The sequence below is a fragment of the Aromatoleum sp. genome, from assembly GCF_032027225.1.
Taxonomy (GTDB): Bacteria; Pseudomonadota; Gammaproteobacteria; order Burkholderiales; family Rhodocyclaceae; genus Aromatoleum.
This window is the reverse complement of sequence record NZ_JAVSMM010000007.1, coordinates 112,728-170,398: the sequence shown is the minus strand read 5'-3', so window position 1 is coordinate 170,398 and position 57,671 is coordinate 112,728. Positions and strand designations below refer to the sequence as shown.

General features: G+C 65.1%; 51 protein-coding genes and 1 tRNA gene (2 of these 52 cut by a window edge). 27 read left to right on the top strand and 25 right to left on the bottom strand.

What is annotated here, in order from left to right; all coding sequences use genetic code 11:
* Positions 1–964, top strand: partial view of an RNA polymerase sigma factor RpoD gene (gene rpoD, locus ROZ37_RS10340; RefSeq protein WP_312659257.1) — the end only. The gene continues 1,025 nt to the left of window position 1, outside the view; 964 of the gene's 1,989 nt are visible here — the last part of the coding sequence; its start codon lies beyond the left edge, outside the window; the stop codon is at positions 962–964.
* Positions 965–1,084: 120 nt separating this feature from the next.
* A tRNA-Ile gene (locus tag ROZ37_RS10335) sits at positions 1,085–1,161 on the top strand.
* A gap of 22 nt (positions 1,162–1,183) precedes the next feature.
* Here the strand turns inward: ROZ37_RS10335 and gloA are convergent.
* The 5 genes from gloA to ffh all read right to left on the bottom strand — a co-directional run bounded on the left by gloA (position 1,184) and on the right by ffh (position 5,255).
* A complete protein-coding gene (gene gloA / locus ROZ37_RS10330) occupies positions 1,184–1,567 on the bottom strand; it encodes a lactoylglutathione lyase (RefSeq protein WP_312659256.1) in 384 nt (127 codons plus the stop codon).
* A gap of 11 nt (positions 1,568–1,578) precedes the next feature.
* Positions 1,579–2,277, bottom strand: a complete 699-nt coding sequence (locus ROZ37_RS10325) for a SprT family zinc-dependent metalloprotease (protein WP_312659305.1) — start codon at positions 2,275–2,277, stop codon at positions 1,579–1,581.
* Positions 2,278–2,357: 80 nt separating this feature from the next.
* Positions 2,358–3,110 (bottom strand): molybdopterin-binding protein, encoded by a 753-nt coding sequence (locus ROZ37_RS10320; RefSeq protein WP_312659255.1) that lies wholly within the window; start codon positions 3,108–3,110, stop codon positions 2,358–2,360.
* A gap of 9 nt (positions 3,111–3,119) precedes the next feature.
* Positions 3,120–3,884, bottom strand: a complete 765-nt coding sequence (locus ROZ37_RS10315; protein WP_312659254.1) for an EI24 domain-containing protein — start codon at positions 3,882–3,884, stop codon at positions 3,120–3,122.
* A gap of 12 nt (positions 3,885–3,896) precedes the next feature.
* Positions 3,897–5,255, bottom strand: a complete 1,359-nt coding sequence (ffh, locus tag ROZ37_RS10310) for a signal recognition particle protein (RefSeq protein WP_312659253.1) — start codon at positions 5,253–5,255, stop codon at positions 3,897–3,899.
* Positions 5,256–5,297: 42 nt separating this feature from the next.
* Between ffh and ROZ37_RS10305 the strand changes: the two genes are divergently transcribed.
* The 11 genes from ROZ37_RS10305 (at position 5,298) to nudB (ending at position 16,205) form a co-directional block, all read left to right on the top strand.
* Positions 5,298–6,125, top strand: a complete 828-nt coding sequence (locus ROZ37_RS10305; protein WP_312659252.1) for a cytochrome c biogenesis protein CcsA — start codon at positions 5,298–5,300, stop codon at positions 6,123–6,125.
* 109 nt (positions 6,126–6,234) lie between these two features.
* Positions 6,235–7,947 (top strand): type IV-A pilus assembly ATPase PilB, encoded by a 1,713-nt coding sequence (gene pilB, locus ROZ37_RS10300; RefSeq protein ID WP_312659251.1) that lies wholly within the window; start codon positions 6,235–6,237, stop codon positions 7,945–7,947.
* A 16-nt stretch (positions 7,948–7,963) separates the two neighbouring features.
* Positions 7,964–9,196 carry a type II secretion system F family protein gene (locus ROZ37_RS10295; RefSeq protein WP_312659250.1) on the top strand — a complete coding sequence of 411 codons (1,233 nt, stop codon included), beginning with the start codon at positions 7,964–7,966 and terminating at the stop codon, positions 9,194–9,196.
* Positions 9,197–9,260: 64 nt separating this feature from the next.
* Positions 9,261–10,112, top strand: coding sequence for an A24 family peptidase (locus ROZ37_RS10290; RefSeq protein WP_312659249.1), 852 nt, complete (start codon positions 9,261–9,263; stop codon positions 10,110–10,112).
* Between the two features lie 135 nt (positions 10,113–10,247).
* Positions 10,248–10,520: a zinc ribbon domain-containing protein gene (locus ROZ37_RS10285; RefSeq protein WP_312659248.1), complete on the top strand. Its 273-nt coding sequence runs from the start codon at positions 10,248–10,250 to the stop codon at positions 10,518–10,520.
* A gap of 15 nt (positions 10,521–10,535) precedes the next feature.
* Complete coding sequence (locus ROZ37_RS10280) at positions 10,536–11,162, top strand: DUF502 domain-containing protein (protein ID WP_312659247.1); 627 nt, start codon at positions 10,536–10,538, stop codon at positions 11,160–11,162.
* 44 nt (positions 11,163–11,206) lie between these two features.
* A complete protein-coding gene (gene aspS, locus ROZ37_RS10275; protein ID WP_312659245.1) occupies positions 11,207–13,006 on the top strand; it encodes an aspartate--tRNA ligase in 1,800 nt (599 codons plus the stop codon).
* A gap of 156 nt (positions 13,007–13,162) precedes the next feature.
* Complete coding sequence (locus ROZ37_RS10270) at positions 13,163–14,785, top strand: response regulator (protein WP_312659244.1); 1,623 nt, start codon at positions 13,163–13,165, stop codon at positions 14,783–14,785.
* A gap of 63 nt (positions 14,786–14,848) precedes the next feature.
* Positions 14,849–15,214 (top strand): ribonuclease domain-containing protein, encoded by a 366-nt coding sequence (locus ROZ37_RS10265; protein WP_312659243.1) that lies wholly within the window; start codon positions 14,849–14,851, stop codon positions 15,212–15,214.
* A complete protein-coding gene (locus tag ROZ37_RS10260; protein WP_312659242.1) occupies positions 15,211–15,654 on the top strand; it encodes a barstar family protein in 444 nt (147 codons plus the stop codon). Before ROZ37_RS10265 ends, ROZ37_RS10260 begins: the two co-directional genes overlap by 4 nt.
* Complete coding sequence (gene nudB / locus ROZ37_RS10255) at positions 15,651–16,205, top strand: dihydroneopterin triphosphate diphosphatase (RefSeq protein WP_312659240.1); 555 nt, start codon at positions 15,651–15,653, stop codon at positions 16,203–16,205. Before ROZ37_RS10260 ends, nudB begins: the two co-directional genes overlap by 4 nt.
* Here nudB and ROZ37_RS10250 read toward each other — a convergent pair.
* Entirely contained in the window at positions 16,130–16,363 is a 234-nt protein-coding gene (locus tag ROZ37_RS10250) for a cysteine-rich CWC family protein (protein ID WP_312659239.1), read from the bottom strand. The two genes, nudB and ROZ37_RS10250, sit on opposite strands and share 76 nt — an antisense overlap.
* Positions 16,364–16,491: 128 nt before the next feature.
* Between ROZ37_RS10250 and ROZ37_RS10245 the strand changes: the two genes are divergently transcribed.
* The 3 genes from ROZ37_RS10245 to argB all read left to right on the top strand — a co-directional run bounded on the left by ROZ37_RS10245 (position 16,492) and on the right by argB (position 19,175).
* The gene (locus tag ROZ37_RS10245; protein WP_312659238.1) at positions 16,492–16,911 is read left to right on the top strand and encodes an Hsp20/alpha crystallin family protein; all 420 of its coding nucleotides are present in this window, start codon (positions 16,492–16,494) and stop codon (positions 16,909–16,911) included.
* A gap of 124 nt (positions 16,912–17,035) precedes the next feature.
* Positions 17,036–18,193, top strand: a complete 1,158-nt coding sequence (locus ROZ37_RS10240) for a hypothetical protein (RefSeq protein WP_312659237.1) — start codon at positions 17,036–17,038, stop codon at positions 18,191–18,193.
* Between the two features lie 82 nt (positions 18,194–18,275).
* Positions 18,276–19,175 (top strand): acetylglutamate kinase, encoded by a 900-nt coding sequence (gene argB, locus ROZ37_RS10235; RefSeq protein ID WP_312659236.1) that lies wholly within the window; start codon positions 18,276–18,278, stop codon positions 19,173–19,175.
* A 122-nt stretch (positions 19,176–19,297) separates the two neighbouring features.
* Here the strand turns inward: argB and ROZ37_RS10230 are convergent, their stop codons facing one another.
* From ROZ37_RS10230 to ROZ37_RS10195, 8 genes are all read right to left on the bottom strand, one after another.
* Positions 19,298–20,446, bottom strand: a complete 1,149-nt coding sequence (locus ROZ37_RS10230; protein WP_312659235.1) for an acyl-CoA dehydrogenase family protein — start codon at positions 20,444–20,446, stop codon at positions 19,298–19,300.
* Positions 20,446–22,017 (bottom strand): amino acid adenylation domain-containing protein, encoded by a 1,572-nt coding sequence (locus ROZ37_RS10225; RefSeq protein WP_312659234.1) that lies wholly within the window; start codon positions 22,015–22,017, stop codon positions 20,446–20,448. The genes ROZ37_RS10230 and ROZ37_RS10225 overlap by 1 nt, the downstream gene beginning before the upstream one ends.
* 5 nt (positions 22,018–22,022) lie before the next feature.
* Positions 22,023–22,280 carry an acyl carrier protein gene (locus ROZ37_RS10220; protein WP_312659233.1) on the bottom strand — a complete coding sequence of 86 codons (258 nt, stop codon included), beginning with the start codon at positions 22,278–22,280 and terminating at the stop codon, positions 22,023–22,025.
* Positions 22,281–22,302: 22 nt separating this feature from the next.
* The gene (locus ROZ37_RS10215; protein WP_312659232.1) at positions 22,303–24,840 is read right to left on the bottom strand and encodes a hypothetical protein; all 2,538 of its coding nucleotides are present in this window, start codon (positions 24,838–24,840) and stop codon (positions 22,303–22,305) included.
* A 243-nt stretch (positions 24,841–25,083) separates the two neighbouring features.
* Entirely contained in the window at positions 25,084–25,887 is an 804-nt protein-coding gene (locus ROZ37_RS10210; RefSeq protein WP_312659231.1) for a tetratricopeptide repeat protein, read from the bottom strand.
* On the bottom strand, positions 25,884–26,762 hold the full coding sequence (locus ROZ37_RS10205; RefSeq protein WP_312659230.1) for a hydrolase 1, exosortase A system-associated: 879 nt from the start codon (positions 26,760–26,762) through the stop codon (positions 25,884–25,886). Before ROZ37_RS10205 ends, ROZ37_RS10210 begins: the two co-directional genes overlap by 4 nt.
* Positions 26,759–27,604, bottom strand: a complete 846-nt coding sequence (locus ROZ37_RS10200) for a hydrolase 2, exosortase A system-associated (protein ID WP_312659229.1) — start codon at positions 27,602–27,604, stop codon at positions 26,759–26,761. The genes ROZ37_RS10205 and ROZ37_RS10200 overlap by 4 nt, the downstream gene beginning before the upstream one ends.
* A gap of 2 nt (positions 27,605–27,606) precedes the next feature.
* Entirely contained in the window at positions 27,607–27,855 is a 249-nt protein-coding gene (locus ROZ37_RS10195) for an acyl carrier protein (protein WP_312659228.1), read from the bottom strand.
* Positions 27,856–28,023: 168 nt separating this feature from the next.
* Between ROZ37_RS10195 and ROZ37_RS10190 the strand changes: the two genes are divergently transcribed.
* The 11 genes from ROZ37_RS10190 (at position 28,024) to ROZ37_RS10140 (ending at position 42,670) form a co-directional block, all read left to right on the top strand.
* Positions 28,024–29,262 carry a glycosyltransferase gene (locus tag ROZ37_RS10190; RefSeq protein ID WP_312659227.1) on the top strand — a complete coding sequence of 413 codons (1,239 nt, stop codon included), beginning with the start codon at positions 28,024–28,026 and terminating at the stop codon, positions 29,260–29,262.
* Positions 29,259–30,044, top strand: a complete 786-nt coding sequence (locus ROZ37_RS10185; protein ID WP_312659226.1) for a GNAT family N-acetyltransferase — start codon at positions 29,259–29,261, stop codon at positions 30,042–30,044. The genes ROZ37_RS10190 and ROZ37_RS10185 overlap by 4 nt, the downstream gene beginning before the upstream one ends.
* On the top strand, positions 30,041–31,639 hold the full coding sequence (locus tag ROZ37_RS10180; RefSeq protein ID WP_312659225.1) for an acyl-CoA ligase (AMP-forming), exosortase A system-associated: 1,599 nt from the start codon (positions 30,041–30,043) through the stop codon (positions 31,637–31,639). Before ROZ37_RS10185 ends, ROZ37_RS10180 begins: the two co-directional genes overlap by 4 nt.
* Before the next feature lie 35 nt (positions 31,640–31,674).
* Entirely contained in the window at positions 31,675–32,880 is a 1,206-nt protein-coding gene (locus tag ROZ37_RS10175; RefSeq protein ID WP_409449953.1) for a pyridoxal-dependent decarboxylase, exosortase A system-associated, read from the top strand.
* Positions 32,881–33,127: 247 nt separating this feature from the next.
* Positions 33,128–34,957: an asparagine synthase C-terminal domain-containing protein gene (locus ROZ37_RS10170; protein WP_312659223.1), complete on the top strand. Its 1,830-nt coding sequence runs from the start codon at positions 33,128–33,130 to the stop codon at positions 34,955–34,957.
* A 131-nt stretch (positions 34,958–35,088) separates the two neighbouring features.
* A complete protein-coding gene (locus tag ROZ37_RS10165) occupies positions 35,089–35,979 on the top strand; it encodes a polysaccharide pyruvyl transferase family protein (RefSeq protein ID WP_312659222.1) in 891 nt (296 codons plus the stop codon).
* Entirely contained in the window at positions 35,976–36,899 is a 924-nt protein-coding gene (locus ROZ37_RS10160; RefSeq protein WP_312659221.1) for a glycosyltransferase family 2 protein, read from the top strand. Before ROZ37_RS10165 ends, ROZ37_RS10160 begins: the two co-directional genes overlap by 4 nt.
* A 13-nt stretch (positions 36,900–36,912) precedes the next feature.
* Positions 36,913–38,364, top strand: a complete 1,452-nt coding sequence (locus tag ROZ37_RS10155) for a lipopolysaccharide biosynthesis protein (protein WP_312659220.1) — start codon at positions 36,913–36,915, stop codon at positions 38,362–38,364.
* A 167-nt stretch (positions 38,365–38,531) separates the two neighbouring features.
* A complete protein-coding gene (locus ROZ37_RS10150; RefSeq protein WP_312659219.1) occupies positions 38,532–40,787 on the top strand; it encodes a DNRLRE domain-containing protein in 2,256 nt (751 codons plus the stop codon).
* A 90-nt stretch (positions 40,788–40,877) separates the two neighbouring features.
* Positions 40,878–41,390, top strand: coding sequence for a cohesin domain-containing protein (locus tag ROZ37_RS10145; protein WP_312659218.1), 513 nt, complete (start codon positions 40,878–40,880; stop codon positions 41,388–41,390).
* A gap of 14 nt (positions 41,391–41,404) precedes the next feature.
* Positions 41,405–42,670, top strand: coding sequence for a hypothetical protein (locus ROZ37_RS10140; RefSeq protein ID WP_312659217.1), 1,266 nt, complete (start codon positions 41,405–41,407; stop codon positions 42,668–42,670).
* A gap of 87 nt (positions 42,671–42,757) precedes the next feature.
* On the opposite strand, the gene ROZ37_RS10135 is transcribed toward ROZ37_RS10140, so the two are convergent.
* The 11 genes in view from ROZ37_RS10135 to ROZ37_RS10085 are tightly spaced (at most 38 nt apart) and all read right to left on the bottom strand, a layout consistent with a single transcriptional unit that may run on beyond the window.
* Positions 42,758–44,221 (bottom strand): polysaccharide lyase, encoded by a 1,464-nt coding sequence (locus tag ROZ37_RS10135; protein ID WP_409449952.1) that lies wholly within the window; start codon positions 44,219–44,221, stop codon positions 42,758–42,760.
* Positions 44,222–44,223: 2 nt separating this feature from the next.
* Positions 44,224–45,186 carry a polysaccharide deacetylase family protein gene (locus tag ROZ37_RS10130; RefSeq protein WP_312659215.1) on the bottom strand — a complete coding sequence of 321 codons (963 nt, stop codon included), beginning with the start codon at positions 45,184–45,186 and terminating at the stop codon, positions 44,224–44,226.
* Between the two features lie 18 nt (positions 45,187–45,204).
* Entirely contained in the window at positions 45,205–46,227 is a 1,023-nt protein-coding gene (locus ROZ37_RS10125) for a hypothetical protein (protein WP_312659214.1), read from the bottom strand.
* Positions 46,224–47,585, bottom strand: a complete 1,362-nt coding sequence (locus ROZ37_RS10120; protein WP_312659213.1) for a putative O-glycosylation ligase, exosortase A system-associated — start codon at positions 47,583–47,585, stop codon at positions 46,224–46,226. Before ROZ37_RS10120 ends, ROZ37_RS10125 begins: the two co-directional genes overlap by 4 nt.
* A gap of 3 nt (positions 47,586–47,588) precedes the next feature.
* Complete coding sequence (locus ROZ37_RS10115) at positions 47,589–48,842, bottom strand: glycosyltransferase family 4 protein (RefSeq protein ID WP_312659212.1); 1,254 nt, start codon at positions 48,840–48,842, stop codon at positions 47,589–47,591.
* Between the two features lie 38 nt (positions 48,843–48,880).
* Complete coding sequence (locus ROZ37_RS10110) at positions 48,881–50,197, bottom strand: nucleotide sugar dehydrogenase (RefSeq protein WP_312659211.1); 1,317 nt, start codon at positions 50,195–50,197, stop codon at positions 48,881–48,883.
* Positions 50,194–51,423, bottom strand: a complete 1,230-nt coding sequence (locus tag ROZ37_RS10105) for a TIGR03087 family PEP-CTERM/XrtA system glycosyltransferase (RefSeq protein WP_312659210.1) — start codon at positions 51,421–51,423, stop codon at positions 50,194–50,196. The genes ROZ37_RS10110 and ROZ37_RS10105 overlap by 4 nt, the downstream gene beginning before the upstream one ends.
* A complete protein-coding gene (asnB, locus tag ROZ37_RS10100; protein WP_312659209.1) occupies positions 51,420–53,348 on the bottom strand; it encodes an asparagine synthase (glutamine-hydrolyzing) in 1,929 nt (642 codons plus the stop codon). Before asnB ends, ROZ37_RS10105 begins: the two co-directional genes overlap by 4 nt.
* A gap of 2 nt (positions 53,349–53,350) precedes the next feature.
* Positions 53,351–54,568 (bottom strand): TIGR04063 family PEP-CTERM/XrtA system glycosyltransferase, encoded by a 1,218-nt coding sequence (locus ROZ37_RS10095; RefSeq protein ID WP_312659208.1) that lies wholly within the window; start codon positions 54,566–54,568, stop codon positions 53,351–53,353.
* Positions 54,569–54,571: 3 nt separating this feature from the next.
* On the bottom strand, positions 54,572–56,500 hold the full coding sequence (locus ROZ37_RS10090) for an XrtA/PEP-CTERM system amidotransferase (RefSeq protein ID WP_312659207.1): 1,929 nt from the start codon (positions 56,498–56,500) through the stop codon (positions 54,572–54,574).
* Between the two features lie 15 nt (positions 56,501–56,515).
* Positions 56,516–57,671: the 3' portion of a TIGR03088 family PEP-CTERM/XrtA system glycosyltransferase gene (locus tag ROZ37_RS10085; RefSeq protein ID WP_312659205.1), read on the bottom strand. The gene runs 14 nt beyond the window's last position; 1,156 of the gene's 1,170 nt are visible here — the last part of the coding sequence; its start codon lies off the right edge, out of view; the stop codon is at positions 56,516–56,518.

Here is a 57,671-nt window from a genome sequence, read left to right as displayed (position 1 = left end):
GGGGATGCCGCGCCAGCACTTCATCAAGGTGTTCCCGGGCAAGGAGATCGACCTCGACTGGCTCAAGGACGAGATCGGCGCGGGCAAGAATTACGCCGAAGGTCTGATGCGCGTGCATCCGGCCGTCCTCGAAGAGCAGCAGAAGCTGATCGACCTGCAGACGCGCATCGGCATCCCGCTGAAGGAGCTGAAGGACATCAACCGCCAGATGTCGACCGGCGAAGCGAAGATGCGCCGCGCCAAGCGCGAGATGACCGAGGCAAACCTGCGCCTCGTGATCTCGATCGCGAAGAAGTACACGAACCGCGGCCTGCAATTCCTCGACCTGATCCAGGAAGGCAACATCGGCCTGATGAAGGCGGTCGACAAGTTCGAATACCGTCGCGGCTACAAGTTCTCGACGTATGCGACGTGGTGGATCCGCCAGGCGATCACGCGCTCGATCGCCGACCAGGCGCGTACGATCCGGATCCCGGTTCACATGATCGAGACGATCAACAAGATGAATCGGATCAGCCGGCAGATCCTGCAGGAAACCGGTCAGGAGCCGGATCCGGCGACGCTCGCCGAGAAGATGGAGATGCCCGAGGAGAAGATCCGCAAGATCATGAAGATCTCCAAGGAGCCGATCTCGATGGAGACACCGATCGGCGACGACGACGATTCGCACCTCGGCGACTTCATCGAAGACCAGGCGACGCTCGCGCCGGCGGATGCCGCGATGTACTCGAGCCTGCGCGATGCGACCGGCGAAGTCCTCGACTCCCTGACCGCGCGCGAAGCGAAGGTGCTGCGCATGCGCTTCGGCATCGAAATGAACACCGACCACACCCTCGAGGAAGTCGGCAAGCAGTTCGATGTCACGCGTGAACGGATCCGGCAGATCGAAGCGAAAGCACTGCGCAAGCTGCGCCATCCGAGCCGGTCCGAACGGCTTCGCAGCTTCCTCGACAGCGACGCCTGACCCCCTCCGCGCCCGTCCCCGTGACGGGCGCGCTCCCTTGTTCGATCCTCGTCAGCCTGGCCGTCCGGCGCAAGACGCCCGACGCGGACAGGCGGAGGGAGCGCACCAGTTCTACAAGAAGGGCCTTTAGCTCAATCGGTTAGAGCAGCGGACTCATAATCCGTTGGTTGCGGGTTCGAGTCCCGCAGGGCCCACCACCGATCCCGACCCCTCCTTCGTTCAGCCTCGCTGGATCAGCTCGATCTTGTACCCATCAGGGTCCTCGACGAAAGCGATGACGGTGCTGCCATGCTTCATCGGCCCTGCCTCGCGCACGACCTTGCCGCCCCGGGCCCGGATCTCGTCGCATGCGCGTGCTGCATCAGGCACCGCAAGCGCGATGTGTCCGAAACCGTTGCCGAGATCGTATTGGCTGACGTCCCAGTTGTGCGTCAGCTCGATCACGGCGCCTTCGGCCTCGTCCTCGTAGCCGACAAACGCCAGCGTGAACTTCCCTTCGGGATAGTCCTGCCGACGCAACAAGCGCATACCCAGGACGTCGGTGTAGAACGCAATCGAGCGGTCGAGATCGCCGACCCGCAGCATGGTATGGAGAACGCGCATATCAAATCCTCTCAGTCTTCGTTCGGAAAATCACCGCCCGCCGTCGCCTCGATGATCGGCAGGGTGAGCGCAGCCTTTCGCAGTGCCTCGCGCGCCGCGTTCCAGCCGGGATAAAGGCTGTCGACGACCGCCCAGAAGCGCGGCGAGTGATTCATTTCGGTGAGGTGGGCTACCTCATGCGCGACAACGTAGTCAATCAGCGCCGGCGGAAGATGGATGAGCCGCCAGTGGAGCCGGATGCCACTGCCTGAACTGCAACTTCCCCAGCGGGTCCGCGCCGAGGACAGCCGAACGGGAGGCACCGGACAGCGGGAGCGGAAGCAGTATTCTGCGACGCGCTCGGAAAACCACGGTAACGCGCGCTTTCGCAGCGCCCTTATCATTGCTGCCCGCGGTTCCTGAGCGGGATCGAGCACGAGTTCCTCGACGCCGTCCACACCGGCGCGCCACCGCACACGGCGCCCGCCGGCTTCGAACCGCAGCCGGCAGAGCTCGCCGAGAACGGAAAAGCCCGCGCCATCGATCGGCTCGAACAGCTGCGCCGCGCGCCGGTCCCGGCGTGCCGCGAGCTTGTCGAGCAACCACCGACCATTTCCGGCGACGAAGCGCTCGATGTCGCTTTCGCGCGCAAGCTGCGGCACCGAAACGCGCACGCCACGCTCATCGATCTGCAGCGCGAAAGTCCGACGCGCGGAACGTCGCAAGAGCACTGCGATATCGCGCTCCCCGAGCCGGATGAAGCGCCGCTCCTCGCTCGTCGCCGAGGCCACCTTGCGGCGAGCCGTGGCTTTCAGACCTTGTCCTGCCACGCGTAGCCCCGCTCGCCGACGACTGCCTTGATCCGCTGCATCGCTTTCGACACGCTCACGGCCGGCCCCTTGACACCGAGTTCGAGTGACCGCGGCGGGCCGCCGACTTCCCCGACGGTGGGCAGACTGAACAGATTCGCGTCCGGGTAGGCCGCGGTGATCGCCTCCATCAAATCGATGAACGCACCTTCGTAGCCATCCCACACCGTGATCGCGCTCTCGACGTAATCCTCGGCGTGATGAAGATGACGGAAACGCGAATCGAGCACCGATTCGATCATCGGCCACGCCATTACCGGAAAACCGGGCACGAAGAAGTGATCCCGGATCGAGAACCCCGGAATCTGATTGAACGGATTCGGGATGATCTCGCTGCCGGTCGGAAAGACGCCCAGCTGCAGTCGGTGCGGCGTAATCTCGGCGCCGAATTTGGCGCGCAGGATCACTTCTGCCGTCGGATGCAGCGCGAGCTCGACGCCTAGCGCCGCCGCGGCAGCCTGTCGCGTCCGGTCGTCGGGCGTCGCGCCTACGCCACCGAAGCTGAACACCGCATCACCGGTCGTGAAGCTCTGCCGCAGGACCTCGACGAGACCGCGGGACTCGTCGCCGACGTATCTCGCCCAGGACAGTCTCATCCCGCGGGCGCCGAGCAGCTCGACGATCTTCGGAAAATGTTTATCGGTCCGCCGGCCGGACAGGATTTCATCGCCGATGATGATCGTGCCGAACGCCATCGGAAGTCTCTACGAAGGGCTGCCCGGCAGCGGGTCGAGCACCGTGACACCGCTCAGCGCACGTTTGCGGCGCAGCGATTCCAGCATGAAGTGGACGAACGCGAGACCGCAGAACGCGGGAGCGACGAGATTGACGACCGGGATGTACGCAAGGAGCGCGCAGCCGCCTCCGAGCAGCAACATCGGTTGGCGCAACCTGTGCGGGAGCTGGCGCAGTTCCTCGCGGTCGGCGTGCAGCATCAACGCGTCGTAGCCGAATGCGCGCTGGTTCAGCCACGCGGTGAGGACCACCGACGCGAGCAGGCCGACACCGGGAATGAGCCAAAACGGCAACGACACCAGCAGGCCGATGACGAAGAGGATTCCGGCGACCATCGCGTTCCAAGCGCTGCCGAGGTTGGAGCCGCCCTTGCGCCGCTCGATGTCCCCGTACTCCCGTGTCGCAACCCGTTCGAGCATCATCGGCAGCGCGAAGACGGCGACGAGCAGCGCGGCGGTCACATAGATCAGCGGCAGCAGCGCGAGCACGATCGAAAGCTTGACGACGAATAGCGTCGTCGCCGCGCCGAGCTCGGAGGCCATCAGCCAGTCGCGCGCAAACGACCATCCTTCGATCCAGCCGATCACGGCGGCGACCACCGGCGTCCACGCGAAGAACGCAAGGACGAGCCAGAGCACCAGCGCTACGACGCTCGGCCACAGCAGATGCAGCAGTACGCCCCGCTGCGTAAGGCTGCGGATCGCGCGACCGAAGGCAACGAGGATTTCTCTCATGCGGCGGACCGGTTACCGCATCATTCCCGGCAGCATGCCCTTCATGCTGCGCATCATCTTCTGCATGCCGCCTTTCGAGAACTGCTTCATCATCTTCTGCGTCTGTTCGAACTGGTTCAGCAGGCGGTTGACCTCCTGCACCGTCACGCCCGCCCCCGCCGCAATGCGCCGTTTGCGGCTCGCTTTCAGGATCTCCGGTTTAGCCCGCTCGATCGCGGTCATCGAATTGATGATGCCTTCGATGCGCCCGACCGCCTTCTCCTCCGCGCCGCCCTGCAGCTTGCCCGCCGCCTGCGCGAACTGCGCCGGAAGTTTTTCCACCATCGACGCGAGCCCGCCCATCTTGCGCATCTGCGCGATCTGCTCCTTGAAGTCGTTCAGGTCGAAGCCCTTGCCGGTCTTGAGCTTCTGTGCGAACGCGCGCGCCTTCTCCTCGTCGACGCCGCGGCGTGCGTCCTCGACCAGGCCGAGAATGTCGCCCATGCCGAGGATCCGGCTCGCCATCCGTTCAGGATGGAATTCCTCGAGGCCCGAAAGTTTCTCGCCGACCCCGGCAAATTTCAGCGGCTTGCCGGTCACGTGACGCACCGACAACGCGGCGCCCCCGCGCGCGTCGCCGTCGAGCTTGGTCAGCACGACACCGGTCAGCGGCAGCGCCTCGCTGAACGCGCGCGCCGTATTGACCGCGTCCTGACCGAGCATCGCGTCGACAATGAACAGCGTCTCGACGGGCTTCGCCGCAGCGTGCAGCGCCTTGATCTCGTCCATCATCGCGGCGTCTATCGCGAGACGGCCGGCGGTGTCGAGCAGGACCACGTCGTAGTAATGGCGGCGGGCATGATCGATCGCGGCAAGCGCGATATCGACCGGCTTCTGGTCCGTGGTCGACGGGAAGAAATCGATGCCCGCCTGCGCCGAGACCGCCTTCAACTGCTCGATCGCCGCGGGACGATAGACGTCCGCCGAGACCGCGAGCACCTTCTTCTTCATCCGCTCGTGCAACAGCTTGCCGAGCTTGCCGGTGGTCGTCGTCTTGCCCGCGCCCTGGAGACCCGCCATCAGGATCACCGCCGGTGGCTGGGTCGCGAGGTTGAGGCCGGTGTGGGTCCCGCCCATCAGGGCCTTCAGCTCGTCGTGGACGACGCCGACGAGGGCCTGCCCCGGCGTGAGCGAGCCCGTGACTTCCTGGCCGACCGCCTTTTCCTTGACCCGCCCGACGAAATCCTTCACAACCGGAAGCGCGACATCCGCCTCGAGCAGCGCGAGGCGGACTTCGCGCATTGCTTCCTGAATGTTGTCTTCCGTCAGCCGCGCCTGCCCGCGGAGGGTTTTCACGACCTTGGACAGGCGCTGGGTGAGATTGTCGAGCATGTTGGCTGGGCCCCTCGGCCTTGGAGTAAACTGCGGGAATCTATGCAGACCATTCTACTTCATCTACTGGCCGCCTCGATGTACGCGGTCCTGGGCATCTCGTTCTGGCGCGCTTATGCGCACGCAGCTGCTCCGGCTCCGCGCCCCGGCATGTCGGCGACCGAGCGCGTGGTGCTCCTCGTTGCCATCGTGGCCCATGGCCTGTCGCTGCGCGAGGCGATCTTTCCCGGCGAGGCGATGCACTTCGGCTTCGGGCCGGCGGTTTCGCTTGTCGTCTGGCTGGCAGTCTGCTTCTACTGGATCGAAACCTTCTACGCCCGCCTCGACGGCCTGCACGCGATGGTCATCCCCGCTGGCCTGATCGGCAGCCTGTTGCCGCTGGTCTTCCCGGGCGAACATATCCTGTCGAATGCGGGGTCGCCCGCGTTCCGCGCGCACTTCATCATCGCGATGCTGTCGTACAGCCTGTTCACGCTAGCGGCGCTGCATGCGGTGCTGATGGCGGTCGCCGAGCGACAGCTGCACAGCGGCCGCCTCACACGCACGCTCGCGAACCTGCCGCCTCTGCTGACGATGGAGACCCTCCTGTTCCGGCTGATCGGAATCGCCTTCATCCTCCTGACGCTGACCTTGAGCTCCGGCGTGCTGTTCTCCGAAGTGCTGTTCGGCCAGCCCTTCCGCCTCGATCACAAGACGGTCTTCGCGATCATTTCGTGGCTGCTCTTCGGTGCGTTGCTCTTCGGCCGCCGAGTGTGGGGCTGGCGCGGACGAGTGGCCCTGCGCTGGACTCTCGCCGGCTTCGTCGCACTGGTGCTGGCCTATGTCGGCAGTCGGTTCGTGATCGAAGTGCTGCTCGGTCGCCCGAACTGAACACGAGGACGACGGACCTCGCTACCCGCGAACTTGCATCCGTGTTACGAAACTTTACAAGCTTCGACACGCCGTGCAAGACTGGATGCCGGACAGTTAAGAGCGGTACATGGCAGCAAATCCCCAGACTGCGCTGAGCGGACTCGCCCGAGCGATGATCCAGCACGGCCGGCTTTCCGAAGCCGATGCCGTCGCGTGCACGGTCAACGCGCCCGGGGTGCCGAACGGCTTCATCGTGGAGCTGGCGCAACGCAAGCTGATGACGCCGCGTGCGGTCGCCGGGTTCGCTGCCGAGACCTTCGGCTACCCGCTGCTCGACATCTCCGCGATCGACCGCGCGGTCATCCCGCGCGACGCGATCGACCGGAAGCTGATGGGCAAGCATCAGGTGGTGGCACTCGGCAAGCGTCAGAACCGACTCACCGTCGCAACCGCCGACCCGTCGAACATGCGGGCGCTCGACGAGATCCGGTTTCAGACCGGTCTTCAGGTGGACCCCGTCATCGTCGAAGCCGACCGGCTCGCGCAACTGTCGGAATCGCTCGCGGAATCGGCGGAACAGACGCTGAAGGACCTGACGGGCGAAGAATTCGACATGGACCTCCTGCAGCAGGAAGGCCCGTCGGAGGCGCCGACCGAAGACACGCAGGAAGTCGATGACGCCCCAGTCGTCAAGTTCATCCAGAAAGTCCTGATCGACGCGATCAACGAGGGGGCCTCGGACATCCACTTCGAGCCCTACGAAAAGTACTACCGGATCCGCGTGCGCACCGACGGCGTGCTGCGGGAGATCGCGCAGCCTCCGCTGATCCTCAAGGAAAAGATCGCCGCACGCATCAAGGTGATTTCGCGCCTGGACATCTCCGAGAAGCGCATCCCGCAGGACGGTCGGATGAAGCTCGTGCTGTCGAAGAACAAGTCGATCGACTTCCGCGTGTCGTCCCTGCCGACGCTGCACGGCGAAAAGATCGTCATGCGTATCCTCGACGCGTCGTCCGCAATGCTCGGCGTGGATGCGCTCGGCTACGAGCCCGAGCAGAAGAAGGCGCTGCTCGACGCGATCGAGCGCCCCTACGGGATGGTTCTCGTCACCGGCCCGACCGGTTCGGGCAAGACCGTTTCGCTCTACACCTGTCTCAACATCCTCAACAAGGCCGGGGTCAATATCTCGACCGCCGAGGACCCGGCGGAAATCAACCTCCCCGGCATCAACCAGGTAAACGTCAACGAGAAGGCAGGCCTGACCTTCTCGGCGGCGTTGCGCGCATTCCTCCGCCAGGATCCGGACGTCATCATGGTCGGTGAAATCCGCGACCTCGAGACCGCCGAGATCTCGGTCAAGGCGGCGCAGACCGGCCACCTCGTACTGTCGACGCTGCACACCAACGACGCCCCGACGACGCTCGAGCGGCTAAAGAATATGGGCGTCGCGCCGTTCAATATCGCATCGTCGGTGATCCTGATCACGGCGCAGCGGCTCGCGCGGCGGCTTTGCACCTGCAAACAGCCCGTCGACATTCCCATCGAAGCCCTGCTGCAGGCCGGTTTCACCGGTGAGGACCTCGATGGCAGCTGGCAGCCGTACGGGGCGGTCGGTTGCGACCGCTGCAAGGGCAGCGGCTACAAGGGACGGGTCGGCATCTACCAGGTGATGCCGATCACCGAGGAAATCGCGCACATCATCATGACCAACGGCAACTCGATGGACATCGCCGAACAGGCAAAGCGGGAAGGCGTGAAGGATCTGCGCCGGTCGGGGCTGCTTAAGGTCCGGCAGGGTGTGACCTCGCTCGAAGAAGTCCTCGCTTCCACCAACGAATAGGGAACGAAATCCCCCCATGGCGACCACAGTGCGAGCCGGGCGAGCCGCGGCCGGCCCGAAGGAAATCCTCTACAGCTGGGAAGGCAAGGACAAGAACGGTCGGACCGTTCGCGGCGAGATGCGCGCGAGCGGGGAATCGCTCGTGCAGGCGACGCTGCGCCGCCAGGGCGTGCGGGTGTCCAAGGTCAAGAAGCAGAAGATGTCCCGCGGCCACAAGATCAGCGACAAGGACATCGCTCTCTTCACTCGCCAACTCGCGACGATGATGAAATCGGGCGTCCCGCTGCTGCAGGCCTTCGACATCGGCATCAAGGGCGCGGGTAACCCGAGCCTCGCGAGGCTTCTCAACGAGGTCCGCAACGACGTCGAGACGGGCTCGAACCTGTCGCAGGCGTTTGCAAAGCACCCGGTCTATTTCGACAAGCTGTTCTGCAACCTCGTCGCGGCCGGCGAGCAGGCGGGCATTCTCGACAGCCTGCTCGACCGCATCGCGACCTACAAGGAAAAAGTCCTCGCGATCAAGAGCAAGATCAAGTCGGCGATGTTCTATCCGATTGCGGTCATCGTCGTTGCGGCGATCGTCGTGACGGTGATCATGCTGTTCGTCGTCCCCGAGTTCAAGAGCGTGTTCACCAGCTTCGGCGCCGATCTGCCGGCCCCGACGCTGATGGTGATCGCGATATCGGATGCGTTCGTCGCCTACTGGTACATCATCTTCGGAATTCTCGCAGCGATCGTCGTCGGCATCAGCGCGATGTACAAACGTTCGACCGCGATGCAGATCGCAGTCGACCGGATGGTGCTGCAGTTGCCGGTCGTCGGCGACATCATCCGCAAGGCGACGATCGCGCGCTGGACCCGCACGTTGTCGACGATGTTCGCCGCGGGGGTGCCGCTCGTCGAAGCCCTCGAGTCCGTCGGCGGCGCGTCGGGCAACTACATTTATCTGACCGCGACGCGCCAGATCCAGACCGAGGTCAGCACGGGCACGAGCCTGACCGTGTCGATGCAGAATGCGACGGTCTTTCCGAGCATGGTCGTGCAGATGGTTTCGATCGGTGAGGAGTCGGGCCAGCTCGATTCGATGCTGAGCAAGGTCGCCGACTTTTTCGAGCAGGAAGTCGACGACGCGGTGGCCGGCCTGTCGACGCTGCTCGAACCGCTCATCATGGTCTTCCTCGGCACCGTGATCGGCGGGCTGGTCGTCGCGATGTACCTGCCGATCTTCAAGCTCGGCCAGGTCGTCTGAGCCCCTTTCCCCGTCCGGCGCCGCGCCGCCCCTCCGCGGCGGGCGCCCTCGATCGATACCCTCCATGCACAGCCTTCTGAACGATTCCGTCGTCTTTGCCGTGCTCGCAGCCGTTCTCGGCTTGTTCGTCGGCAGCTTCCTGAACGTCGTGATCCACCGCCTGCCCAGGATGATGGAGCGCGAGTGGCGCGCGCAGGCCGCCGAACTGCGCGGAGAGGCGGCTCCCGACGAGGAAACCTTCAACCTGGCAACCCCGCGCTCGCGCTGCCCGCACTGCGGGCATCAAATCGGCGCACTGGAAAACATCCCGGTCGTCAGCTACGTGGCGTTGCGCGGCCGCTGCCGCCACTGCAACGCGACGATCGGCGGCCGTTATCCGGTCGTCGAACTGCTGACCGCCGTCCTTTCCGGCTACGCCGCCTGGCACTTCGGCTTCGGACTCGCCGCGGGCGGCGCGCTGCTCTTCCTGTGGGCGATGATCGCGCTCGCCTTCATCGATCTCGACACCCAACTGCTGCCCGACAGCATGACGCTCCCGCTCGTATGGCTCGGGCTCGCCTTCAACCTCGGCGCGACCTACGCAGAGTTGCCGGACGCCGTCGTCGGCGCGATCGCGGGCTACCTGTCGCTGTGGTCCGTGTACTGGCTCTTCAAGCTCGTGACCGGCAAGGAAGGCATGGGCTACGGCGATTTCAAGCTGCTCGCGGCGATCGGCGCATGGCTCGGGTGGCAGATGCTGCCGCTGACGATTCTGTTCTCGTCGCTCGTCGGGGCCGTGACCGGCGTCGGCCTGATCGTCGTCAAGCGCCACGGCCGCAATGTTCCGATACCGTTCGGCCCCTACCTTGCGGCAGCCGGCGTGATCGCGCTGTTCTGGGGCGACTCGTTGACGGCCCTCTACCTCGGCCGATTCTAGGCACGGACGCTTGAAAAAGTCCGGGCGCGCCGCCATGTGCGGGATTGCCGCGGACGGCTCGACGCGTCGTCCGCACTGACTTCTCGCCCATGCTGCGTTGCGCTAGACTTACGCGCTTGCTTTCCGGAGGTTGTCATGCCGATTTACGAATACCGTTGCGACAGCTGCGGGTTCCAGAAGGAACACATGCAGAAGATGAGCGATGCGCCGCTCAGCGTTTGCCCCGCCTGCAGCAAGGACTCCTACACGAAAATGGTATCGGCCGCGGGCTTCCAGCTGAAAGGCACCGGATGGTACGCGACGGACTTCAAGGGCGGCGGCGCGGCGGCGTCGAGCGCAAGCAAGCCTGCCGAGAGCGCGCCGGCGGCGGCAGGCTGTGCGGGCGGTTGCGCCTGCCATTCCGGTTGAGCGACGGCCGGAGTCGTGAAGAAATACTTCATCACCGGACTACTGATCTGGATTCCGCTGTCCATCACCTTCATGGTGCTGGCGTGGATCGTCGGCAGCCTCGATCAGATCATCGAGTGGCTGCCGAACGGGCTGCAGCCGCGTCACGCGATCGGATTCAACATTCCGGGCGCAGGCCTTCTGGTCGGCGTGCTGATCGTGTTCACGACCGGACTGATCGCGGCGAACGTCATCGGCCAGAAGCTCGTGCGCTACTGGGAAGCCCTGCTCGCTCGCATTCCGGTCGTGAAATCGCTCTACTACGGCGTCAAGCAGGTTTCGGACACCCTCTTTTCCAGCACCGGCCAGGCCTTCCGCAAGGCACTGCTGGTGCAGTATCCGCGCCATGGCTCGTGGACGATCGCCTTCCTGACGGGCGCCCCGGGCGGGGATGCGGCTAATCACCTACGAGGCGAGCACGTCAGCGTCTACGTGCCGACGACGCCGAACCCGACCTCCGGCTTTTTCCTGATGATGCCGAAAGACGAGGTGATCGAACTCGACATGAGTGTCGACGAAGCCCTCAAGTACATCATTTCGATGGGCGTCGTAGCGCCACCGGCGCGCCACGCCCAGCCCCGCTCCGCCCTGCTGACTGAGTAACCGCGCGGCCCGATGGCCGCGCTTTCGTTCCGGAACCCGAACACATGCGAACCCATTATTGCGGTCAAGTCACCGCCGCCGACCTCGATCAGACCGTCACCCTGTGCGGCTGGGTACACCGTCGCCGTGACCACGGCGGCGTGATCTTCATCGACCTGCGCGATCGCGAAGGCCTCGTTCAGGTCGTCTGCGATCCCGATCGCGCCGAGACTTTCCGCACAGCTGAATCGATCCGCAACGAATTCGTCGTCGAACTCACCGGCAAGGTGCGTCGGCGCCCGGCAGGCACCGAGAACGCGAACCTCGTGTCCGGCGAAATCGAAGTCCTCTGCCACACGCTCGAAGTGTTGAATGCGTCTGCGACGCCGCCGTTCCAGCTCGACGAGGACAGCCTGTCCGAGAACGTGCGCCTGACGCACCGCGTAATCGACTTGCGCCGGCCGCAGATGCAGAAGAACCTGATGCTGCGCTACAAGGTCGCGATGGCGTTCCGCCGCTTCCTCGACGCGCAGGGTTTCATCGACATCGAGACGCCGATGCTGACGAAGAGCACGCCGGAAGGCGCACGCGACTATCTCGTGCCGTCGCGCGTGCATCCGGGCCAGTTCTTCGCGCTGCCGCAGTCGCCGCAACTCTTCAAGCAGCTCCTGATGGTTGCCGGCTTCGACCGCTACTACCAGATCACGAAATGCTTCCGCGACGAGGACCTGCGCGCCGACCGCCAGCCGGAATTCACCCAGGTCGATATCGAGACTTCCTTCCTCAACGAGACCGAGATCACCGCGATCATGGAAGACATGATCCGCTTCGTGTTCAAGGAAGCGCTCGCGGTCGAGCTGCCGAACCCGTTCCCGCGGATGACCTTCGCCGAAGCGATGCGCCGCTTCGGTTCCGACAAGCCCGACCTGCGCGTGACGCTCGAGCTGACCGAAGTCACCGACGCGGTCGAAGACGTCGCGTTCAAGGTGTTCAGCGGCCCGGCGACCAGCGGCGGCCGTGTCGCGGCGTTGCGCGTGCCCGGGGGCGCGTCGCTGACGCGCGGTGAGATCGACGAGTACACGAAGTTCGTCGGCATTTACGGTGCGAAAGGCCTCGCGTACATCAAGGTCAACGACGTCACGAAACCGAACGAGGAAGGCCTGCAGTCGCCGATCGTCAAGAACCTCCACGAGCAGGCGCTGCGCACGATCCTCGAGCGCACCGGCGCCCAGAGCGGCGACCTGATCTTCTTCGGCGCCGACAAGACCAAGGTCGTCAATGACGCGCTCGGCGCGCTGCGCACGAAGCTCGGCCATGAAAAGGGCTATGTCACCGGCGACGCCTGGAAGCCGCTGTGGGTCGTCGATTTCCCGATGTTCGAATACGACGAGGACGACAAGCGCTGGGTCGCGTGCCACCATCCGTTCACCAGTCCGAAGGACGAGCACGTCGAGCTACTCGAATCGAATCCCGGTGAGTGCCTCGCGAAAGCTTACGACCTCGCACTCAACGGCTGGGAGATCGGCGGCGGGTCGGTGCGTATCCATCGCGCGGACATTCAGTCGAAAGTGTTCGAGGCGCTTGCGATCGGGCCCGAAGAGCAGCGGCTCAAGTTCGGCTTCCTGCTCGACGCCCTGAAGTTCGGCGCTCCCCCGCACGGCGGCCTCGCGTTCGGCCTCGACCGCGTCGTCACGCTGATGACGGGCGCTGAATCGATCCGCGACGTGATCGCGTTCCCGAAAACCCAGCGCGCGCAGTGCCTGCTGACCGACGCGCCGGGCGAAGTCGATGAGAAGCAATTGCGCGAGTTGCACATCCGTTTGCGCCAGAAAGTCGAAACGCAGGTCGAAGTCGCCAAGACCTGACCGCGACGACTTCGCACCGAAGGCGGATGACTGTCATCCGCCTTTTTTTTTTGCCCGTCGCGCACGGATTGCGCCGTCGGAGCCTTCAGCAACCAGGGGGCGATGCCGTAAGCTCTCGCACAGCCTTCGCCTCTCACCCCACCCGCGCGCCTCGTCATGGCAGATCTCGACCGCCTCAGTCTCCTCATCATCGAAGCCAACCAGGGCATGCGCGGCCAGCTGCGCTCGATGTTGAACAACATCGGCATCAACAACGTCCAGTTCGCGCCGTCGGCCGGCATGGCGATCGGGCGGCTGCGCGAACGGCACTTCGACATCATCCTGTGCGAATACAACCTCGGCGAAGGCCAGGACGGCCAGCACCTGCTGGAGGATTTGCGGACGAAGGAAATCATTCCGCTCGACACGCTGTTCATCATGATCACCGGCGAGCGCAATTACGAACGTGTCGTCGGCGCGGCCGAACTCGCGCCAAACGACTACATCCTCAAGCCGCTGACACCCGACACGCTTCAGTTCCGGCTCGCGCGGGCGCTCGAGAAGCGTGAGGTCTTCCGTCCCGTCTATCGGCTCATCGAGAAGGGCGAAGTCCACGAGGCGATCGATACTTGCGTCGACGCCCGCCGCACCCATTCGCGCTACCGCATCGATTTCATGCGGCTCGAGGCGGAGTTGCAGGCGGGGCTGGGGCATGCCGCTGTCGCTGAAGCGATCTACCGCGAGATTCTCGAGATGAAGGTCATTCCGTGGGCGCGGCTCGGGCTCGCGAAGACGCTGTTCGCGCGGAAGGAGTACGCCGAAGCGGAAAAGATCCTCGCCGGGCTGGTCGCCGAAAACGCGCGCTACGTCGACGCCTACGACTGGCTCGCGCGCGTCCGCGAAGAGGGTGGTCGTGTCGACGAGGCCCGGGATACGCTCGCCGCGGCGGTCGCGCTGTCGCCGCACCGGATCACACGCCTGCGCCATCTCGGCAACGTCCTGCTTGCCGCCGGCGACCATCAGACGGCCGAGCGCACACTCGCGGAGGTCGTGCGCAAGGGCAAGTACTCGGATTTTCGGGATCCGGAAGACCATGTCCGCCTCGTCCGGGCACAGCTCGGTCAAGGGCGGGTCGGGGAGGCCGAAGCGACGATCCGCGACCTGGAGCGCTCGATGGAGGGACTCCCTGCGACGACGCTGTGCAGCGCACTGTCGAAGGCGCTCTATTTCAATCAGCTCGGCTCCCCCGACCGGGCGCAGGCGGCGCTCCAGGCGGGAATCGGCGTCGACGCCGACGTCGCGTGCCTCTCCGTCGACATGAAGCAGGAACTCGCGAAAGCCTGCATCGACAACCATCTCGAGGCCGAAGGCAGCATGCTGGTCATGGACATCCTGCGCAATTCGGCCGATGAACGGACCGTCGAAACGACGCGTACGCTCCTGCGCGAGCGAGGTCGGGAAGAACTTTCGGAGGAACTCGAACAGCGGGTGCACAGCGAGGTGAAGAGCCTCATCGCCGCCGGCGCCGACAAGGTTCGCAACGGAGACTACGACGGCGCCGTCCAGGAGATGATGAGCGCGGTGCAGAAGATGCCCGGGAACCCGCACGTCCTCTTCAACGCCGCGCTCGCGCTGCTGCGGCACATCGAAAACCGCGGCTGGAACGAACGCCTCGCGGCGCAGGCGCGCGGCATGATCGGCCGCACGCGCAAGCTCGATCCGGCGAACCCGCGGCTCGAAGCCATCACCGACTTCATGCACCAACTGTCGAAGAAACACAGCGGGCGCCCGGCCGCCTGATCGTCGCCGAGCGCCTCGCCTCCGCCGATCGCAGCAGCCGCAACCTCTCAGGGAGACTCCAACGTGCGCACCCTCGCGCTGCGACTCGCCCTTTTCCTCGCCGTCGCGCTCGCATCACTTCCTGGCTGCGGTCGAGACGCAGGTCCGCGTTCGGGCGCCGCCGGCCTGCCGCCCGAAGCGGCCGCAACGCTGCAACTGATCCAGGCCGGCGGGCCTTTCCCCTATCGGAAGGACGGGACGATCTTCCAGAACCGCGAACGGCTGCTGCCGCAGATGCCGCGCGGCTACTATCGGGAATACACTGTGCCCACACCCGGATCGCGCGATCGCGGCGCGCGGCGACTCGTCACCGGCGGTGATCCGCCCGTCGTCTTCTACTACACCGAAGACCATTACCGCAGCTTCCGTCGCATCGAGACGCAGCCATGACGGACGTCGAAAGACTCGCTCACCTGCTCCGGCAGCCGCTACGGGCCGGGCTCTATCGCCTGACATGCTCGGTCGCAGACCTCCTTGGACCGGCGGCACAGCACGCAGGTCTGCCGATCCTCGACTGCGATCTCGCGTCCTGCACCGACAAGGCGGGTTTTCTCGACTGCGTCGGCGCCGCGCTCGGCTTTCCCGACTGGTTCGGGCGCAACTGGGACGCCCTCGCCGATTGCCTGGGCGACATGGGCTGGCTGCCCGCCGACGGTTACGTGATCGTGCTGGCGAGCGCCGATCGGTTCCGGGCCGCGGCGGAAGCGGACTTCGACACGGCGCTCGAAATTTTCGACGAGGCGGCACAAGACTGGGCCAGGGACGGCGTGCCGATGTGGATCTTCGTCGACACCGCTGTGAGCGTCGCCGGCCTGCGCGACCTCGTATGACCCGAACGCTCCCGTTCAAGCAGCCCGTCTCGATCCTCGTCGTCGTGCACACCCTGACGCTGCGGATCCTGCTGCTCGAACGCGTCTCCCCGCCCGGTTTCTGGCAATCGGTCACCGGCAGCCTCGAAGCGGGCGAGACGCCGGCGCAGGCAGCGCTGCGCGAAGTCGCGGAGGAAACCGGCATCGTTGTCGCGCCCGGGCAACTGGACGACTGGCACCGGTCGAACCGTTTCGAGATCCGCCCGGAGTGGCGCCACCGCTACGATCCGGCGGTCACGCACAACGTCGAACACGTGTTCAGCCTGCAGGTGGCCGACGACCAGGCGGTACGACTGGCCGCGGACGAACATCGCGCAATGTTATGGCTTCCGCTCGACCAGGCCGCGGAAAAGGTCTTCTCCTGGACGAATCGCGACGCGATCCTGCAACTGGGAGCGCGGCTTTCGGATCAACGTCCGCCCCCGGACTGCGAGCATCAATCGCGCGCAGATCCGTCCGACATCGCCGCCGAACCGGAGCCGAGCAGCAACTTCAGGCAATCCGGGCAATAGCATCCCGCGGCCGCATCCGGAATCGTCTCGAGAACCGGCAGGGTCGCGCACCAACACTCCGTCCAGCCGGCCTGCATTCCGCACGTGAAACCCGCGCCGCAGCGCGAACAGAGGTTGGAGGCCGCTCCGGTGGCGTCACGGCTGGTATTTTCGTTCATATAACCGTCTCCTGTGGGGGCCCCGAATTTTACTTCGGAAGCGGCGGACTTCCGGGTTGAAATGCCATCGCTCGAACCTATATTGATAATGTGAGTAGTTCAGGACCTGCCAACACAAGGAGATAGCCATGGCCAATCTGATTCGTCGCGACCCGTTCGATGACCTGCTGCGCGGCTTCTTTGTCCGTCCGGTGGACTTCGGCAGCGGAGAAGTCGGCGAGGCGCCGCAGATGCGCGTCGACGTCAAGGAAGCGAACGACGCGTATCAAGTCCATGCCGAGTTGCCCGGAATCAAGAAGGAAGACATCCACGTGCATATCGACGGACCGGTGGTTTCGATCAGCGCCGAACGCAAGCAGGAGAAGGAAGTCAAGGAAGGCGAGCGCGTGCTGCGCACCGAGCGTTACTTCGGCAAGGTGTCCCGCAGCTTCCAGCTCGGCCAGGAAGTCGACGAAGCACAATCGTCGGCGAAGTTCAATGACGGCGTGCTGGAACTGAGACTGCCGAAGAAGGCGGCGGCACAGGCGAAGCGCTTGTCGATCGACTGACCGCGGCCCTCGGCAGCGCCCTTTCCACCTCAGCAATCGCCCGGCCCGCCGGGCGATTTTTTTGTTGTGGCGTGCGCGACAAGGCGGGAGAATCGGGGCACTTCCCTCACCCACGGAGTTCGGCATGCGTATCGGCGCCGGCGTGGTTGCCCTGCTCTGCGTCAACGCAACGGCGGGAGCCGCGACTCTCCGGGTCGGACCGTTTGAGCAATTCACGCAGATCGCCGACGCGGCCAAACGGGCGAAAGACGGCGACACCGTCGAAATCCTGCCCGGCGAATATCGCGGCGACGTCGCGGTGTGGAACCAAAAGCAGCTCACCATCCGTGGGGTCGGCGAGCGTCCGGTCCTGATCGCGGAGGGCGCCAGCGCGGAGGGCAAAGCGATCTGGGTCATTCGTAACGGCGACTTTCGCATTCAGAACGTGGAGTTCCGGGGGGCGCGGGTGCCGGACGGCAACGGCGCGGGCATCCGACTCGAACGAGGGCGGCTGCACGTGAGCGGGAGTGCGTTCGTCGACAACCAGAACGGCATCCTCACCGGGAACGACTCCGACACCGAACTGCGCATCGACGACTCGCTGTTCGCCGAGGCGCCGCGCAACGCCCCTTTGCCGCACCTCCTTTACGCCGGGCGAATCGCGCGGCTCGAAGTCAGCGGCAGCCGGTTCCACCGCGGCTACGAAGGCCATCTCATCAAGTCGCGCGCCCGTTACAACGACATCCGCTACAACCTCATTCACGACGGCCCCGGCGGCGAGGCGTCGTACGAAATCGATTTTCCGAACGGAGGCGTCGCGTTCGTTGTCGGCAACGTCATCGGCCAGAGTGCCGCCACGCAGAATCCGGTCGTCGTCGCCTACGGCGCCGAGGGCCGCGTCTGGCCAGACAGCGGGCTCTATCTGTCGCACAACACGCTGCTCAACGAGCGCATGACCGGCGCCTGGTTTCTCCGCGTCTGGAAGGACAAGCTGCCTGCCGGCACGGAGATCAAGGCCGTGAACAACCTCACGGTCGGCCTGGGCGTATTCACGCTGGCGGCCCCGGGCGAGTTCAGTGGCAACGTCCCGGCGATCGCTGCGTTTCTCGGCGGTCCGGACATTCTCGATTTCACGCTTGGGCCGAACTCCATCCTGCGCCGCCTCGGCACCGACCCCGGACAGGCGCGAGGCTACAGCCTCGCACCGGCCGCAGAATTCGCGTTGCCGATCGGCACGCACGCTCTGGAGGCTCCCCTCAGGTGGGCGCCGGGAGCATTCCAGACTTCGGGGTACGCGCCTTAGTCCCTGGCGGATTAGAATCCGCACCGTCAGCGGGCCCTACCGCGCCCGCCGGAGCCAAAACCACTCGAACAAGGATTTTTCAATGACCGGTGTCACCCGTTCGCAAGACGTCACCCCCGCCCGCAAGGCCGAGATCCTCGCCGAGGCGCTCCCGTACATCAAACGCTTCTTCGACAAGACCGTCGTCATCAAGTACGGCGGCAACGCGATGACCGACCCGCACCTGAAGGACTGCTTCGCGCGCGACGTCGTGCTGCTGAAGCTCGTCGGACTCAACCCGGTCGTCGTCCACGGCGGCGGCCCGCAAATCGAGACCCTGCTCGCGCGCGTCGGCAAGAAGGGCGAGTTCGTCCAGGGCATGCGGGTCACGGACGCCGAAACGATGGAAGTCGTCGAAATGGTGCTCGGCGGCCAGGTGAACAAGGAGATCGTCAGCCTCATCAACCAGCACGGCGGCAAGGCTGTCGGCCTCACCGGCAAGGATGCGAGCTTCATCCGCGCGAAAAAGCTGCTGATGCAGAGGGAAGATGCGCCGGGCGACGTTGTGGACGTGGGTCTCGTCGGCGAGATCACGAAGATCGACCCGAGCCTCATCGCGTTCCTCGACCAGGGCGACTTCATCCCGGTCATCGCCCCGATCGGCGTCGGCGAAGCAGGCGAGACTTACAACATCAACGCTGACGTCGTTGCCGGCAAGCTCGCCGAAATCCTGAAGGCCGAGAAGCTCGTGTTGCTGACCAATACGCCGGGCGTGCTGGACAAGTCCGGCAAGCTATTGACGGGGCTCACGCCCCGCGACATCGATGCGCTGGTCGATGACGGCACGCTTTCCGGCGGCATGCTGCCGAAGATCAGCTCCGCGCTCGACGCCGCACGGAACGGCGTGAAATCGGTGCACATCATCGATGGCCGCGTCGAACATGCGCTGCTGCTGGAGATCCTCACGGATCACGGAGTAGGGACGATGATCAAGAGCAAGTGATCGGCCCACGGGCCCGCGCCCAGGTTTGGAAACGTCGGTCGTTCAAGACGACGCCGGGTACCGGACAGGTAGCCGGCGGCGGGAAACGATAATCGCGTTTTCCCGCCCGCCTCCGGCCGCCGCTAAAGTCCCAGCCACCGCGCGATGATGCTGCGCTGCATTTCCGACGTACCCGAATAGATCGTCGCCCCGACTGCGTCGCGTAGCGCCCGTTCGACCTCGTACTCCACCATGAAGCCGTAGCCACCATGCAGGTGCACGGTCTCGAGCGCGGTTTTCAGCAGCGACTCGCTGACCATCAGCTTCGCCATCGCCGCGTCCAGCGAAGCGTTGCGAAGGTTGTCAAGCCGCCAGGCGGCACGATAGGCCAGGAGCCGCGCCGCTTCCAGCTGCACTTTCATGTCCGCGATCTTGTGACTCACGGCCTGGAATTTCCCGATCGCCTGCCCAAACTGTTGCCGCGTGCGGGCATAGCCGATCGACGTCTCCAGCAGACGCTCGATCGTACCGACGTGACACGCGACGAGCAGACAGCGCTCCCAGTCCATCGCCGTCGCAAACACCGCCGCGCCTCCGCCGACCTGACCGAGCACGGCAGAGGCCGGTACGTACATGTCGTCGAATACCAGTTCGCCGACCGGGGACGTCCGGAGGCCCAGCTTCTCGAACTTCTGTCCCGATGTGAAACCCGGCGTTTCGCTCTCCACGAGAAAGGCGGTGACGCCGCCGTGAAAGCCTTTCGCGGCATCGGTGACCGCAAACACCACCGCGATGTCCGCGACCGGGCCGTTCGAGATGAACGTCTTGCTGCCATTGATGCGCCAGCCGTCGCCGTCGCGCTCCGCGTGCGTGCGCATCGCGAAAGTGTCGGAACCGGAGTCGGGCTCGGTGATCGCGTGGGCGCCGATCAGGCTGCCGTCGCACAGGCCCGACAGGTAACGCTGCTTCTGCTCGTCGCTGCCGTGACGCCACACGGGCACGACGCAAGCGAGGAGATGGGCGCACAGGGAAAACACGAGACCGCCGTCACGGCATCCGTAACCGAGCGCTTCGAGCACGATCGAGCAGGACAGTGCGTCGAGGCCCGTGCCGCCATATGCCTCCGGGGCCGGAAGTCCCTGGATGCCGATCTTCGCGCATTCGCGCCACAGCTCGCGCGAAAAGACCTGCTCGCGGTCCCGATCGATCACATCGACGTTGAGACTGCCTTGTGCGAACCGGACGACGTTCTCGCGCAGCTGTTTCTGCTCCGGCGAATAGGAGAAGTCCATCAGGCGAGTCCTTTCAACTGCTGATAATCGGTCTTGTCCGTCGAAGTTTTCGGCAGGGTATCGAGCCAGGTGAATTGGTCGGGAATCATGTACAGCGGCAGGCGCGACGCGCAGAAACGCTTCAGCTCGATGAGCGACGCCCTCTCGACGCCTTTGCTGCTGAGGAAGGCGGTGATCCGCACGCCCGCTTCCGCGTCGGGAGCAGCGACGACTGCCGCCTCCTTGATCGTCGGATGCTGATACAGCCCGGCCTCGATCTCTCCGAGCTCGACCCGGTAGCCGCGCCGCTTCACCATCCGGTCGCGGCGCCCGCGGTAGATGTAGTTGCCGTCCGTCTGCTCGACGACGACGTCGCCGGTCCGGTACCAGCGCGTGCCATCCGCGTGCACCAGGAAGCTCTCCGCGGTGCGTTCGGGCAGCGACCAGTAGCCCTGCATGACCCCGTGCCCGGTGATGCACAGCTCGCCCTCGTCACCCGGCTTCACCGCGGCGAAATGCTCGTCGACGACCTTCCCGCGCAGGTGCTCGCAAACCTTGCCGATCGGGTACGGCGCGGTGCGCTCGTCCGGCACCGGCGGCTCGACCTCGTAATACGTGCAGACGTTGGTTTCGGTCGGGCCGTAGAGATTGAAGTAGCGCGGATGCGGGAGCTGCGAGCAGAGCGTGCGCAGATGCTTGACCGGGAACACCTCGCCGGCGAACAGCACCAGGCGCAGTGCGGAGCAGTCGTGGGCCGGAAGGTCGCCGAACTGCGCCATCAGACTGAGGATCGACGGCGCGGAATACCACACGCTGATCCTCTCGTCGGCGATGAACCGGGCGAGATGCAACGCGTCCTTGCCCCGCTCCTCCGGAATCAGCACCAACGCGGCGCCATGCTTGAGAGCGACGTGGATGTCGAGGATCGAGAGGTCGAAATGCAAGGGAGCATGCGACGAGAAGCGATCTTCCGCACGCGGTTCGAACACCGACGAACACCAGTCGACGAAGCTCACCGCGTTCTCGTGCGACAGCATCACGCCCTTCGGCTTTCCCGTCGAACCGGAGGTGTACAGGATGTAGGCGAGATCCTGCGCGGCGGGCACGGCATCCGGAACACGGGGCGCAGGACGCTCCGCCTCGGCCGCGTCCAGCGCGCGAGCGAGCGGCTCCCCGCCGCCGGCACCATCCAGGAGCAGCAAGTTCGGCAACGCTCCAAGCGCGAAACTCTCGGTGGAAAACCGGTCCTCGAAGCGCTGCTCCATCACGACAGCCCGAACGCCGCAGTTGTGCATGATGTAAGCATTGCGTGCGGGCGGCCCGTCGGGGTCGACGGGGACATAGGCGGCGCCGGCCTTGAGAATTCCGTACATCGTCGCGATCGCGTCGATCGACTTGCGCAGGTACATGCCCACCCGGTCGCCGACGCAGATCCCGTCGGCGACGAGACGATCGCGCAGGCGATCGGACAATTCGTCGAGCTCGCGGTAGCTCAGCGCAGAACGGCCGGGCTCGACCACCGAACTGCGGTCAGGATAGCGGGCTGCCGCAGCGCGGAAATAGGCATGCAGGGGAAGCCAGGCGCTCGTCATGGCGGCTACCTCACCTTGGAGGTCAGCAGCGCGACGATGCTGCGGATGGTGTCGAGATGTTCCTTGTCCGCTTCGTGCGCCTCAAGGACGATGCCGTACTGCTCCTCGAAGTGCAGGACCATCTTCAGCGTCGCGATCGAGTCGAGGATGCCACCGCTGATCAGCGGCAGGTCATCGGTCAGATCGTCGGGATTCTCGCCGGGCAGGAATTCGGCAAGGATGTAGTCCTTCACTGCTTTGCTGAAGTCGACGCTCGTTTCCATCGCTGCCTCGCTATCAAGTCAATCAACGCCCAGTGGGCTGGAAGATGGCCTGGCGCTTCTCCGCCAAAGCGTTAAAGAGCCGGTCCGCAATCAGCGCGTGACCGGAAACGTTGGGGTGGTCGTCCCATTCGGCGAGCCGAATGTCGTCGATCTTCCGCCCCTTGTAGACGTCCTCCTGATTGATCACCACGAGTCCCGCAGCCTCGGCGATCGCGCGCGTCTCCGGCGTCTCTTCCTGCCAGCTGCCCTCGCGCACCTGGGGGAGGAATACCCATACCGCCACGCTGCCCTGCCGCCGGGTTTCGTCGGCGAGGCGACGATAGACGCTCGCCAGAATCTCGCTCGCATGAGGGGTCAGGCGCTTCCGGGCTTCCGCCTCGTCCATTCCGGGCGTCACCCCCGCCTTGAGCACGATTTCGCGCAGATCCTGGTAGGGAATCTCGATCCTCTTGTTCGCGACTTCCGCAAGATACGCGGCGGCCCGTGTGATCTCGCGGCCGGTAGCGATGTAGAAGATCGCGTTCGGACGGAAGGACAGCGCCTTTTCGAGCATCACGAGTTGCTGCGGGGGCTGGTAGCCCGGCACGCCCATGTTCAGCAGTTCGTATTTCTCGAAGGGACCGCCTGCCCACTCGCGGTTCAGCCGATCCTCGACGAGCGACTCGAAAGTCTGCCCGTCTCCGACGCCCCACCCCATCACCGACGATGCGCCCAGCACCGCGGCGCGGAAAGTCCCTGGCGCCGGCACCTCGTCGTAATCCCGATCGCGCATACCGAAGCGATTGATGCTGATCGTCCCGTGCAACGTCTGCCGCGTGAATGACGGGATCAACTCGGCCTGCACGAAGTCGCCCGTGAAGCGTTTGAGGTTGGTGCTCTCGACATCGAGCCAATTCTTCGGCTTGTTCATGTACACCTCCCACAGCTGGGAGTTGAAGCGGTCGACCGAGAGCAGGTTCTCGTAATAGCCGCGCTCGAGCTGTGCGGTATCGAGGCGGCTGAGCTGCCCCGACTTCAGCGAATGAACAAAGGTTCCGAAGTCCTTACCGACCTGCGAATGCAATCCTTCGACACTCACTGCCAACAGCGCGAACAGCGCCACCACCGTCGCGAGACGCGACCGCATCCACGTGCGTTCGTCCTGCGCCGACGCTCGCACGTTGCGCACGCCGTCGCGCGGGATCGAGCCGACGACGATCACGGCGAGAATGATCGACGGATACAACAGCATCTCGAGCGTGTAATCCCCGCCCAGCGCCGACCACAGCGAGAACCACGTATCCAGCGACTCCGTGGTCCAGAAGGACCACAGCACGCAGATGAACCAGAAGGTGCCGTACGTCTTCGCGACCAGCGCGGCAGTGGTGCGCCACGTCCGAGCGGGGGCTCCGAGCGTGCGTGCGCGTCCGTGCTTCATCTCGTACAGGGAATTCGCGACCACGAGACCGCCAAGAATGGCCCAGAACAGCATGTCCTGCGGAACGAGGAGCATCGAGCCGCGCAGCCAGAACCACTGGTATGCATGCAGGAACCAAGTCATCACGAAAACGTACAGTGTCGCGATGACGAGCGCCTTCTCGGTCCCCAGCTTGCGCAGCTTGAATACGGCCGGGTAGTAGAAGACCTTCTGCATGAACTCCTTCCAGTAGATGTTGATCCGCCGCCAGAAGTCCGTGAAGCTCGACGCCAGCAGATAGCGGTTGTGAGTCTCCGGAAGGCGGAAACCGAACAGGTACAACATCCCGATGATCAGGTGGAACAACCCGGAGACGCGCAGGTAGAGGAGGAAATTCGCAACCAGGTACTGGACGAGTTCGGCCGGGTTGCCGACTTCGTGCGGCGCGAGCGTCAGGTAGTAATAGACGATGCGGTACAGGATCAGGTGGATCACCCCGCGCACCATCCAGTCGACACCGACTTGATAGATGCGGTACGCGTCGTCGTCGAAGTAATTGCGCCGGAAGGTCTTGTAATCGATGACCGGAAACAGCGGAAAGCACGCGTTGGGCAGCATGAAGAAGTACGCGAACGACTGTACCGGCGTGGTCGGCGCCTTGTCGTGGCGCAGATCGTAGAAGTAGACGATCAGCCGGAACATGAACATCGCGCCGAGAATCGGCCAGATCGCATCCGACCACGGAAACGGCAGGTGGCCCGCCCGCTGCAGCGCGAGCACCCCCGCCGCTGCGAGGAGCAGGACACCCCGCCATGCGAAGGACATCGGCAGGTGGCAGATCGCGATCAGGCCGAGACCGATCGTGACGAGCCAGGCGGCGTTCGCGCCCCCCATGACGACGCCGATCCCGGCGAAGCTGAGTATCAGAAAGAACGGCAAGCGCATGCGCAGCGGCAGCCACGCATGGATCGCGAATCCGCCGAAGGCGAGCACGGCGAGCCGGAGGAAGGCGGCCGACTCGATCTGAAACTGACGGAGAAGGAGCAGCAGAAGGGCTAGCTGGGCGCAGACAGTCAGATAATTAGCGACGCTTATTCGGCCCGCCTCCGCTGCGTCGTCGGGAATCTCGCCAGAGGCGCGCGCCGCAGCTGCCGTCAAGTTCATCGTCGTCTCCGCTTCGAACAATCGACTGACCGGCCAGCAGCGAGCATGGCACGGGCGGGGGCAGCGCTCGGATCTGTCAGGCGCGGGCCATATGTGCGTCCGTCATTCTAGAAACAGCCGTTTCGGTTATTCAACGTGTCTTCTTGACAAGTCATTTCGGCGTTACATTTTCCGAGCTTGCCGAAAGGCATGCTCGGACAACGTCGTCAGGCGCCGGGCTTGAGGGAAAAGCCGGAACAGCGCTCAGCGGGGCGAAGAAGACGGTTCCGGCGAGGGGTCGCGCAGAGACGATTTTTCCGCCTGTGGCACTGCGGCCGGGACGGATGCGGGGACTGGGACGGATGCGGGGACTGGGGCGGATGCCGGGACGGATGCGGATGCCGGGGCGGATGCGGTCGAACCGACCGACTCCCCCGTTGCGTCGCGCCACTTCCCTGCTCGCTTCAGCTTGTCGCGCAACCCCGGCAGCGGGAAGCCGTCCGCATAGGCGCGATGGGCGCTCTCCAGTGCTTTGTCGTATTGCCCCAGGTCAAGGTAAGCGAGACCCAGGTTGTAATGGACGTTCGCATTCCGGCTTTCCAGCTTGCGCGCCGCCTCGAACTTGGCCACCGCCTCATTCGTCCGCCCCGACTGGCTCAGGAAGAGACCGTAAATCACCTTGACCATACCGTCGTCCGGCCGGAAGGACTCCGCACGAATCATGTAGCACTCGACGGTGTACCCAGCCCTGTTGACCTTGGTCGTCTTGTCGCGGAATCCAAGCTTCATCATCGTCATGAGCGCGCGGTGATGGTTCGGGAAAGCACGGAGCGTGTAGTCGATATCGCCACCCCGGTTCGAACCGGGGCCCACGCGCTCCTGCTCGGCGCGAAAGTGATATTTTTCGACGATGCCGAGTTTATTTTTGTCGGTGCGGTAATCGAAAGGTCCGTACGCGTTCTCGAGGCTGCCGCATTCGGTCGCGTCGAGCCCGCCCTGCGCGAGCAGCTGGCCGCTCATCGCGGCGAGAAAAGCAATTCCGAGACAGCTCTTCAATTTCGCATTCATCGCTCCCTCCCCTCCTCACCCTGTCCGAGCCTTCCCGCCCAATCTGCTGTCGCGCGCGCGACCGCCATTCGCCACGCAGCGCTCGAGAACGTGTGATCGGCATCTTCGAGACGTTCCGGATTCCGCGCCCCGGGAAGTTTTTCCCAAGGACCGCCCGCCGCCACCGCCTGCTCGAACTCGCGCGCAATGTAATCCCGGCCGCTCAGTACCACGCGGAACGGTTTGCGTGCGCGAAGCAACGCCGTTGCCATTCGTTGCGGCAGCTCCCCCTCCGCAGCCGAGAGCTGAGCAGAACCGCCAGTGTCCTTTCCGTTCGCCGTCCGCGCCGCTTTCACGACCTCGTCGAGCGATCTTCCGACCGAGACCTTCCCCGCGAACAGCTTCTTCCAGAAGCCGGGATCGACAAGGCGTCTCAGGTAATAGTGCTTCAGGTAGGTTCGCGCCTCCCCGGCTGCCGTCTTCACCCAGGGATTCAGCAACATCAATCCCGCGACGCGCGGGTCATGCTGGGCGTGAAAGCAGGAAGCCGTCGCACCGTCGCACAGGCCCCACAGCACGACGCGTTTCACGGCCGGCATCCGCTCGCAAAACGCATCGACGGCCGCTCGCACGTCGGCACCGATATTCTCGAAATCGCGTTGTTCGCCGGTCCCGTCACCCAACCCGCGATAATCGAATCGCATGCAGGGGATGCCCGCCGCTGCCAAATATCGCGCGAGCAAGACGAACTGCCGGTGGCTTCCGACCCGATATTGGGGACCGCCGACGACGATCAGCACGCCGATCCCGGCAATTTCTCCGACGGGCGCGGAGATGAGGCCGACCAGCTCATCACCCTCGCAGTCAAAGAGGAAGGCCGTGTCGCGCGTCGTCATCGCACGAAGCGCTCCAGCATTGCGAGCGACCGCTCGATCAGCAGCCGCGCCGTTTCGATCTCCTGGGTCTGCCAAAACGCCGGCCCCGTGACGCACTCGGCGTGTACCGGCACGCCGGTCGCTGCCCACTTAGAGGCGAGAAGCGCCAGCGCCGGGGACGGATCGAGCCGGCCTGCGTTGTCGACCTCCAGCATCGCGACGGGGGACGCGTAGCTCGTCGGCAACTGCAGCGCCGCCGCGTCCATTCCTGCGGCCAGCGCGGGAGACAGCCCGTAACCGGAAATCTCGACCGTTTCGCCGCGCTGCAGCGCGGAGCGAATGTCCGCCATCACCGCCCCGCCAGACTCGGCGAGCATCCCGTTCGCCGCCTTCAACCGCAGGAACTGCGTCAAGTGCTGCTTGCCGTTGGTCACCGGCTGCCACATCAGCAGCGGCGGCGTCTCGCCACTCTCGCGCAGCCAGTCCGCCACCAGCAGACTCCCGCCCCGAAGCGACCATAGCGCCAAGGGCACGTTCGTCCCCGGGCGTTCGGCATTCACGTCCGCGCGCAGCCAGGCCCAGCCCCGCGCGACGTCCTCCACCCAGTCGTGCCAGCCGGCGTCGGAAAAGTCTCCGGCGCTGTCGCCGCAGCCGAAGCCGTCCATCTGGAACACCATCCAGCCGCGTTCGGCGAAAGCCCTGGTGGAGAGCGCGGCCATGCGACGGGACTTATTCAGCTCTTCCGCGAAGGGAGGTACGAAGAGAAGTGCGCCCACCGGTGCATCGACCGGCCTCGTAACGAGGCAGAACCGGACTCCGCCGGGAGCGTCGAGGAAGAAAGCTTCGCGGCGCACGGCCGTCATCTTCAGGCGAGCTTGCCTTCCACGAAACTCACGAGCGCACCGACCGTCGCGAACGACGAGCCGTCGATCTCGTCGTCCTCGACGATGAAACCGAACCGCTCCTCCATCATGTTGATCACGCCCACGACGGCCATCGAGTCGAGCTCCGGGACCGCCCCCAGAAGCGGTGTGTCGAGATCGAAATCGGCGGCCCGCCCCCCCAGGCTCAGCACCTCGTCGATGATCGCCAAGATTTCCTTCTTAATATCCAAGTCCGCGCTCCTGCCGGGTTTGTTGTCAATTGTGAATTCCACGATGCCGTTCGGATCGGGTTGTTATTATAGGCACCCAATCGGGCCGATCCGTTACAGAGTTCAGTCGGACTCCGGCTCCCGCTTCTGGTCTTGTCTTCGACCGCGACAGGGGTATCAGGTACACCGATGAAACGCGTACTGATGATCGCCTATCACTTCCCCCCGATCCAGGGCAGCAGCGGCGTGCAACGCACCTTGCGCTTCGCCCGCTATCTCCCCGAGTTCGGCTGGGAGCCGATCATCCTTACGGCGCACCCGCGCGCCTACGACCGCACATCGGCCGATCAGCTCGACGACATTCCGAACGGCGTTGAGGTCGTGCGTGCGCAGGCCTGGGACACGTCGCGACATTTCGCCGTCGCCGGGCGCTACCCCGGCTTCCTTGCCCGGCCGGATCGCTGGCTTTCGTGGTGGCTCGGTGCCGTCCCCGCCGGCCTCGCCCTCATCCGCCGTCTCTCCCCCGCCGCCATCTGGTCGTCCTATCCGATCGCCACCGCGCACCACATCGGCGCGACGCTGCAGTCGCGCAGCCGTCTGCCGTGGGTTGCCGACTTCCGCGACCCGATGGCCCAGGACGATTACCCCGAAGACCCCGCCGTCTGGCGCAGCTTCGCGCGAATCGAGCAGCACGCGACCCGTCACGCCGCGGCCGCGACATTCACGACCCCGTCGGCGCTCCAACTTTATCGCGAAAGGTATCCCGCTCAAGCCGACAACATGTATCTGCTCGAAAACGGCTATGACGAAGAGACCTTTTCGGGCACGACGGTCGGCAACCCGCTCAACGACGGGAAACTGACGCTGCTGCACAGCGGAATCGTCTATCCGAGCGAACGCGACCCGACCCAGCTCTTCGTCGCGCTCGCCCGACTGCGCCAGTCGTCGCGGACCGTTTTCGACCGCATCGTCGTGCGCTTTCGCGCGGCCGTCCATGACGAACTACTGCAGCGGCTCGCTCGGGAGCACGATGTCGAACAGGCGATCGAGGTCATGCCCGCAATCGGCTACCGCGACGCGCTCGCCGAAATGTTGCGCGCCGACGCGCTGCTCATTCTGCAAGCCGCGAACTGCAACGCGCAGATCCCGGCGAAGCTGTACGAGTACGTCAGAGCGCGGCGCCCGATCCTCGCGCTAACCGATCCGGCCGGAGACACCGCGCAGGTCGTCCGCGCAGCAGGCATCGACTCGATCGCACCGCTCGACGACGCGCCAGAAATCGCTGCGCTGCTCGCGCGCTTCGTCGACCGTCCGATCGACGGCACCCTGCCCACCGAAAGCGCGGTTGCCGGCGCATCCCGTCGCGGCCGCACGGCACAATTTGCCCAAATCCTCGATTCGGCCGTGCGTACGGGAGCGCTGCAATGATCGGGCGCCTCACCTCGGCGATACGGCAACTGGGCGCGATCGACGGCGTACTTTACCTCGCGCATCGGGCGCTGGGCATGCTCAGCAGCGATCGGGCGGGCATCTTCCGCTATTACCTCGTCGCCCAGCCGGTGCCCGATGCGCCGCCGCCTGCGAAAGCCGCGGCCCGGAGCGCCGTAAGCCTGATCGACGCTCAGGATCCGCTGTGCGCGTCATTTCCGCGCCCGCCCCACGTGATCGCAAAGCGCTTTCGCGACGGGAATCTCTGCTTCGCGTCCCGCTCCGGCGAGCGGATCAGCGGCTTTCTCTGGCTAGCGAACGACGCATACGAGGAGGACGAAGTCCGCTGCCTGTATCGACTCGAACAGCCCGAACAGAGCGCATGGGATTACGACGTCTACGTCGAGCCCGAATACCGCCTCGGCCGGACCTTCGTGCGGCTGTGGGAGGCCGCAAACCGCCACCTCGCCACCGAGGGCGTGCGATGGAGCTTCTCGCGCATTTCCGGTTTCAATCCGGGCTCTCTCCAGGTCCATCGCAAGCTCGGAATCCGGCGGCTCTTCAGCGCGACCTTCGTCCGTGTCGGCCCGGTCCAGATCACATTTGCCGGTGCATCGCCGTATATTCACGTATCGCTGTCGGCCCGCACGCGCCCGACGCTGCGACTGTCGCCACCGCCGGACGCGCGCAACGCAGCGCCACGAGCGCACGATGCCGCAACGCCTTCAAGGGCAACCGGCTCGCGATATACCCCCAATCCCTTGACGAATCCACGCCGATGAACGCGACCCACCTTCTGCATCATCTCGTCACCGCATCCGCATCCCGGAACCCGGATGCGCGCGCGATCACGTTCGGATCCGAAACACTCGACTATTCGCAGACCGCGCGCGCAGTCGCAGCTTTCGCGTCCGGTCTCGTCGGCCTCGGCCTCGCCCGCAGCGAGCGCGTCGGAATATTCCTCGACAAGCGTCTCGAAACGGTCACCGCCTTCTTCGGCACCGCCGCCGCCGGCGGCGTTTTCGTGCCGGTCAATCCGGTCCTCAAGGCCGAGCAGGTCGGTTACATCCTGCGCGACTGCGGCGTGCGGGTGCTCGTCACGTCGCCGGAGCGCTTCGCCGCGTTGAAGGACGTGCTCCCCGATTGCCACGACCTGCGTCACGTCGTGCTCACCGGCAATCCCGGCGAACTGCCGTCGCTTCCCGGCGTCGCGATCCACCATTGGAACGACCTCCTGGACGCCGCCCCGGCACACGGACATCGCACGATCGACTCGGACATGGCGGCCATCCTGTATACGTCGGGCAGCACCGGGCGCCCGAAGGGTGTCGTCCTGTCGCACCGGAACATGGTCGTCGGCGCGAAGAGCGTCGCCCAGTATCTCGAAAACCATCCGGACGACACGCTGCTCGCCGCCCTGCCGCTGTCGTTCGACGCCGGTTTCTCGCAGTTGACGACCGCGTTTCACAGCGGCGCGCGCGTCGTGCTGCTGAACTACCTGTTGCCGCGCGACGTGCTGAAAGCCGTCGAAAAGGAAAAAGTCACCGGGCTTACCGCGGTCCCGCCCCTGTGGATCCAGCTATCGCAATTGCAATGGCCCGAGACGGTCACCGGCCATCTGCGATACATGGCCAACACCGGCGGGCGCATGCCGCTCGATACGCTCACGAAGCTGCGCGCGATGCTGCCGCGCACCCGGCCTTTCCTGATGTACGGCCTCACCGAAGCGTTCCGCGCGACCTACCTGCCGCCAGAAGAAGCCGACCGGCGCCCGGATTCGATCGGCCGCGCGATCCCGAATTCGGATGTGCTCGTGCTGCGCGAGGACGGCAGCGAATGCGCACCGAATGAACCCGGGGAGCTGGTGCAACGCGGCGCGCTCGTCGCGCTGGGCTACTGGAACGATCCCGAAAAGACCGCCGAGCGCTTCAAGCCGCTGCCCGGACACGCGCCCGGTCGCCATGCCGGAATCGTGCTGCCCGAGATCGCGGTGTTCTCCGGCGACACGGTGCGGCGCGACGAGGATGGCTTCCTGTACTTCATCGGCCGCCGCGACGAAATGATCAAGACGTCGGGCTATCGCGTGAGCCCGACTGAAGTCGAGGAAATCATCTACGCGACCAAACTCGTCGGCGAGTGCGCGGCCTTCGGTACCGCGCACGACACGCTGGGGCAGACGATCACCGTCGTCGCGACGCCGCCCGAAGGCGCTGCGCTGGATGTCGCCGACCTGCTCGCCGAATGCCGCAGTCGAATGCCCGCCTACATGGTGCCCGCGCGCATCGACGTGCGCGAAGGCCCGTTGCCGCGGAATCCGAACGGAAAGATCGACCGCAAAGCGCTCGCCCTCGAAACGCAGGAAAAGGCCCATTCATGAACGCGTCCATAAAACCGGTTCCCGTCCACGCGCCGATGGACCAGTTCCCGGTCGGCAACGGCGAGCTTCTCGTCGGCGGCATTCTGCTGACCCGCCTCGCGGCTCGCGTCGGCCGTACCCCGTTCTATGCCTACGACCGTCAGTTGCTCGCGCGGCGCGTCGGCGAGTTGCGCGCCGCACTGCCCCGTTCGGTGAAGCTGCACTACGCGATGAAGGCGAACCCGATGCCGGCGCTTGTCGCCCACATGGCGGGGCTCGTCGATGGCATCGACGTCGCTTCCGCGGGCGAATTGAAGGTCGCGCTGGACGCCGGTGCGGATCCGCACGAGATCAGCTTTGCCGGCCCCGGCAAGCAGGACGCCGAGCTGACGCAGGCGGTGGCTGCCGGCATCCTCGTCAACGTCGAATCCTTCCGCGAGATCGCCCCGCTCGCCGCCGCGTCGCAGGCGCTGGGCCTGCCCGCACGCGTCGCCGTCCGCGTGAATCCCGACTTCGAACTGAAGAGCTCCGGCATGAAGATGGGCGGCGGCCCGAAGCAGTTCGGCGTCGACGCCGAACAGGTGCCCGAACTGCTCGCACAAATCGGACGCGCGGGCCTCGCGTTCGAAGGCTTCCACCTCTTCGCGGGATCGCAGAACCTCCGCGCCGACGCCATCGTCGAGGCGCAGCGCAAGTGCTTCGACCTCGCGCTGCGCCTGGCCGAATCCGCGCCGGCGCCGGTCCGATTCCTCAACCTCGGCGGCGGCTTCGGCATCCCGTACTTTCCCGGCGAGCAACGTCTCGACCTCGCCCCGATCGGCGACAACCTCGCTTCGCTCGCCGAAGAAGCCGCGCAACAGTTGCCGCAAGCCGGCATCGTCATAGAGTTGGGCCGCTATCTCGTCGGCGAAGCGGGGCTATACGTCTGCCGCATCATCGACAAGAAAATCTCCCGCGGCCACACCTATCTCGTGACGGACGGCGGCCTGCATCACCACCTGTCGGCGAGCGGAAACTTCGGGCAGGTGATCCGCAAGAACTACCCGGCAGCGATAGGCAATCGCATGAACGGCACGCCTTCAGGCGTCTGCTCCGTCGTAGGTCCGCTGTGCACTCCGCTCGACCTCCTCGCCGACCGGATGCCGTTGGCCGATGCCGAACCGGGCGATCTCGTCGTGATCTTCCAGTCGGGCGCGTACGGCGCTACCGCGAGCCCGCAAGCCTTCCTGGGTCACGGCGCCGCGACGGAAGTCCTCGTTTGAGTGCGGAAATGCGGCGCAGAGAGAACCTGACCGCAGCAGTCATCACGCCACCTCCAGCGGCGGGTTGGGCGGGGAGCGTGCTGGAGCATAGGCAGGGCGAGGTGATGCTCGTCTCGCCGAGCTATGCTCAGGGCATCTTCGCGCCGTCCGCCCCGTACCCGCTGCTGCAAGTAACGAAGCCGCTTCCCCTGCTATCCCGGGAAGCGGCCCTAGAACTCCCACACCCGGCAATCCGGCGAAACGGCCCATGATGATCAGCGGACACATCGATTTCTCGCTCCTGCAGCGCGGTACCGTTCCCTCCGTCGGCCGCGACGAGGCTTCCGTAGTCCTGCCCGGCGTCCACATCGAGTACGGCAAGGAGTCCCGGCTACATGCGAGCGACTCGCGGCTACTGCTCGTGACGGGTACCCCGCGCGTACGCGACCGGTCAGTGTTGCCGGGGGAAGGCAGCGATGGATGGAACGCGCTTGCCGAATTGCTGTGCAGCGATCCGGACCGTGCCTTGAACGCGCTCGGCGGGCGCTTCGCGCTCCTGTGGATCGACTTCGCCGCCCAGCGCGTCGGCATGGCGGCCGACCGGTTCAACACGCACGGCTTCTGCCATGCCCTGGAGGGCACCCGGCTGAACTTTTCCGATCGGGCCGACGCCGTGCCGGTGCGCACGCACGAAACCGATCCCCAGGCCATTTTCGACTACCTGTATTTCCACATGATCCCCGCGCCGCGCACGATATTCCGTGGCGTGCGGCGACTGGAACCGGGTACTCGCCTGAGTGCGGACGTGCAGGGCGTGAGTTCGACGCCGTGGTGGCAGCCGCGCTTCGATGAAGCGGCGGACGGCGATTTCCCCGCCCTCGCGGACACTTTTCGCCGGCTGGTGCTAGGCGCGGTGGAGCGTGAACTCGACGGTGCCCCCGTCGCCGCATTCCTCTCGGGGGGCACGGACAGCTCGACCGTGGTCGGCATGCTCGCCCGTTCGGGCGCGCGGACGACGGCCTACTCGATCGGCTTCGAGGCCGAGGGCTACGACGAGATGGCTTATGCGAAGATCGCAGCCCGGCATTTCGGCGTGCAACACAAGCCTTACTACATAACACCGGAAGACCTCGTCGCGCATATTCCGGCCGTCGCCGCCGCGTACGACCAGCCCTTCGGCAACTCCTCGGTCCTGCCTGCCTACCTCTGTGCGCGACTCGCTCGCGAGGACGGCCACACGAAAATGTTCGCCGGTGACGGCGGTGACGAATTCTTCGGCGGGAACAGCCGCTATGCGAAACAGCGCATCTTCGACCGTTACGCGTACGTGCCGAGTCTACTCAAACACGGCGTCCTCGAACCGCTCCTGATGCATACGCCCGTGCGCCACCTTCCGCTCGCGCGCAAGGCTGCGAGCTACGTGGAGCAGGCCCGCACGCCGCTTCCCGACCGCACTGCACGTTACAACCTGCTCGATCGCCTCGGCGTCGAGAGCATCTTCCAAGCTGAATACCTCCTCGCCATCGATCAGGACGCGCCGCTGCGCCTGCAACGCGAAGTCTGGGCCGACGTGCGCGCCGACGCCCTGATCAACAGGATGCTCGGCTTCGACTGGCGCTTCACGCTGGCCGACAATGATCTGCCCAAGGTGCTCGGCAGCACGAAGCTGGCGGGCGTAAAGGCCCTGTTTCCGCTGCTCGACGACGAATTGGTCGACTTTTCGCTCGCGCTGCCTCCCGAATACAAGCTCAGGGGATTGCAACTGCGGTGGTTTTTCAAGAAGGCACTCGCCGATTTTCTGCCACCCGAAATTCTCGCCAAAAAGAAGCAGGGTTTCGGCCTGCCTTTCGGCCACTGGGCGCTGCAGCACCGCCCGCTGTACACGCTGGCCCGCGAATCGGCCGACGTCTTGGTCGAGCACGGCATCGTGCGCGAAGAATTCGTCGATGAACTGTTCTCGCGCCACCTTCCATCCTTCCCCGGGTACTACGGAGAGATGGTGTGGATCATGATGATGCTGGGGCTCTGGATCGCAAGGCCGGCAGCGGCAGGGAATGGGCGAAGGCGAAACGAGGAGTATGTCCACGCGACTCCGTAAAGGGAACACGGAATTAAGCAGCAGGCGCGATGAGGCGCAAGGCGCGGCGACATATCGGATAGATAGGCGACGAAGCGGGCGCCGCCTGTGCCCCCGCACCATTCATTGAGCGTTTTCCGTGAGAGAAGTCGATGCTCCTTTACTATCACAAAGACCCCCTCGGCAACTTCGGCGACGATCTCAATCCTTGGCTGTGGCGAAGGATTTTTCCAAGTATTTTTACGGGGGAAGTCTTTCACGACCCGGCCCTGCGGCAGACGATGCCCCACGGGAAGACGCTTTTCGTGGGAATCGGCACGCTGCTCAATTCCAACGTACCCACATCCGCAAAAAAAATCGTTTTCGGATCGGGGACGGGATACGGCTCTGCACCGCAGCTCGACCGCAGTTGGGAGATCGCGTTCGTCCGGGGCCCGTTGACTGCGAAAAAACTCGGCCTCGATGCCTCGAAGGCGATCATCGACCCGGCAATCCTCGCGATTGACCATTTTCCCCGCGCGGATCACAAAGATAAACGTGCCGCCTACATGCCGCATTGCTCCTCGGCGCGCCAGGCCGACTGGAAGGCTATTTGCGACGCGGCCGACCTGCGCTATATCGATCCGCACTGGCCCGTCGAAAAAGTCCTCGCCGCGCTGCAGGAAGCGCCGATGCTGTTCACCGAAGCCCTGCACGGCGCGATCCTCGCCGAAGCGTTCCGCACCCCTTGGACGCCGATCCGGGCGACGCCCGCGCTGCTCGACCTGAAATGGCTGGACTGGTGCGCATCGATCCGCCGCGCGTACGCGCCGCACACGCTTCCCATGATCTGGACGGGCGGGGGAAGCGTCTTTTCATCGCTGAAGCGGCACATCAAGCAAAAACAGGCGATTCGCGAACTCGCGCGCCTACGGAAACACAACGACGCGCGACTCTCTCCGGAAAACGTCCTCAACGAAGCCCGCGAAAGGCTGGAGGAACAAATCGAGCGCTTGCGAAAACGAACCGCGAACGTCGAGATGTGCGCTGTGGTGGAGCGATGATCGCCGACAACAAACGCTTGCCCGCGGCAGCGGAAGTCAGCGTCGTCATACCGACTGCGGCGTCGCGAACGCGGTCGGAGGCCATTCGGCGCTGCATCACATCGATCCGGTCGTCATCGGCACGCCCGATCGCAATCATCGCCGTCGCGAATGGGACCGGCATGGACGCCGAGGTACTGGAATGGCTGCGCAGCCAGCCCGACGTCACCGTCCTGACCGACACGATGCCGTCGGCCCCCAATGCCGCGCGCCGCGGCAGGGAAATCGTGCGCACCCCCTTCTTCTCGTTTATCGACGACGACGACGAGTATCTGCCCGGCTCCACGGACCTGAAACTCGATGCGCTCGTCCGCTCGCCGACGGCGGATTTCGTCATAGCCAACGGCTACCGCAACGCCTCGCAGGGAGAAGAGCTCCTGTACGACGAACTCGAGTCCCTGGCCGAAAATCCGCTACACGCATTGTTCCGGAAAAACTGGCTCGCGAGCTGCAATGCGCTTTTTCGCAGCAGCTCCATCGGTCCGGAATTTTTTCGCGATTTCCACCCCTATGCGGAGTGGACCTGGCTCGCCTATCGCTTGGCCGTCGCGCGCAAGAATGCGGCCGTAGTCGACGAACCCTGCTGCCGCGTCAACGAAACACAGAATTCGCTGTCGCAGTCCGCCGTATATCACGACGCCTATCTGTCCCTTTTTGGGCGGATGCTCGAACTGGCGCCCGACCGTTCCACGCGCAATCTGATCCGCGAAAAGATGTCCGGCGCGTGGCACGAGGCCTCCACCCGCGCGCTCTCCAACCACCGATACGTGCGCGCGATCGCAGCACACATCCAGAGCCTTTTCCTGCCCGGCGGCTGGCGCTACTTCACCTATACCCGCCGCCTCGTCCCCCTGTGGCCGAACAATGACATCCGCCCCTGAGCGCAACAGCATCGTGAAGAACGCATCGCTTTCCCTCGCGATGCGGTGGCTGGACAGGCTGATCGGCCTGGTCAGCGTTCTCGTTCTGGCGCGCATACTGTCGCCGGACGATTTCGGCGTCATTGCGATCGCCTCCCTCGTCATCGGCTTTGTCGACATCATTCTCGATCTCGGCGTCAACGTCGCACTGATCCAGAACGACAAAGCCACGCGCGAGCACTACGACACCGCGTGGACGCTGCGCCTGATCCAATCCGTATTGGCTTGCGCCATCCTCGTCGCGGGCGCGCCTTTGGCCGGCGACTACTTCAACAATCCGGGCGCGGTGCCCGTCCTGCAGTGGATGTCGCTCGGATTGCCGCTCAGCAGTCTGGAGAACATCGGCGTCGTCGACTTTCAAAAGAAGATGCGCTTCGGGCTCGATCTCCGTTTCGTGCTGACCAAACGACTCGTCGGTTTTTTGGTCACGCTTGCCGCGGCGTGGATGCTGCGGAGTTACTGGGCGCTGGTAATCGGCGCCCTCTCCGGGCGCGCGTTCGGAGTGCTCCTGAGCTACGCGATGCATTCCATGCGCCCGCGCCTGGGCCTGCAGAAATTCCAGGAGGTGTTTTCGGTATCGCAGTGGATGCTGGTACGCAATATCGGCACCTACCTGGATAATAATCTCCACAAAATGCTGGTCGGGCGGTGGTTCCCGTCGGCGACATTGGGCACTTACAGTCTCGCCGATGAAATATCGGCAATGCCCTCGACCGAAATTCTCGCCCCACTCAATCGCGTTCTTTTTCCTGCATTCGTCCAGGTCAAGGAGAACCTGGTCGAACTTAAACGCGTCTTCCTCCTCGCCCAGGCCATGCAGACACTCATCGGCATTCCCGCGGGCGTCGGACTTGCGGTCGTGGCACACGACGCGGTGCTCCTGCTGCTCGGGGAGAAATGGCTTGCCGCCGTCCCGTTCGTACAACTGCTGGGGCTCGCGAACGTTGCCAGTGCGATTGGGACGAGCGGCGGCTACCTGATGGTGACGCTTGGCCGGACCAAAGCCTTCGCGCTCCTGTCATGGGCGAAGACCTGCGCTTTCGTGCTCATGGTTCTGGTCACCGGTGTTGCGGCAAACGCGGCAGACATCGCGGTTATGCGCCTTTGCGCCGGCCTGTTCGGGCTCGTCGTGACGCTATGGATGGTCATGCGCGCCCTCGAGAATCTCCGACTCGCCGAGATCGCGGGACTGGTCGCGCGTCCTTTGCTGGGATCGGTGGCAATGGCATACGTCGTTGACCTGCTGTTCGGCGCCGCGGGCGACTTGCCGGTTCTCGCGGCGCTCACGCTCGAAATCGGCACTGGAGTCCTTGTCTACTCCGGCACTGTCATCGCACTGTGGATCGTGTCGGGGAGACCGGAAGGTGCGGAAAGCTGGCTGGTCCGGAAAGCCGGATTGCGGCGCCCCGGTCTGGAAGCCAATTAACTGCCAGACACTTTTCCTTACCATTTTTTATCGCTCGGAGATGCGCTATTCGTCCTCGCGAAGGAGCTTCTCGTCCTATCTTTAAGTGTGGGAAAAATGACCACGGATTAATAAGAATAGCTAAGAGAAACCGGGGCGCCTGCTCCCTCCTTCGAGGACTCACGACGATGAGTAAGGTATTCGCTGCTACCGCTTTTCCTGTAGCCCTGTTTCTCGCGTCTCCCGTAATTGCAGCGCAGCCCTACGCGGACGGCGCTCTTCTGACCATCGTCGCAGGAATGCCGGAAGGCACTTGGGCAAAGGTCAATTCCAATCGTTTCTCCGACGTCTGGACACCCGCTGACCTTCGTCCACTCTACGGAAGCGGAAATCCGCCACCTTCGAAGATCATCGAAGCCTGGAGTGGGTATGCCTGGGACAGCAACCGGGGGGATCTTCTCATTTACGGTGGCGGCCACGCGAACTACTCGGGCAATGACGTGTATCGGTGGCGAGCCCGAGATCTGAAATGGGAACGGGCGGCCCTTCCCAGCGAAATCCACCGCTGGGGATCGACCGCTTACTTCTGGGCGATCGACGGCGCCGATGCCGCGCCCGCCGCCGCGCATACCTACGACAACGCCGTGTTCCTGCCGCAGATCGACCGCTATCTGAACTTCGGCGGAGCGAGCTACAACTCCGGCACCTCCTACGTTCGGCCCGACGAAAGCGATCCGCTGAAGATACGCATTACCGGCCCCTATTTCTTCGATCCTGCGAAGGCAAACCTCAACCAGGTGGGGGGCACCACGGGCTCACACGTGCAGAGGGTCGCCCCCTACGCCCAGGTGACCGGCGGCCGGATGTGGCAAAACCGGGATTTTCCGAAGAACCAGCAAGGCAAGACGATGCCGGTTCGCCATGTAAATGGCTGCACGGCCTATGTCGAAGAAAATGGGCGGGACGTCGTCTATGTGGGTGCCGGCGCATCGGGCAACGCCACCAGTCCCAGCCTCTACCGCTACCTGCCGGGAGACGTCGCCAATCCGACGAGCGACGACATTAGCCGGGTCGGTATTTACTGGACAGGCACTGCCGGTGCGACGACCTGTGCGGTGGACCCATCGCGCGGCGTCCTCGTGCGCACGGGCAACAGCACCAATAAACCGTTCGTATTCTGGAATCTGAACACTCTCGGGCCGACCAACAAGGACCAGGTGGTCAGCGTGACGGGCACGGTCGCCGAATTCACCAACTGGCTCGCCACGACCGGAAAGAACCAAGCGGCGTGCGCGCTCGACCACGACCCGGCCCGCCAGCATTTCGTCCTGTGGTGTGGCGACAGCGCCTTGTGGTCACTCGTGCCACCCTCCCCCCTCGCGACCACGGGATGGACGATGAGCAGGATCCAATCCGGCGGTACGGCCGTTCCTCCGGGCCGTGTGGGCACCGGCGTGCTCGGAAAGTGGAAGTACATCCCGGGTTTCGACGTCTTCCTCGGGCTCCAGCACGAGACCGAAGGCCAGGTCTGGATCTACAAGCCGGTCGGCTGGCAGGCGCCGAGCGGGCACAATGCGGCACCAACGGTCGCGATCGGGGCGCCTGCCGCCGGTAGTTCGGTGATCAGGGGCGAGCCCGTTTCCATCGTTGCGGATGCCTCCGACAGCGACGGCGTCGTGAGCCGCGTCGAGTTCAAGGTCGACGGCAATTTCATCGGGTCCGCGACGACCCCTCCGTACGCGACGACTTGGACGCCCGCAACGCTGGGAGCAGCGACATTGACGGCCGTCGCGACCGATGACAAGGGCGCGGAAACCGTGTCGGCTGCCGTCGAAGTCTTCGTCAATTCGGAATTCGGCGGATCCGATCCAATCACGAAGGTGCTGCAGCGGGGTTTCGGGGGTTACACGGGCTCATCGGACGTGTATCTCAGCAAGTACAACCCGAGCACAAATACCGGCACCTCCACCACTTTGCTCGAATATGCCGGCAATTACACGTCGCTCGTCAGGTTCAAGGTCTTCGCGCGCGAAGGCGGCCCGATACCGGACAACGCCATCATCGCGAGCGCGCGGCTTTCGATCTACAAGACCTACTACGACTATATCTATCGCCTCCATCCGATGTTGCGCAACTGGAGCGAGATGGAGGCGAACTGGAACGGCCCGAACCGGGCGGGCAACTGGACGCTGTCGGGTGCGGGCGGTGTGAATTCGGACTACGCCGCGACGCACGATGCAGAAGTCTCTGCGCCCTACGCGCCGGGCTGGATGGACTTTGACGTTACCGAGCGGCTCGCGGCGTGGCAAAGAGGCGCCGAGAATTTCGGCTGGCGCATCGTCGGCGTTTCGGGCAATGCGAGCCTGAAGAGGCTCTATTCGAGCGAATACTCGACCGATGTCTCGTTGCGCCCGAAGCTGGAGGTGCGCTACACGACCCAGTGATGCTGGCCGACGGGCCGGCTCGGGTCGGTTCACCATACCGATCAATCCGGGCGGGATGCCCTCCGCCGGGATGGCCTCAGGAGTCCTCGAATGAGCGTCTTACGCAAACACGTGGGTTCGATACTCACAACAGGTGTACTCGTAATGTCCGGTGTCGCGCCGGTCATCGCAGCCGAAACGGTCCGCTTCGCCTTCGGAGCCCCTTCGGCCGTCACCCTCGGCGAGAGCTTTCCCCTGGAGTTGAGCGTCGATCCGGCCGGACAGGGCATTTCGGAACTTCCCTTCATCATCGGCTACGACCCGGCGGTGCTCGAAGTGCTTTCCGTCGAGCCGGGCCCCTTCCTCGGAAGGGGTGGCGACTTCCGGCCCGAGGTCGATCGTGAGGAGGGCCGCATTCGCGTGGACGCCGCCCGCAGCGACGGCGCGACCAGCCCTGCCCCTGGCGTCCTCGCGAAAGTGACCTTCAAGGTCGCGCAGCGATTTACCTCGACGTCCATCGACGGCATGACGATGGCTCCCGTCAGCCTCTACGGCGAGGGTTTGCCGCCGGAGTATCCGCCGACGCTGCACCTGCGTTACCGCGCCGCGGGAGGCAAGCGATAGACCGGGGGGACTCGATGGCACAAGGACCGGAAGGCGGTTACGGCCGCCCCCTGGGAAGACATTTGCCGGAAACGCTCCGACCGTTTTCGTCCCCCGCGTTTCGAATCGCGCGAAGCTGGCTGCTCGCCGGCGCGGCGATCCTGACAGCGACGGCTTGCGCCGGCGAGCCGACCGCACTCGAACGCCAACTTATCGAGATGCCCGCCGACCGCTGGCTGGAGGTGCCCGACACCAAGCTCGCCGACGTGTGTGCTCCCAAGTCCTTCGGCGTCGACGGGGACTTGGGCTGCGCCGGGATCATCGAAGCTTGGGGCAGCGGCGCGTACGCCGGCGATCAGCGCAAGATGTTCGTCTGGGGCGGCGGTCACAACGATTACTGGGGCAACGAACTGTATGCCTTCGACCTCCGCTCGGGGCGATGGGAGCGGATCACCGACCCATCGCCCGGAGAGCTCGTCAAGGCCGGCACTGATCCGCTGCCCGACGGCAAGCCGAACTCGCGGCACACTTACGACGGCATCCAGTACATCGAACATGGCGGAAAACTGTTCGGCCAGGGCGGCGCGATTTCGCCCGGCGGCGGGGGAACATCGGTTACGTGGCTATTCGATCCGGCCACGCGCAGCTGGCACAACGCCGGGAACAAGGACCGTCCCGGCGGTTATGGCATCGCGAGCGGCTACGATCCGAAGAGCCGCGCGATCTTCGTCCGGGCGACGAAAGCCCTCTGGCGTTACGACACGGACTCCGAAACGTGGACTCGGCTGAAAACCTTTGGGACGCGGCCGCTGTGGCCCCGGTACGAAGTCAGCGGCAACAAGCGCGGCGCGGTCGACACCCGACGGGGTCGATTCTGGGTAGTTGGCAACAACGATTTTCTGGTCTGGGACATTGCCCAAGGGAAAATCGTGACCGACGAATGGGTTACGACAGGCGGCGGGGATTACACGAACGAACCGCGGGTCAAAAAGCACCCGGAGCAGATCTTCCGGTCCGGGGGTGGTGACATCTACAACGCCCCTGCACCCGGGTTCGACTACGATTCGAAGGCGGACCAGTTCGTCGCGTGGAGGGGCGGAGCGCCTTACGTCCTCGACCTCGCAACCAAGACATGGAGCAGACGTTCGGACGTAGGAGCGCCTGCCGCCCAAGCCCGAAATGGCACCTACGGCCGGTGGCGTTATTTGCGCGAATATAACGTCTTCATGCTCGTCAACAGCGCAGCGTCGAATGTGTTTTTCTATAAGAACACCGCCGGCGGACCTCCTGCTGCGCAATGAATTGACGCCGAGGAATCGCGCTTGCCCGAAAGGCTGCGGATCGCGGTTCGTGGTCCCTGCAGGAATCGGTAATCGGCGACAGGCGACCTAGCGCCGAAATACCGCGGGCCCGATATAGCGGCGGGCAACGACGAGATTATCGATGTAAAGCGAGAGGTCGGCGGGCGCAACCACCGTACCACCGTGATAGACGTTCATCCAGACCGACTCGATCTTGAGCTCGGGCACATGGCGAAAGTCGATCCCGCCCCGATCGAAGACGAGTCGTCCGTCGATCCATGCTCGGAGCCGACCGTCGGCTCGCCCCGGCGCATTGAGCTTCACGTGCTGCTCGATGCTGTACCAGCGATTCTTTTCCAACAATCCCGTGGGCCCTAAGCCCCATCCCCATGCCGCCCCCGACTGCTCCTCCATCCCCGCGTAATAGACGTAGGAGCCGACTCCGCGCAGTTGCGAATAGGCGGAAGCCTGATCGGGTTGTACATAAAACGCGCCGCGTGCAGACCAGCCATTCACACCATCGGATTTCCGGGTACCCCAGCCGCCACGCCCGTATGTTCCTGAAAATCCCGGGAGTTTGCCGCCGTCCTTCGCCGGGTTCCAGTTGTCCCCAAATCGCAAGTAGTACCGAAAATAAGCCTCATCCGGCTCCCCTCCAGAGAGTTCGCGAAATTTCACATGGCGATTCAGCCCCTGATGGACGCCCTTTGCGATCGTGACCTTGAGCGCCGACCCTGCGAGCGGCTCGAAACCGTTATCCCTGTCGATCGAGACGATCTCGGCGTGCCCCTCACCGGCGCCCGAGGGAAGCAAGGGACTACTCGACTCGAAGCGGTCGACATAGAGAACGTCCTCCTGCCCCTCCAAACCGGCATCGCCGACATAGTGGGCCGCGATACCTTGTTCCGGAGGCGCCAACTCTGCCCAAGGGAAATACGGCCGGAATACGGCCACCTCCGTCCCCCCGGCGTACTGCTTGTCGCTCGTCAATTCGAGCGACGCACGGGCGATCTCCTTTCCGGCGCGTTGCCTATACGGAAAAGCGAGGAGGGCATTGTTCTGCCCACCCACCTGGAAAATGGGCGCCGTGCCAAGGCTGCGATTGGTGGGGCACGAAAAATACGTATCGGCGGTCGCTTCGACGCGCGTCGTTTGCCCATCTTGCCATTCGATGATCAGACGGGGGCGGGACTCCGCGTCCGGATTCTCGCGACTCGCAAAATTGACCGTGCCGCCCGGCTTTCCTGCTCGCAGGACGACGGCTCCCGGCGGTGAAACGCCCTTCGTCCATTGCTTCGCAAGCGTGGTCACATCCCAGGCAAAACGCTCCTTCCCCTGCGAGACAGGAATACGTTGAACTGCATACTCCGCGGCTCCGTGCATCTCGTTGCGTGCGTCGATCCAGTCCCCCCCCTTGCGTTGCCATGGGACATGCGCCGCCTTCGCATAAAACTGACAGGTCATGCCATCCGGCCCGTCATCGATCGGCAAGGCCGCAGAAACCGACCCCGCCGACGCCATGACGACGCAAACAAGAACGCCCCCGCGCATCTTCACACTGCCTCCAAATTCGAAACGCGCATGTTGTTTACGAGCCGGAGCCCGAATCGCATACGGGTCCTGTCCCACGGCGTGAATCGTGGCAACTGGAACATGTCGCCTCCGGGACGCCCCACGCCCGGCGCGGTCGACACCGCCGCCTTGAATCCCGCCCGACGGACCATCCGCACATGTCTGCCGTCGTAATCCACACCGGGCTTTCCGTTCGGATATGCAAAAAGGTTTACCGACTCCCCCAGGGCGGCCTCGAGGCGTCGCTTACCTTCGGCGATCTCGCTGAAGGCCTCCTCGTCCTCGAGTCGGCCGAGGATCGGGTGTCGGCACGTATGTCCGCCGATCTCCATTCCAGCGGCCCGCAGCGCGCGCATCTGCTCCGTCGTCATCATCAGATCGTCCGGCAGCGACACCGAGCATTTTTCGACGATCTCGGCGATTTTTTCGGCCCGTTCCTCGAGCGGGAGATACTTCAATTTCGGCAACAGTCTTCCGATTGTGGCGCGCTTCTCGGCGCTGGATCGCACGGGGTGACGGTCCAGACCAAGGAAACGGAGATCGAGTTCGCCGAACTCGACAGCCCGAACGGCTTCGATCAGCGTGTCGTTCCACATTCGACCGCCGTCGAGAAATCCGCACGCAACGAAGAAGGTCGCGCACATCCCGTGTTTCTGGAGCAGCGGAAGCGCAGTCGTAAAGTTGTCCGCATAGCCGTCATCGAACGTGATCGACAGCGCCCGGGGAGGAAGCCTTGCCGCTGCAAGATCGGCAATCGCGCGTTCGAGCGGCAGCACCGAGAAGGACGCACCGACCCAATTCAACAAGGTGTCGAAGCGGGCCGCGTCGGGTTCGTCCGGGAAAATCTCGTCGCGCTGCGGAAGAACACGATGAAAAACCAGGATCGATAGCCCGCCGCGCGATCCACCCGGAGAATAAAGACTGCCGAGCAAACGGGTAAGCATCGTCGGAAACCTCCTCGATTACTGGCGGCGGCGTAAGCGTGACAGCCCGCTGACCGCTTTTGCCGCAAGCGCGAACGCCAGCGCGAGCGCGATGAACACAACAAGGGCATGAAGCCTGACCCCCAGCCTCGCCAGGTCCTCGCGGCGCGAAACGTTCTCCTCCGAATCGAGAATCCGGATTCGCGGATGCACACCCGCTGCGATGCCGCCTAATTGCTCGAAGGCTCGATGAGTATTGCCAAGCGCTCGAACGAGCGGCGACTGATCGTATTCGAATACGTTGTTGCCCCACCACATATACCACTCGCTCAGGCCCTGCCGATAATACTCGACGGCCTTGTCCTCGTATTTGAAGCCAGGGCGCGCCTCAGGCGCGACCGGCACCAGGCGGGGTGTCGCCCCCTTCTTCAATAACTCGTGCAATTCGATGGCTGAAAGGGCCTGCCCCTGCTCGTCGGCAAAGTAAAGATTGCTGAAGACGTCGATCATTGCCCAGCGAGCGCGTCCGCTGTCCCAAATTTCATTGAAAATATGGCCGTGCCCGCCGAATCCATCGAATGAAAATGCCCACGGTCGCGAGAAGACACCTGCGGAGTTCGCCAGGCCGGTGAAGACGTCCGCAAAGTCGCCGCAATAGCCCTCGCCTCGCATGACAATGCGTCGATAGGTGTCGTCGAGGTTTGATTGGATTGCACCGCCGCTTCGGGTAGACCCGGCAAGCAGATGGCGCCCGATTTTCAGAGCGGTCGCCCAGTCGTCGCCTTCAACTCGCAGTTCGTTGCTTTGCACGACATCGCGGAAAAGCGCATTGGGGGTACTCTGCTCGACCGCAAATCCCGCTGGCGGAATTGCGGCGGGCCACGCATAAGCGGCCGAATCCTTGTCCAGCAGCAGCGCATTGCGCATCCGGACAAGGTCGGCCGAGTTCGACAGGTACGGAACGAGCGTGATAGCCGTGAGAACGGCCAGCACGGCGAACAGATAAGAAAGCGCGCGGCATCGCCGCACGTTCCGATCTGGTCGGGCGTGCTGCCGGGTCACGCCGTACGTATCCAACGAACCACACGCGCGCCAAACGGCAGCCCAAGGTGGACGGCGCGGGGGTTGCCGATCGGGGCGAGAGACGCATGTTCCCCTATCGTCTTGTGTTCGGCCCGCCAACGCTCGGCCACGACCAGCGCGATGACGACGTTGTACGGCAGATCGAAGTACGCAAGGCTGAGGAATGCTCCCCCGACGGCGTAGCCGACCAGCGACACCTGCGCCATGCTGCCGTAATGGTAGAGCCACGAGGTTTCCGGCCCGTCGCGCGTGCCGCGCCGCAACCTGCCACCCGCACGCCACGCGCAAACCCAGATCATCACGAACAGGAACAATCCGACATAACCGTGTTCGCCGAGCACCTGGAAGTAGATGCTGTGCGCGGCGCGCGCGACGCTGGGGTCAAACCGGCCTGAACTGTTCCGCGGGTAATAGATCACGAACACGTCGGGCGAATACATCGCGTAGCCTGCCCCTACGATGCGGTCGTTCGCGACATTGATTGCGGTCTGCCACGCATAGATCCGACCCATCGCGGACCCGTCTTCCTCGTAAGTCCCGATGGTGTTCATGCGCTCATGCCACGTCTGCGGCATGAACGCGAGAATCGACAGCGCCGCGAGCACGCCGACGACTGCGCCGGGGAGCTTGTTCGGCGCGCGCCACCACATGAACGTCCCCATTGCGGCGATGGCGAGAAAGGCGCCGCGCGACTGCGAGCCCGCCGCGGCGACCGCCGACAGCAGCATCATCGCGAGGAGCCCGCGGCGGACCCATTTGTACGGACTCGTCAGCCGAAGGAAGTTCATCAGCGGAATCGTGACGATCAGCGCGAGAGCGACTTCGTTGTTGCCTTCGATGAAGCCACCGGGAGGTCCCCAGACACGTCCGCCGCCCCCGGTCAGGATCGTGTAAATGCCGCCTTTAAGACCGTAGAAACCGAGCGACAGCACCGTCACCCAGATGAACAGCCGGATGTGCTCGCGTTTGTAAAGGACCGCGGCGCTGATGAGCACCATCAACATGATCTTGAAGAAGCGATTCAGGTCGACGAGCGACTCGGCGGTAAAGAACGCGAAGGCCGTCGTGACGCAGGTCCAGATCAGGAACATCGTCGCGAACAGCAGCGGCGACGGCAACATCGGCTTGACGCGGTCCTTCGTCGTCATCAGCGCGACGATCGTGACCGCAGCCACTACGGCCGCGATCGGCGCGTTCTGTGTGAAACCGTACGCGAGTTTGTGCGGATTCATGATGCTGATCCACGTCCACAGCAGTACGCCGATGAAGACGTGCCGGAAGACGAAGGGCAGCGTCGTGGCGAGGATGCCGGTAATCAGCAGATCGCGCAGCGGCATCGCCTACTCCCCGGCCGCCGCACGGGCGCTCGTCGAACGCGGCCCGCGTTCGGATATCGGCATCGTCTTGCGCATCGAAACTCCGTGTTCGTCGATGACTTCGGCAAACATCGCCAGTTGCGCCGCCGTCGTCGCCGCCCAGCCGAAACGCTCGGCGTAGGCACGCGTCCTGCGCCGGTCGATGCCGGCCGCCAGCAGCCGGCGGACCCCTTCGCGCAGCGCCGACACCTCCCGCTCGTCGATGAGCACGCCCGCTTCGGGCGCCGCGACGATCTCCGGAATGCCCCAGACGCGGGTGGCGACCACCGGCGTGCCGCAGGCCATCGCCTCGAGCAGCACGTTCGGCCAGCCTTCGCGGCTCGACGCGAGGATCAGCAGATCGGCCGCGCTGTAGTAGGAGCGCAGCGCCGCCTGCGGCATCACGCCATGGAAACGAACGCGGTCCGCGATCCCGAGACGCGCCGCCAGTGCACGCAGAGCCTCCTCCTCGGGTCCGGTGCCGATGACGATCAGCGTCATGTCCGGCATGTCCGCGATCGCCTCGATCGCGAGGTGATGCCCCTTGAGCTCGATGAGGTTTCCGACCGAAAGCGCGACCTTGCCGCGCAGGTGCAGCCGCGCCCGTGCGTCGTCCCTGGGCTCCTCGTAAAAGAGGTTCGGGTCGACCCCATTGCGCAGGACGACCGACTTCCCATCGGGGAAGCCGAGCCGCCTCATCTCGTCGGCCAGCGCGCTGCTCACCGCCGCGTTGCGGCTCGCGCGCCCCGCGGCCCATCGCATCATCCGTCGCGGCAAGGGCTGCGAGGGCCAGTACGTGATGTCGCTGCCGCGCGCGGTGATCACCAGCGGCTTGCGAAGCCATTTGCCTAGCAGCGCGGCGGCGACGCCGTCCGGGTAGTAGAAATGCGCGTCGATGAGATCGAAGTCGAAGCCCGCGTCGATCACCCGCCGCACGCCGGGCAACGCACCCAGCGCCATCGACATGGGCGTGAGCCGAGCGAGCGGACCGGGCAGCGCGACGAATCGCGGATGGACCACCCCGACCCCGTCGCGCGACTCCGCGAACGGCACCCTCGCACACGCTCCGAGACGCCCGAAGCGCGACGACTTCGCGGGAAACCACGGAACCGGCGCCACGACGCGCGCCTCGACCTCCCCGGATTCGACGAGCTTGCGCAGCCGCGTCTCGATGAAGATGCCGTGACGCGGCTGCTCGCTGTTCGGGAACAGCGATGTGAAGGTCAGGATGCGACGCATGTACGTCCCCCGCGCGTTCGCAAGCAACGACTACCCCCTCACCAGCACAGTCCTTCCACCCGCGCCGCGAGCATCCCAGCGTTAGGCAGATTCACGAGATCGAGCACGAACTGCTCCGGCCGCGCGTGGGTCGCGAGCGCGTCGAAGATCAGCGGGTTCGACACGCCGATGACGAGCACGTCGGCGCCGGCGATGACGTCGGCGAGTTCCGGCTTCAGCAGTTCGCCGATGTGCGGCAGCTGCGTCTCGATGAAGCGCCGGTTCGCGCCGAGCAGCCGCGACAGTTGCACGTCGGGGTCGTAGATCGACAGCTGCATGCCCTTGCCGATGAGCTGCTCGGCGAGCACGACGAGCGGGCTCTCGCGCAGGTCGTCGGTGCCGGTCTTGAACGACAGCCCGAGCATGCCGACCTTGCGGTGGCCGGCGTCGAGGATCTTCGCAATCGCGCGCTCGATGTGCTGGCGGTTCGAAGCGAGGATCCCGGACAGCATCGGCAGCTCGATGTCATGCGTCTTCGCGAGATAGGCGGTCGCGCGCAGGTCCTTCGGCAGGCACGAGCCGCCGAACGCGAAGCCGGGCTTCAGGTACGCGGGCGAGATGTTGAGCTGCGTGTCCTGGCAGACGAGCTCCATGACTTCGAACGGGTCGACGCCGAGCGCGTCGCACAGGCGGGCGGTCTCGTTCGCGAACGTGATCTTCAGCGCGTGGAAGTTGTTGCAGCAGTACTTCATCATTTCGGCGGCGCGCACCGACGTGCGCAGGAACTTGCATGGCAGGTGGCCGAAGAGCTCGCGCAACCGCTCGACGGGGTAGTCGTGGTTCGCGCCGACGACCGTGAAGGGCGGCTTGTCGTAGTCGCGGATCGACGAGCCCTCGCGCAGGAATTCCGGCTGGAAGCACAGATGGAAATCCTCGCCGTCGCGCTTGCCCGACTCGGCCTCGATGATCGGGCGCAAGGTCTCCTCCACGGTGCCGGGCACGAGCGTCGAGCGGAACACGACGACGTGGGGCGCGGCCTTGTCGCGCAGCGCGCGGCCGATGTCCTGCGCCAGCCGCAGCACCGCGCCCTGGTCCTGGCTGCCGTTCGCCGCCGACGGCGTGCCGACGCAGACGAGCGACAGTTCGCTGCCGAGCAGCGCCTCGCGCACGTCGGTCGTCACCGCCAGACGGCCGCTCGCGGCGACCTTCGCCATCAGCTCGACCATGCCTTCCTCGACGACCGGTGTCGTACCGGCCCGGATCAAGTCGAGCTTCGCGCCGTCGATATCGACGCCGATCACCGAATGCCCGTCGCGCGCGAGGCACGCGAGCGACACCGCGCCGACGTATCCGAGTCCGAAAATGCTGATCTTCATTCGACGAGCTCCCTGTTGGCCTGGTGCTGGTTGTTGTTGTGGTGCCGCGCGACGCAGCGCTCGACGATCGCGTCGAGGCGCTCCATCGACCGCGGCCACGCGTGGTGGGTCAGCATCCGCTGCCGCCCCGCCTGCGCGAGCCGTGCCCGTTCGTCCGGGTCTGCGGCGATACTGAGGATCGCCTCGGCGTATTGCTCGGGTTCGTTCGCGACGAGCAAATGCTCGTCGGCGAGCGCGTCGACGCCACCGGCCGCGACGCCGCTCGAGACGACCGGCACGCCCATCGCCATCGCCTCGAGGATCTTGTTCTGCGTGCCGCGCGCGATGTTGAGCGGTGCGACCATCGCCGCCGAGCGCAGCACGTACGGCCGCACATCCGGCACCGATCCGGTCACCGTGACGCCCGGCAGCTCGCCGAGCTTCTTCACCGCCGGCGACGGATCGGCGCCGACGATCAGCAGCTTCATGCCGGGGCGACGCGCGCGCACGAGCGGCCAGGTCCGTTCGCAGAAGTCGAACATGCACTCCTGGTTGGGGTAGTAATCCATGCGGCCGATGAAGCTGACCGTGTCCGCGTCGTAGCCCTGCCCGTCCGGCGTGAAGAAGTCCGCGTCGACGCCGTTCGGGAACCAGTCCGTCGCGACGCCGGTGCCGTAGCCTTCCAGCGTCTCCCACTCGGCGCGCGTCGTCGCGGTACACAGGTCGAAGAGCTGCGCGAGTCGGCGCTCCTCACGCTCCATCTTGCTGCCTTCGAGCCAGTAGCCGAGCTTCAGCGGGAACGGCTTGTAGCGCACGTACTCGAGCCACTTCTGCGAGTCCATGTCGCCGAAGTCGAGGATCTTCGGGATGTCGCGCACGTGGCTTACGTACTGCGCGACCGACGAGCAATGCACGAAGATCAGGTCGAAGCGCTCGGCGGCGAGCAGCGCGTTGACCTTGTCGGCGAGCTCCGGCGACCAGAAGAAGCCCATCGACGACGGCACGGCGGTCGGCAGCCGCGCGACCATGCGCAGCACTTGCACCGGGTTCGACACCTTGCCGATTTCGAAGCGCTCGCAGTGCGGCGCGATGCCGGCGCCCTCCTCGGCCTCGGCATCCGAGCGCGCGATCGAGCACACCGTCACGCGATGCCGCTGCGACAGGTGGCGGATCATGTTGAACGGCCGAATCTTGCCGCCGCGCTTGGGCGGGAACGGGAAGCGGTGGCACACGTAGAGGATGTTCATCGCAGGAAGCCCTTCAGCTCGGCGGCGACCTCGTCCGGCGAATGACGATCGAGGTACATCCGGCTCCAGATTTCGAGGTTCATCATCGCGAGCAACGCGTCGGTGCCGTCGATGCGGTTCGCGTCGTGATCGGCCATCAACCGGCCGACGACTTTCGGATCGAACAGGCCCCGGTCGCGAACGACGTCGGTCGCGAGCAACCGGCGCAGCACCGGCGCAAGCTCGCGCTTCAGCCACGCGCCCATCGGCGTGCCGAAGCCGCGCTTCTTGCGGTCGAGGATGTCCGCCGGCAGCACGTCGGCGAGCGCTTCCTTCATCAGGTGCTTGAGGCGGCCGCCGCGCAGTTTCTGCGCTTCGGGGATCGACGCCGCGAGCTCGACGAGCGCGCGGTCGAGCAGCGGCACGCGGCATTCGAGCGACACCGCCATGCTCATCTTGTCGGTGAGGAGCAGCAGATCGTCCGGAAGCTGCGTCTCGGCGTCGACCGCGAACATGCGGTTCAACGGGTCGTCGTCGCCGGCTGCGGCGAACGCGGCGGCGAGTGCGTCGCGATCGACTCCGCGCCCGTTCATCAGCTCGGCGACGACGTCGCGATCGAGCACCTGCAGGTAGTGGCGGTAGCGTTCGTCCGCCGACAGCTCGGCCGACGCGAGGAAGCCACGCGCGAGCCGCATCGTGTTCAGCAGCTTCGAATGGCGATCGCTCGGCAGCAGCGACGCGGTGCGCGACATCAGGTCGCGCGACCAGCGCGGCAGGCGCTGCAGCTTCTTCACGTAGTGACCGCCGAGATAGCGCCGATAGCCGCCGAAGAGCTCGTCGCCGCCGACGCCCGACAGGATGACCTTGACGTCGCGGCGCGCGAACTCCGACACGAGGTAGGTCGTGATGAAGGCCGAATCGGCGACCGGCTCGTCCAGGTGCCACAGCAGCTTCGGCAGCAGGCCGACGACGTCGGGCTTGACGACGATTTCGTGGTGCTCGGTGCCGAAGAGCTCGGCGACGCGCCGCGCGTACGGCAGCTCGTTGTAGAGCCGCTCGGCCTCGCCGCCTTCGAAGCCGATCGCGTAGCTGCGGATCGGCTGCGCCGAGTGCTTCGCCATGAAGGCGACGACCGCGCTCGAATCGACGCCGCCCGACAGGAAGGCGCCGATCGGCACGTCGCTGACCATCTGGCGCTCGACCGCGGCATCGAGACCGGCGCGGATGCGCGCGACCCATTCGCTTTCGCCGACGCCGCGCTCGACCCGCGACGGCAGCCGCCAGTAACGCCACTCGCGCACCTCGCCGTTCTCGACCGCGAGCAGCGTCGCGGGCGGCAGCTTGCGGATGCCGGCGAACATCGAATGCGGCGCGGCGACGTAGCCGAGATGCAGGTAGTCCGCGACGGCATCGCGGTCCAGCTCGTGCGGCACGCCGGGCAGCGCGAGCAGCGCCTTCGCCTCGGTCGCGAACGCCAGCATCTTCGCCGAACGATGCACGTACAGCGGCTTGACGCCGAGCGGATCGCGGCCGATCAGCAGCCGGCCGCGACGCGCGTCCCACAGCGCGAAATCGAACATGCCGTCGAGCCGGTGCACGAAGTCGTCGCCGTACGCGTCGTAGAGGTGCAGCAGCACCTCGCTGTCCGAGCCGGTCTTGAAGCGGTAGCCGCGGCCGATGAGCTCGGCGCGCAGCTCGCGGAAGTTGTAGATCTCGCCGTTGCAGACGACCCGCAGGCTGTCGTCGGCGCTCGAGATCGGCTGGTGACCGCCGGCGAGGTCGATGATCGACAGCCGCCGCATCGCGATGCCGCAGCGGCCGGCCGGGTCGACATACGCCCCCTCGTCATCCGGCCCGCGATGGCGGGTCACGTCCCCCATCGCCGACAGCTGCTCGGGCGAAACGGGCTCGCCGTCGAAGCGGTAGATGCCGTGAATGCCGCACATGATCAGCGGACTCCCGCGAGAACCGCTTCGCGACCGTGCGTCGCCAGCGCGCGCCGATAGACGTCGTGGTAGCGGCCGACGCTGTTCGCCCAGGTCCGCTCGCGCTCGACGAAAGCACGCGCCTGTTCGCGCATCGCGGGCCACGCATCGCGCGCTTCGAGCACCGCCGCGATGGACGAGACCAGCGCGTCGACGCTGCCGGCCTTGAACAGGAAACCGGTCTCGCCGTGACGCACCAGCTCGCGATGCCCGCCGACGTCGGACGCGACGAACATCCGCCCCTGTGCCATCGCCTCGAGCGGTTTCAGCGGCGTGACGATCTCGGTGAGCCGGATCGGCAGCCGCGGATACGCGAGCACGTCGATGAGGTCGTAGTACCTCTGCACCTGGTCATGCGGCACGCGTCCGGCGAACACGACGCGTGCAGCGATGCCTTCGGCCTCGGCCTGACGGCGCAGCGCGTCCTCCTGGACGCCGCCGCCGACGAGGAGCAACCGAAGATCCGGGAAGCGCCCGACGAGCCGCGCGATCGCCGACACGAGCAGATTCAAGCCTTCGTAGCCGTAGAACGAACCGGCGAAGCCGACGACGGTCTTGCCGTCGAGTCCGAGTTCCGAGCGCAGCGCGACGTCCGGTTCGGCGCCGAAACCGAACGCATCGGCATCGACCGCGTTCGGGATCACGGTGACCTTGTCCGGGCGGACGCCACGCATCAGGATGTCGCCGCGCAACCCCTCGCAGATCGTCGTGATCTCGTCGGCGCAATGCAGCGCGAAGCTCTCGAGCGCGCGGGAGACGCGGTAGCGGACGCTGCCTTCGCTCGTCGTGCCGTGGTCGACCGCCGCGTCCTCCCACGACGCGCGCATCTCGTAGACGACCGGCAGCTTGCGGCGCCGGCCGACCCACAGACTCGGCAGCGCGTTGAGCACCGGCGAGTGCGCGTGGATCACGTTCGGCTGCAGCTCGCCGACGAGCTCGTCGAGGCGTGCCGCGGTGAGCCGCATCTGGCGGAGCAGCCCTACGCCGTCGTCGGCCGGCGTGCGGTGGAACTGCAGTCCGCCCGCGTCCTCGACGCCGGCCAGCGAGCGCCCCTGCTTCGGCGTCGTCAGGTGGAAGGTCTCCCAGCCGAGCGCCCGCTGCTCGCGCACGATCGCGGCCGTGCGGAAGGTGTAGCCGCTGTGCAGCGGGAGCGAATGGTCGAGGACGTGCAGGATGCGCATGCGTCAAACCGCCTCGGCGAGATCGCGCGCCGGCTGCAACGGCAGCGGCGAATGGCGCAGGAACGCCTCAAACATCAGCAGCGACCAAAGTGGCGCGCTGTAGTCGCGCGCGCCGGACTGGTGCGCCTCGACGAGGTGGCGCAGCGTGTCGGTGTTGAAGATGCCGGTCGCGGCGAGCGTCTCGCCGAGCAACGCGTCGCGCACCCGCTGCCGGAGCGGACCGCGGAACCAGCGCGCGAGCGGCACCGCGAAACCCATCTTCGGCCGGTACAGCACGTCGTCCGGCAGCAGCGGCTCCATCGCCTTCTTGAACAGGTACTTGCCTTCCTGCCCCTTGACCTTCAGATGCGACGGCAGCGTCGCGAGCCATTCGACGAGCGGGTGGTCCATCAGCGGCTCGCGCACTTCGAGCGAGTGCGCCATGCTCGCGCGATCGACCTTGGTGTTGATGTCGCCGACTAGGTAGGTCTTGAGATCGAGGTACTGGATCAGCGCGAGCGGGTCGTCGGTGCCGGCAGTCGCCGCGTGGCGGCGGAACACGTCAAGCGCGCCGTAGCCACCGAGTTCGCGGCGGAAGCTGGGGGAAAACAGTTGCCCGCGCATATCGTCGCGCAGCAGCGACACCGAGTGGAAATACGCCTGCACCGAATCGCGCGCGAGCGCCTCGAAGGTGGTCTTCGCGCGGAACACCCGCGGCGCCCAGTCCGCCTTCGGATAGACGCGCCCGAGCAGGCCGAACATCGGCTGGCGCAGCCCGAGCGGCAGCGCGCCGCGCATCTTCTCTTCCATCAGGTGCAGCCGATAGCGGCGATAGCCGCCGAAGCTCTCGTCGCCGCCGTCGCCGGACAGCGCCACCGTCACGCGTCGGCGCGCGAGCTGGCACACGCGCCAGGTGGGAATCGCCGAGCTGTCCGCGTACGGCTCGTCGTACAGGCGCGCGAGCGAATCGATGAGATCGAAGTCGTCGGACTTCACCGTCTCGACGAGATGGTCCGTGCGATATCGGTCGGCGACCTTCTGCGCGAATTCGGACTCGTTGTAGGCGGGGTCGTCGAACGCGATCGAGCAGGTGTGCACCGGCTCGTCGGACAGGCCGGCCATGGTCGCGACCACGGCGCTCGAATCGACACCGCCCGACAAAAAGGCGCCGAGCGGCACCTCGGCGATCATCCGCAGGCGCACCGATTCGCGCAGCCGCTCGGTCAGCTCGACCGCCGCGTCGGCCGCGGATATCGGATTGTCGAGCGTGAAACGCACGTCCCAGTACGACTTCGGCTGCGGCAACGGCTGCCCGCGGCGCAAGCACAGCGTCTCGGCCGCACCGAGCTTGCGGGCGCCCGAAAAGATCGTGCGCGGCTCGGCGACGTAGCCGAGCGCGAAGTATTCCTCGACCGCGTACGGGTCGATACGACGATCGAGCGCCGGATGCTGCATCAGCACCTTCAGCTCCGAGCCGAATGCGAACGAGCCGTCGGACAGCAACGCATAGAACAGCGGTTTCACCGCCAGCCGGTCGCGCGCGAGGAAGAGCGTGTCGCGGTTGCGATCCCACAGCGCGAACGCGAACATGCCGCGGAAGCGCTTCACGCAGTCCTCGCCCCACGCTTCCCACGCGTGGACGATGACCTCGGTGTCGCTGCGCGTGTGGAAGACGTGGCCGAGCGCTTCGAGCTCCGGCACCAGTTCCTGGAAGTTGTAGATCTCGCCGTTGAACACGACCGCGACCGAGCCGTCCTCGTTGAACAACGGCTGCTGCCCGGTCGACAGGTCGATGATCGACAGCCGCCGGTGCGCGAGCGCAACCCCGGGCTCGAAGTGATAGCCGCCCTCGTCCGGTCCGCGGTGCAGCTGCACGTCGTTCATGCGACGCACGAGTTCCGGCGCGTAGTGCCGCTTGCCGCGAAGGTCGAACAGGCCCGCGATACCGCACATGACGCGACTCCTTTGTCAGGCGAATACGCGCGACGGCATCGCCGCGTCGATCAGGTTCCGGTAAAGCGCGGCGTAGCGGTCGACCATGCCATCGAGGCTGAATTCGCCCTCGACGCGTTGCCGTCCATCCGCGCCATGGCGCCGGCGCAGCGCAATGTCAGCGACGTATGATGCCAGCGCATCCGCGAGCGCAACATAATCCGTCCTGGGTACGAGCCTACCGGTTCGCCCGTGGTCCACGAGCTCGGCGTTGCCGCCGACGTCGGTCGCGACGACCGGCAGACCACAGGCCATCGCTTCGAGGATCGTGTTCGAAATGCCTTCGGCAAGCGACGGCAGCGCGAAGACGTCGAGGCTGCGCATCACGTCCGGCACGTCCGTCCGCTCGCCGGCGAGCCACACGCGGTCGCCGACGCCGCCGGCACGGATCTCCGCTTCGACCGCACCGCGCAGCGGCCCGTCGCCGGCGATCACGAGCCGCGCGTCGGCGGCCCCCGGTGCGCGCTGGCCGACGAGATGCGCGAACGCGCGCACGAGATTCGTCTGGTCCTTGACCGCCTGGAGCCGGCCGACCGTGCCGACCAGCACTTCGCGGGGCGCGCCGAACGGCGAACCCGGCAACGCGGAGCGCCCGTCCGACGCGGGCCGGAAGCGTGCGGTGTCGACGCCGTTGCAGATCCGCTCGACGCGCGCGGGCGGGATGCGGACCGCATCGGTCAGGTAACGCTCGAGGTGGCCGGAAAGCGCGACGTAGCGGCTCACGAACGGCCGGTACAGCCGCCGCATCAGCTGGAACTTGCGCCGCCTGCCCTCCGGGTCGCTCGCATCCCAGCCGTGTTCGCCGTGTACGCGCACCGGCACTCCCGCCGCGCGCGCCGGCACGACCGCTTCCAGCGCCGCGAGATTGCGGGTGTGCACGATCGAGGGACGACGGTCGCGGAACAGCCGATACAGCTGCGGATAGAGCTGGATGCCATGCCCCGGCGGTTTGTCGAGCGAGAGGAACTCGACGTCGGGCTGCACGACCCGCCGGCAGAATGCCGGCGCGCAGCGCGTCAGTGCGACGACCACATGACGGAAGCGGTCGGACGGCATCCAGTTGATGAGATTGACGACGCCGTTTTCGAGCCCGCCGACGTCGAAGCTGTACACGACGTGCATCACGAGGTGC

Bases quoted from the DNA above. Each gene is read 5' to 3' on its own strand.
- gloA (WP_312659256.1), bottom strand. From the start codon at position 1,567: ATGCGCGTTCTCCATACCATGCTGCGGGTCGGCGATCTCGACCGCTCG.
- ROZ37_RS10320 (WP_312659255.1), bottom strand. From the start codon at position 3,110: ATGGCGTTCGGCACGATCATCATCGGCGATGAAATCCTGTCCGGCCGG.
- ROZ37_RS10315 (WP_312659254.1), bottom strand. From the start codon at position 3,884: ATGAGAGAAATCCTCGTTGCCTTCGGTCGCGCGATCCGCAGCCTTACG.
- ffh (WP_312659253.1), bottom strand. From the start codon at position 5,255: ATGCTCGACAATCTCACCCAGCGCCTGTCCAAGGTCGTGAAAACCCTC.
- ROZ37_RS10305 (WP_312659252.1), top strand. From the start codon at position 5,298: ATGCAGACCATTCTACTTCATCTACTGGCCGCCTCGATGTACGCGGTC.
- pilB (WP_312659251.1), top strand. From the start codon at position 6,235: ATGGCAGCAAATCCCCAGACTGCGCTGAGCGGACTCGCCCGAGCGATG.
- ROZ37_RS10295 (WP_312659250.1), top strand. From the start codon at position 7,964: ATGGCGACCACAGTGCGAGCCGGGCGAGCCGCGGCCGGCCCGAAGGAA.
- ROZ37_RS10290 (WP_312659249.1), top strand. From the start codon at position 9,261: ATGCACAGCCTTCTGAACGATTCCGTCGTCTTTGCCGTGCTCGCAGCC.
- ROZ37_RS10285 (WP_312659248.1), top strand. From the start codon at position 10,248: ATGCCGATTTACGAATACCGTTGCGACAGCTGCGGGTTCCAGAAGGAA.
- aspS (WP_312659245.1), top strand. From the start codon at position 11,207: ATGCGAACCCATTATTGCGGTCAAGTCACCGCCGCCGACCTCGATCAG.
- ROZ37_RS10270 (WP_312659244.1), top strand. From the start codon at position 13,163: ATGGCAGATCTCGACCGCCTCAGTCTCCTCATCATCGAAGCCAACCAG.
- ROZ37_RS10260 (WP_312659242.1), top strand. From the start codon at position 15,211: ATGACGGACGTCGAAAGACTCGCTCACCTGCTCCGGCAGCCGCTACGG.
- nudB (WP_312659240.1), top strand. From the start codon at position 15,651: ATGACCCGAACGCTCCCGTTCAAGCAGCCCGTCTCGATCCTCGTCGTC.
- ROZ37_RS10250 (WP_312659239.1), bottom strand. From the start codon at position 16,363: ATGAACGAAAATACCAGCCGTGACGCCACCGGAGCGGCCTCCAACCTC.
- ROZ37_RS10245 (WP_312659238.1), top strand. From the start codon at position 16,492: ATGGCCAATCTGATTCGTCGCGACCCGTTCGATGACCTGCTGCGCGGC.
- ROZ37_RS10240 (WP_312659237.1), top strand. From the start codon at position 17,036: ATGCGTATCGGCGCCGGCGTGGTTGCCCTGCTCTGCGTCAACGCAACG.
- argB (WP_312659236.1), top strand. From the start codon at position 18,276: ATGACCGGTGTCACCCGTTCGCAAGACGTCACCCCCGCCCGCAAGGCC.
- ROZ37_RS10230 (WP_312659235.1), bottom strand. From the start codon at position 20,446: ATGGACTTCTCCTATTCGCCGGAGCAGAAACAGCTGCGCGAGAACGTC.
- ROZ37_RS10225 (WP_312659234.1), bottom strand. From the start codon at position 22,017: ATGACGAGCGCCTGGCTTCCCCTGCATGCCTATTTCCGCGCTGCGGCA.
- ROZ37_RS10220 (WP_312659233.1), bottom strand. From the start codon at position 22,280: ATGGAAACGAGCGTCGACTTCAGCAAAGCAGTGAAGGACTACATCCTT.
- ROZ37_RS10215 (WP_312659232.1), bottom strand. From the start codon at position 24,840: ATGAACTTGACGGCAGCTGCGGCGCGCGCCTCTGGCGAGATTCCCGAC.
- ROZ37_RS10210 (WP_312659231.1), bottom strand. From the start codon at position 25,887: ATGAATGCGAAATTGAAGAGCTGTCTCGGAATTGCTTTTCTCGCCGCG.
- ROZ37_RS10205 (WP_312659230.1), bottom strand. From the start codon at position 26,762: ATGACGACGCGCGACACGGCCTTCCTCTTTGACTGCGAGGGTGATGAG.
- ROZ37_RS10200 (WP_312659229.1), bottom strand. From the start codon at position 27,604: ATGACGGCCGTGCGCCGCGAAGCTTTCTTCCTCGACGCTCCCGGCGGA.
- ROZ37_RS10190 (WP_312659227.1), top strand. From the start codon at position 28,024: ATGAAACGCGTACTGATGATCGCCTATCACTTCCCCCCGATCCAGGGC.
- ROZ37_RS10185 (WP_312659226.1), top strand. From the start codon at position 29,259: ATGATCGGGCGCCTCACCTCGGCGATACGGCAACTGGGCGCGATCGAC.
- ROZ37_RS10180 (WP_312659225.1), top strand. From the start codon at position 30,041: ATGAACGCGACCCACCTTCTGCATCATCTCGTCACCGCATCCGCATCC.
- ROZ37_RS10175 (WP_409449953.1), top strand. From the start codon at position 31,675: ATGGACCAGTTCCCGGTCGGCAACGGCGAGCTTCTCGTCGGCGGCATT.
- ROZ37_RS10170 (WP_312659223.1), top strand. From the start codon at position 33,128: ATGATGATCAGCGGACACATCGATTTCTCGCTCCTGCAGCGCGGTACC.
- ROZ37_RS10165 (WP_312659222.1), top strand. From the start codon at position 35,089: ATGCTCCTTTACTATCACAAAGACCCCCTCGGCAACTTCGGCGACGAT.
- ROZ37_RS10160 (WP_312659221.1), top strand. From the start codon at position 35,976: ATGATCGCCGACAACAAACGCTTGCCCGCGGCAGCGGAAGTCAGCGTC.
- ROZ37_RS10150 (WP_312659219.1), top strand. From the start codon at position 38,532: ATGAGTAAGGTATTCGCTGCTACCGCTTTTCCTGTAGCCCTGTTTCTC.
- ROZ37_RS10145 (WP_312659218.1), top strand. From the start codon at position 40,878: ATGAGCGTCTTACGCAAACACGTGGGTTCGATACTCACAACAGGTGTA.
- ROZ37_RS10140 (WP_312659217.1), top strand. From the start codon at position 41,405: ATGGCACAAGGACCGGAAGGCGGTTACGGCCGCCCCCTGGGAAGACAT.
- ROZ37_RS10135 (WP_409449952.1), bottom strand. From the start codon at position 44,221: ATGCGCGGGGGCGTTCTTGTTTGCGTCGTCATGGCGTCGGCGGGGTCG.
- ROZ37_RS10130 (WP_312659215.1), bottom strand. From the start codon at position 45,186: ATGCTTACCCGTTTGCTCGGCAGTCTTTATTCTCCGGGTGGATCGCGC.
- ROZ37_RS10120 (WP_312659213.1), bottom strand. From the start codon at position 47,585: ATGCCGCTGCGCGATCTGCTGATTACCGGCATCCTCGCCACGACGCTG.
- ROZ37_RS10115 (WP_312659212.1), bottom strand. From the start codon at position 48,842: ATGCGTCGCATCCTGACCTTCACATCGCTGTTCCCGAACAGCGAGCAG.
- ROZ37_RS10110 (WP_312659211.1), bottom strand. From the start codon at position 50,197: ATGAAGATCAGCATTTTCGGACTCGGATACGTCGGCGCGGTGTCGCTC.
- ROZ37_RS10105 (WP_312659210.1), bottom strand. From the start codon at position 51,423: ATGAACATCCTCTACGTGTGCCACCGCTTCCCGTTCCCGCCCAAGCGC.
- asnB (WP_312659209.1), bottom strand. From the start codon at position 53,348: ATGTGCGGCATTCACGGCATCTACCGCTTCGACGGCGAGCCCGTTTCG.
- ROZ37_RS10095 (WP_312659208.1), bottom strand. From the start codon at position 54,568: ATGCGCATCCTGCACGTCCTCGACCATTCGCTCCCGCTGCACAGCGGC.
- ROZ37_RS10090 (WP_312659207.1), bottom strand. From the start codon at position 56,500: ATGTGCGGTATCGCGGGCCTGTTCGACCTTCGCGGCAAGCGGCACTAC.